The sequence below is a fragment of the Streptomyces sp. NPDC092045 genome (genome assembly GCF_044756005.1).
Taxonomy (GTDB): Bacteria; Actinomycetota; Actinomycetes; order Streptomycetales; family Streptomycetaceae; genus Streptomyces.
Genome location: NZ_JBIVSC010000024.1, coordinates 1 through 56,185, shown reverse-complemented (window position 1 = coordinate 56,185; position 56,185 = coordinate 1). Strand labels below are relative to the sequence as shown.

General features: G+C 72.8%; 49 protein-coding genes and 1 pseudogene (1 of these 50 cut by a window edge). 15 read left to right on the top strand and 35 right to left on the bottom strand.

Annotated features, from left to right (window positions below):
* Positions 1-905 carry the 5' portion of a hypothetical protein gene (locus tag ACIQKA_RS31630; RefSeq protein ID WP_383219455.1) on the bottom strand. It extends 13 nt beyond the left edge of the window, so the window shows 905 of its 918 coding nt (coding positions 1-905); the start codon lies at positions 903-905; its stop codon lies off the left edge, out of view.
* Positions 906-1,811: 906 nt separating this feature from the next.
* Between ACIQKA_RS31630 and ACIQKA_RS31625 the strand changes: the two genes are divergently transcribed.
* A complete protein-coding gene (locus ACIQKA_RS31625; protein ID WP_383158235.1) occupies positions 1,812-3,014 on the top strand; it encodes an amino acid deaminase/aldolase in 1,203 nt (400 codons plus the stop codon).
* 67 nt (positions 3,015-3,081) lie between these two features.
* Here ACIQKA_RS31625 and ACIQKA_RS31620 read toward each other — a convergent pair whose 3' ends face one another.
* Genes ACIQKA_RS31620 through ACIQKA_RS31610 form a run of 3 tightly spaced genes read right to left on the bottom strand, consistent with a single transcriptional unit; the run spans position 3,082 to position 6,601 of the window.
* Positions 3,082-3,867 (bottom strand): 3-oxoacyl-ACP reductase, encoded by a 786-nt coding sequence (locus tag ACIQKA_RS31620; protein ID WP_383159020.1) that lies wholly within the window; start codon positions 3,865-3,867, stop codon positions 3,082-3,084.
* Entirely contained in the window at positions 3,864-5,228 is a 1,365-nt protein-coding gene (locus ACIQKA_RS31615) for an aldehyde dehydrogenase family protein (RefSeq protein ID WP_402543066.1), read from the bottom strand. Before ACIQKA_RS31615 ends, ACIQKA_RS31620 begins: the two co-directional genes overlap by 4 nt.
* Positions 5,229-5,236: 8 nt before the next feature.
* Complete coding sequence (locus tag ACIQKA_RS31610; protein ID WP_383435479.1) at positions 5,237-6,601, bottom strand: glutamine synthetase family protein; 1,365 nt, start codon at positions 6,599-6,601, stop codon at positions 5,237-5,239.
* 89 nt (positions 6,602-6,690) lie between these two features.
* Here ACIQKA_RS31610 and ACIQKA_RS31605 point away from each other — a divergent pair, with 89 nt between their 5' ends.
* The 3 genes from ACIQKA_RS31605 to ACIQKA_RS31595 all read left to right on the top strand — a co-directional run bounded on the left by ACIQKA_RS31605 (position 6,691) and on the right by ACIQKA_RS31595 (position 9,738).
* On the top strand, positions 6,691-7,419 hold the full coding sequence (locus tag ACIQKA_RS31605) for a FadR/GntR family transcriptional regulator (protein ID WP_383445742.1): 729 nt from the start codon (positions 6,691-6,693) through the stop codon (positions 7,417-7,419).
* A 123-nt stretch (positions 7,420-7,542) separates the two neighbouring features.
* Positions 7,543-9,009 carry an ethanolamine permease gene (gene eat, locus ACIQKA_RS31600; protein WP_391095560.1) on the top strand — a complete coding sequence of 489 codons (1,467 nt, stop codon included), beginning with the start codon at positions 7,543-7,545 and terminating at the stop codon, positions 9,007-9,009.
* Between the two features lie 30 nt (positions 9,010-9,039).
* Positions 9,040-9,738, top strand: coding sequence for a gamma-glutamyl-gamma-aminobutyrate hydrolase family protein (locus ACIQKA_RS31595; RefSeq protein ID WP_383435473.1), 699 nt, complete (start codon positions 9,040-9,042; stop codon positions 9,736-9,738).
* Here ACIQKA_RS31595 and ACIQKA_RS31590 read toward each other — a convergent pair whose 3' ends face one another.
* Positions 9,739-11,193: a purine-cytosine permease family protein gene (locus ACIQKA_RS31590; RefSeq protein WP_383435470.1), complete on the bottom strand. Its 1,455-nt coding sequence runs from the start codon at positions 11,191-11,193 to the stop codon at positions 9,739-9,741.
* A gap of 69 nt (positions 11,194-11,262) precedes the next feature.
* Between ACIQKA_RS31590 and ACIQKA_RS31585 the strand changes: the two genes are divergently transcribed.
* Positions 11,263-11,913, top strand: coding sequence for a TetR/AcrR family transcriptional regulator (locus ACIQKA_RS31585; RefSeq protein ID WP_402543065.1), 651 nt, complete (start codon positions 11,263-11,265; stop codon positions 11,911-11,913).
* 268 nt (positions 11,914-12,181) lie between these two features.
* Positions 12,182-13,810, top strand: coding sequence for an amidohydrolase (locus ACIQKA_RS31580; protein ID WP_402543064.1), 1,629 nt, complete (start codon positions 12,182-12,184; stop codon positions 13,808-13,810).
* A 14-nt stretch (positions 13,811-13,824) separates the two neighbouring features.
* Here the strand turns inward: ACIQKA_RS31580 and ACIQKA_RS31575 are convergent, their stop codons facing one another.
* The gene (locus ACIQKA_RS31575) at positions 13,825-14,880 is read right to left on the bottom strand and encodes a LysR family transcriptional regulator (RefSeq protein ID WP_402543063.1); all 1,056 of its coding nucleotides are present in this window, start codon (positions 14,878-14,880) and stop codon (positions 13,825-13,827) included.
* A gap of 253 nt (positions 14,881-15,133) precedes the next feature.
* On the opposite strand from ACIQKA_RS31575, the gene ACIQKA_RS31570 reads away from it, so the two are divergent.
* Positions 15,134-16,315, top strand: a complete 1,182-nt coding sequence (locus ACIQKA_RS31570) for a TDT family transporter (RefSeq protein ID WP_390111873.1) — start codon at positions 15,134-15,136, stop codon at positions 16,313-16,315.
* Here the strand turns inward: ACIQKA_RS31570 and ACIQKA_RS31565 are convergent.
* The 4 genes from ACIQKA_RS31565 to ACIQKA_RS31550 all read right to left on the bottom strand — a co-directional run bounded on the left by ACIQKA_RS31565 (position 16,242) and on the right by ACIQKA_RS31550 (position 20,720).
* A complete protein-coding gene (locus ACIQKA_RS31565; RefSeq protein ID WP_402543062.1) occupies positions 16,242-16,967 on the bottom strand; it encodes a helical backbone metal receptor in 726 nt (241 codons plus the stop codon). The genes ACIQKA_RS31570 and ACIQKA_RS31565 overlap by 74 nt on opposite strands.
* A 28-nt stretch (positions 16,968-16,995) precedes the next feature.
* On the bottom strand, positions 16,996-17,547 hold the full coding sequence (locus ACIQKA_RS31560) for a helix-turn-helix domain-containing protein (RefSeq protein WP_383159047.1): 552 nt from the start codon (positions 17,545-17,547) through the stop codon (positions 16,996-16,998).
* Positions 17,548-17,713: 166 nt separating this feature from the next.
* Entirely contained in the window at positions 17,714-19,501 is a 1,788-nt protein-coding gene (locus tag ACIQKA_RS31555) for an ABC transporter permease/substrate binding protein (protein WP_402543061.1), read from the bottom strand.
* Entirely contained in the window at positions 19,494-20,720 is a 1,227-nt protein-coding gene (locus ACIQKA_RS31550; RefSeq protein ID WP_402543060.1) for a glycine betaine/L-proline ABC transporter ATP-binding protein, read from the bottom strand. The genes ACIQKA_RS31555 and ACIQKA_RS31550 overlap by 8 nt, the downstream gene beginning before the upstream one ends.
* Before the next feature lie 274 nt (positions 20,721-20,994).
* On the opposite strand from ACIQKA_RS31550, the gene ACIQKA_RS31545 reads away from it, so the two are divergent.
* Complete coding sequence (locus ACIQKA_RS31545; protein WP_386370037.1) at positions 20,995-21,900, top strand: 5'-3' exonuclease H3TH domain-containing protein; 906 nt, start codon at positions 20,995-20,997, stop codon at positions 21,898-21,900.
* Between the two features lie 85 nt (positions 21,901-21,985).
* Positions 21,986-22,822 (top strand): siderophore-interacting protein, encoded by an 837-nt coding sequence (locus ACIQKA_RS31540; protein WP_402543059.1) that lies wholly within the window; start codon positions 21,986-21,988, stop codon positions 22,820-22,822.
* A gap of 331 nt (positions 22,823-23,153) precedes the next feature.
* On the opposite strand, the gene ACIQKA_RS31535 is transcribed toward ACIQKA_RS31540, so the two are convergent.
* Positions 23,154-23,786 carry a MerR family transcriptional regulator gene (locus tag ACIQKA_RS31535; protein ID WP_402543058.1) on the bottom strand — a complete coding sequence of 211 codons (633 nt, stop codon included), beginning with the start codon at positions 23,784-23,786 and terminating at the stop codon, positions 23,154-23,156.
* 119 nt (positions 23,787-23,905) lie between these two features.
* Here ACIQKA_RS31535 and ACIQKA_RS31530 point away from each other — a divergent pair, with 119 nt between their 5' ends.
* Both ACIQKA_RS31530 and ACIQKA_RS31525 read left to right on the top strand, forming a co-directional pair.
* Positions 23,906-24,952 (top strand): hypothetical protein, encoded by a 1,047-nt coding sequence (locus ACIQKA_RS31530; RefSeq protein WP_402543057.1) that lies wholly within the window; start codon positions 23,906-23,908, stop codon positions 24,950-24,952.
* Positions 24,953-25,075: 123 nt separating this feature from the next.
* Positions 25,076-25,183: pseudogene (locus ACIQKA_RS31525) on the top strand (ADP-ribosylglycohydrolase family protein); the annotation flags it as partial.
* Positions 25,184-25,344: 161 nt separating this feature from the next.
* Here the strand turns inward: ACIQKA_RS31525 and ACIQKA_RS31520 are convergent.
* From ACIQKA_RS31520 to ACIQKA_RS31465, 12 genes are all read right to left on the bottom strand, one after another.
* Entirely contained in the window at positions 25,345-26,793 is a 1,449-nt protein-coding gene (locus ACIQKA_RS31520; protein ID WP_402543056.1) for a cytochrome P450, read from the bottom strand.
* 183 nt (positions 26,794-26,976) lie between these two features.
* Positions 26,977-29,805 (bottom strand): DEAD/DEAH box helicase, encoded by a 2,829-nt coding sequence (locus ACIQKA_RS31515; RefSeq protein ID WP_383157048.1) that lies wholly within the window; start codon positions 29,803-29,805, stop codon positions 26,977-26,979.
* A gap of 162 nt (positions 29,806-29,967) precedes the next feature.
* Positions 29,968-30,867 (bottom strand): twin-arginine translocase subunit TatC, encoded by a 900-nt coding sequence (gene tatC, locus ACIQKA_RS31510; RefSeq protein WP_383435491.1) that lies wholly within the window; start codon positions 30,865-30,867, stop codon positions 29,968-29,970.
* Between the two features lie 105 nt (positions 30,868-30,972).
* The gene (gene tatA, locus ACIQKA_RS31505) at positions 30,973-31,266 is read right to left on the bottom strand and encodes a Sec-independent protein translocase subunit TatA (RefSeq protein ID WP_376242619.1); all 294 of its coding nucleotides are present in this window, start codon (positions 31,264-31,266) and stop codon (positions 30,973-30,975) included.
* Positions 31,267-31,451: 185 nt separating this feature from the next.
* Entirely contained in the window at positions 31,452-31,649 is a 198-nt protein-coding gene (locus ACIQKA_RS31500; RefSeq protein WP_383157044.1) for a hypothetical protein, read from the bottom strand.
* Positions 31,650-31,681: 32 nt separating this feature from the next.
* Positions 31,682-31,945 carry a hypothetical protein gene (locus ACIQKA_RS31495; RefSeq protein WP_125659056.1) on the bottom strand — a complete coding sequence of 88 codons (264 nt, stop codon included), beginning with the start codon at positions 31,943-31,945 and terminating at the stop codon, positions 31,682-31,684.
* A 98-nt stretch (positions 31,946-32,043) separates the two neighbouring features.
* Positions 32,044-32,997 carry a helix-turn-helix transcriptional regulator gene (locus ACIQKA_RS31490; RefSeq protein ID WP_383157042.1) on the bottom strand — a complete coding sequence of 318 codons (954 nt, stop codon included), beginning with the start codon at positions 32,995-32,997 and terminating at the stop codon, positions 32,044-32,046.
* 15 nt (positions 32,998-33,012) lie between these two features.
* On the bottom strand, positions 33,013-33,969 hold the full coding sequence (locus tag ACIQKA_RS31485; RefSeq protein WP_383435442.1) for a helix-turn-helix transcriptional regulator: 957 nt from the start codon (positions 33,967-33,969) through the stop codon (positions 33,013-33,015).
* A 152-nt stretch (positions 33,970-34,121) separates the two neighbouring features.
* Complete coding sequence (locus ACIQKA_RS31480; RefSeq protein ID WP_365539996.1) at positions 34,122-34,502, bottom strand: FKBP-type peptidyl-prolyl cis-trans isomerase; 381 nt, start codon at positions 34,500-34,502, stop codon at positions 34,122-34,124.
* A 68-nt stretch (positions 34,503-34,570) separates the two neighbouring features.
* Complete coding sequence (locus tag ACIQKA_RS31475) at positions 34,571-35,554, bottom strand: FKBP-type peptidyl-prolyl cis-trans isomerase (protein ID WP_383445711.1); 984 nt, start codon at positions 35,552-35,554, stop codon at positions 34,571-34,573.
* 193 nt (positions 35,555-35,747) lie between these two features.
* On the bottom strand, positions 35,748-37,109 hold the full coding sequence (gene pafA, locus ACIQKA_RS31470) for a Pup--protein ligase (protein ID WP_383157034.1): 1,362 nt from the start codon (positions 37,107-37,109) through the stop codon (positions 35,748-35,750).
* 69 nt (positions 37,110-37,178) lie between these two features.
* A complete protein-coding gene (locus ACIQKA_RS31465) occupies positions 37,179-38,459 on the bottom strand; it encodes an MFS transporter (RefSeq protein ID WP_391095577.1) in 1,281 nt (426 codons plus the stop codon).
* Positions 38,460-38,582: 123 nt separating this feature from the next.
* Here ACIQKA_RS31465 and ACIQKA_RS31460 point away from each other — a divergent pair, with 123 nt between their 5' ends.
* The gene (locus tag ACIQKA_RS31460; RefSeq protein ID WP_402543055.1) at positions 38,583-39,602 is read left to right on the top strand and encodes a LacI family DNA-binding transcriptional regulator; all 1,020 of its coding nucleotides are present in this window, start codon (positions 38,583-38,585) and stop codon (positions 39,600-39,602) included.
* A gap of 84 nt (positions 39,603-39,686) precedes the next feature.
* Here ACIQKA_RS31460 and prcA read toward each other — a convergent pair whose 3' ends face one another.
* The 5 genes from prcA to arc all read right to left on the bottom strand — a co-directional run bounded on the left by prcA (position 39,687) and on the right by arc (position 45,318).
* Complete coding sequence (gene prcA / locus ACIQKA_RS31455) at positions 39,687-40,439, bottom strand: proteasome subunit alpha (RefSeq protein WP_030213097.1); 753 nt, start codon at positions 40,437-40,439, stop codon at positions 39,687-39,689.
* Positions 40,440-40,483: 44 nt separating this feature from the next.
* Entirely contained in the window at positions 40,484-41,323 is an 840-nt protein-coding gene (gene prcB / locus ACIQKA_RS31450; RefSeq protein WP_383157026.1) for a proteasome subunit beta, read from the bottom strand.
* Positions 41,324-41,484: 161 nt separating this feature from the next.
* Complete coding sequence (locus ACIQKA_RS31445) at positions 41,485-41,697, bottom strand: ubiquitin-like protein Pup (protein ID WP_073818441.1); 213 nt, start codon at positions 41,695-41,697, stop codon at positions 41,485-41,487.
* A gap of 160 nt (positions 41,698-41,857) precedes the next feature.
* On the bottom strand, positions 41,858-43,369 hold the full coding sequence (gene dop, locus ACIQKA_RS31440) for a depupylase/deamidase Dop (protein WP_383157023.1): 1,512 nt from the start codon (positions 43,367-43,369) through the stop codon (positions 41,858-41,860).
* Between the two features lie 182 nt (positions 43,370-43,551).
* The gene (gene arc / locus ACIQKA_RS31435) at positions 43,552-45,318 is read right to left on the bottom strand and encodes a proteasome ATPase (protein ID WP_121828662.1); all 1,767 of its coding nucleotides are present in this window, start codon (positions 45,316-45,318) and stop codon (positions 43,552-43,554) included.
* Positions 45,319-45,558: 240 nt separating this feature from the next.
* On the opposite strand from arc, the gene ACIQKA_RS31430 reads away from it, so the two are divergent.
* Positions 45,559-45,870, top strand: a complete 312-nt coding sequence (locus ACIQKA_RS31430; RefSeq protein ID WP_383157020.1) for a ferredoxin — start codon at positions 45,559-45,561, stop codon at positions 45,868-45,870.
* Positions 45,871-45,874: 4 nt separating this feature from the next.
* Here ACIQKA_RS31430 and ACIQKA_RS31425 read toward each other — a convergent pair whose 3' ends face one another.
* The 3 genes from ACIQKA_RS31425 to ACIQKA_RS31415 form a co-directional block, all read right to left on the bottom strand.
* A complete protein-coding gene (locus ACIQKA_RS31425) occupies positions 45,875-46,456 on the bottom strand; it encodes a hypothetical protein (protein ID WP_402543054.1) in 582 nt (193 codons plus the stop codon).
* 242 nt (positions 46,457-46,698) lie between these two features.
* On the bottom strand, positions 46,699-47,586 hold the full coding sequence (locus tag ACIQKA_RS31420; RefSeq protein ID WP_015032448.1) for a tRNA (adenine-N1)-methyltransferase: 888 nt from the start codon (positions 47,584-47,586) through the stop codon (positions 46,699-46,701).
* 48 nt (positions 47,587-47,634) lie between these two features.
* The gene (locus ACIQKA_RS31415; RefSeq protein ID WP_383435487.1) at positions 47,635-48,768 is read right to left on the bottom strand and encodes a site-2 protease family protein; all 1,134 of its coding nucleotides are present in this window, start codon (positions 48,766-48,768) and stop codon (positions 47,635-47,637) included.
* 181 nt (positions 48,769-48,949) lie between these two features.
* Between ACIQKA_RS31415 and ACIQKA_RS31410 the strand changes: the two genes are divergently transcribed.
* Both ACIQKA_RS31410 and ACIQKA_RS31405 read left to right on the top strand, forming a co-directional pair.
* Positions 48,950-49,852 (top strand): RecB family exonuclease, encoded by a 903-nt coding sequence (locus tag ACIQKA_RS31410; protein WP_383435429.1) that lies wholly within the window; start codon positions 48,950-48,952, stop codon positions 49,850-49,852.
* An 85-nt stretch (positions 49,853-49,937) separates the two neighbouring features.
* On the top strand, positions 49,938-50,612 hold the full coding sequence (locus tag ACIQKA_RS31405) for a response regulator transcription factor (RefSeq protein WP_030213079.1): 675 nt from the start codon (positions 49,938-49,940) through the stop codon (positions 50,610-50,612).
* A gap of 77 nt (positions 50,613-50,689) precedes the next feature.
* Here the strand turns inward: ACIQKA_RS31405 and ACIQKA_RS31400 are convergent, their stop codons facing one another.
* The 4 genes from ACIQKA_RS31400 to ACIQKA_RS31385 all read right to left on the bottom strand — a co-directional run.
* The gene (locus ACIQKA_RS31400) at positions 50,690-52,273 is read right to left on the bottom strand and encodes an ABC transporter substrate-binding protein (RefSeq protein ID WP_383157011.1); all 1,584 of its coding nucleotides are present in this window, start codon (positions 52,271-52,273) and stop codon (positions 50,690-50,692) included.
* Positions 52,274-52,338: 65 nt separating this feature from the next.
* Positions 52,339-53,928 carry an ABC transporter substrate-binding protein gene (locus ACIQKA_RS31395; RefSeq protein ID WP_383157009.1) on the bottom strand — a complete coding sequence of 530 codons (1,590 nt, stop codon included), beginning with the start codon at positions 53,926-53,928 and terminating at the stop codon, positions 52,339-52,341.
* 443 nt (positions 53,929-54,371) lie between these two features.
* Positions 54,372-55,070 (bottom strand): HAD family hydrolase, encoded by a 699-nt coding sequence (locus ACIQKA_RS31390; protein WP_383157007.1) that lies wholly within the window; start codon positions 55,068-55,070, stop codon positions 54,372-54,374.
* A gap of 147 nt (positions 55,071-55,217) precedes the next feature.
* Positions 55,218-56,185: vitamin B12 dependent-methionine synthase activation domain-containing protein (locus ACIQKA_RS31385; RefSeq protein ID WP_402543053.1), on the bottom strand; the 968-nt coding region annotated here is incomplete at its 5' end.

Below are 56,185 nucleotides of genomic sequence, written 5' to 3'. Positions count from 1 at the left end.
TCCTGGGCCGCCGTGACGGCGGTCGTGCGCAGCAGGCGTTCCAGGCGCTCGGTGATGCCCCTGGCCTCGTGGCCGAGGCCGGACTGGGCGACGGCGTCGGTGCGGCCCTTGGCCGTGGCCCGGTCGGCGGGCTGGGGGGCGTCGACGGTCCGGCCGTCGGCGAAGCCGGAGACGGCGGTGACGACGACGGGGAGGTCGGCGGGGGCGCTGGTCCACCAGCTCGCGCGCTGCCGGTCGCCGAAGCGGGCGGCGACGGTGGAGGGGCCGGAGAGGGCCGGGGGGACGTCCTGGCCGAGGCGGGCGGTGAGGCCCTGGCCCAGGGTGCGCTGCGCGGTGGCGTCGGCGCGGGTGAAGACGAGGCCGACGGTGATCACGCTGCTGGCGGTGGCGTCGGTGTACGTGGCGCGCAGGACGCGTTCGCAGCCGAGCGGCTCGACGGTGGCGAGCAGCCCCTTCGCGAGGACGGCGGGCGAGCAGGCTGCGTCCGGGGCGACGACGATCCGGGTCCAGGTGCGGGCGGCGGAGCCGGGGCCCGCGCCGGGGCCCGCGAGGGTGCGGGGGAAGAGGGTGTCGACGGGGGCGTTGTGCCACAGGTCCCGGGCCTCTGCGTACCCGGCGGGTTCGGCGGGCTTGCCGGGCTCGGAGGCCGCCAGCCAGACCCCGGCGAGGGCGCCGCCGATGAGCCCGAGGCCGAGCACGGCGCAGGCGGCGACCGCGGCCGTCCGCCCGGCGCTCCGCCGCTCCCGGACGGGCCGCAGCCGCGTGGTGGTCTCGACGGGCGCCTCGGGCGGCAGGACGTGGCCGGTGGGGTGACCGGGGGCACGGCCGTACGGCGCCGGTGCGGGCGCCGGCGGCGCGAAGGCGGTGGGAGCGGCGGGGGCGGTCGGTCGTGCCCCCGGAAGCACCGGTCCCGGCGAGGGCCGGGACGGTACGGGCCGCCGGGATACGACCGGTCCGGGGGCCGGACGTGCCGGGGCGGACGCCGGACGTGCCGGGGCCGGGAACGCGGAGGGCGGGCCGGGCCGGTCGGCGGGCCGGGGCGGCACGGGCTGCCCGGACGCCGGGCGGGCGGACCGTACGGACGCGGAGGGGGCCGACGACGGGCGGGGCGGGACGGCCCGGGGGTCCGGCGGCGTGCGGTCCGTGGGGCGGATCGGGCGGAGGCGGGCCGTCGTCTCGACGGCGGGCGGGTCGGCGTCGCCGGGCGCCGGGCGGCGGGGGGCGGCGGGAGCCGGCACCCCCGGGCGGGCCTCGGGGACGCCGGCCCGTCCCACCGGCGTCGCCGAGCGGGCTGCGGCGGGGTTTCCGGCCGTGTCGTGCGCCGCGGGGCGGGGCGCGGTGGTCACGGCGGGGTCCGGTGACGCCGGACGGGCCGCGGCGGGGGCCGGCGGCGCGGGGCGGCCGGGAGCGGAGGTGTTCGGGGGCGCCGGGTGGCCGGGCGCGGCCGTGCTCGGAGGATCCGGACGGGCGGGATCGACCGTGCTCAGAAGCTCCGGACGGGCGGGATCGGCCGGCTTCGGACGGGCGGGATCGGCCGTGCTCAGAAGCTCCGGGCGGGCGGGATCGGCCGGCTTCGGACGGGCGGGAACAGCCGTGTTCGGAGGTTCCGGGTGGCCGGGATCGGCCGTCTTCGGGGGTGCCTGGTGGGGCGGGAGGAGGAGCTCGGTGATGCGGGAGGAGGTGGGGCGGTGCTCGCTGGTCATCCCCGTCTCCCGCTCGTGTCGGCAATGCCCGTCACTCTACGGGCTGTTCCCCGCCCCGCGGGAACTCAGGGGCTACCCACCCGTAAACCTGTCTGGCAAGCTCGGGCCATGACTCCCCGTGCCGGCGACCGGGCCCGTTACGACCGGGCCACCGCTCACCTCGACGCGCCCGTGGCGATCGTCGACCTCGAAGCCTTCGACGCCAACGCGGCGGACCTCGTGCGCCGGGCCGGGGGCAAGCCCGTCCGGGTGGCGAGCAAGTCCGTGCGGTGTCGGGCGCTCCTGGAGCGGGCGCTCGCCCGGGAGGGCTTCGCCGGGATCATGTCGTTCACGCTCGAGGAGTCGCTGTGGCTGGCCCGTGCCGGGTTCGAGGACGTGCTGCTCGCGTATCCGTCGGCGGACCGCTCCGGGTTCGGGGAGCTGGCGCGTGACCCGAAGCTGGCCGCCGCCGTGACCGTGATGGTGGACGACGTGGCACAGCTCGACCTGATCGACGCCTCCCGCGCGGGCGGGACCGAGGAGGTCCGGGTCTGCCTGGAGCTGGACACGGCGCTCAGCCTGCTCGGCGGCCGGATCCGGGTCGGCGCCCGCCGCTCCCCGCTGCGCGAACCCGCCGAGCTGGCGGAGCTGGCCCGCTCGGTGGTGCGGCGGCCGGGGTTCCGGCTGGTCGGGATCATGGCGTACGAGGGGCACGTCGCGGGGGTCGGGGACGCGGTCGCGGGCCGGCCGCTGCGTTCGCGGGCGATCCGGCTGATGCAGACCGCCGCCCGCAGGGAGCTGGCGGAGCGCAGGGCGGCCGTGGTGCGGGCCGTGCGGGCGGTGGCGCCGGACCTGGAGTTCGTGAACGGCGGCGGCACCGGCAGCGTGCAGCACACGGCCGCCGAGGAAGCGGTGACGGAGATCGCCGCCGGTTCGGGGTTCTTCGTGCCGCGCCTCTTCGACAACTACACGTCCTTCAGCGGCCGGCCCGCCGCGCTCTTCGCGCATCCGGTGGTCCGGCGGCCGGGGATGGGCGTGGTGACCGTGCTCGGCGGCGGCTACCCGGCCTCCGGGGCGGCGGGCCGGGACCGGCTGCCCGTGCCGTACCTGCCGGAGGGGCTGCGGTACGACCCGCAGGAGGGGGCCGGCGAGGTGCAGACCCCGCTGCTCGGCTCGCCGGCCGACGACCTGCGGATCGGCGACAAGGTGTGGTTCCGGCACGCGAAGGCCGGCGAGATGTGCGAGCGGTTCGAGAACCTGCACCTGGTCGAGGGCGACCGGATCACGGCGACCGTGCCGACGTACCGGGGCGAGGGCCGGACCTTCCTCTAGCCCCTCCGGGACGGATACGCGAACGGCCGGGCGTCCCGGGGCGCCCGGCCGTTCGCGTGGGCGGGGCCTACAGCGGGGTCACGTACGCGCCCGCGATGCCGCCGTCCACGAGGAAGTCGGTGGCGTTGACGAAGGAGGAGTCGTCGCTGGCGAGGAAGGCGACGGCGGCGGCGATCTCGTCGGCCTCGGCGAAGCGGCCGACGGGGATGTGGACGAGGCGGCGCGCGGCCCGCTCGGGGTCCTTGGCGAACAGCTCCTGGAGGAGCGGGGTGTTGACGGGCCCCGGGCAGAGCGCGTTGACGCGGATGCCCTCGCGGGCGAACTGGACGCCCAGCTCGCGGGACATGGCGAGGACGCCGCCCTTGGAGGCGGTGTAGGAGATCTGGCTGGTGGCGGCGCCCATGATCGCGACGAAGGAGGCGGTGTTGATGATGGATCCCCGGCCCTGGCGGCGCATGTAGGGCAGGGCGGCCTTGCAGCAGAGGTAGACGGAGGTGAGGTTGACGTCCTGGACGCGCTTCCAGGCCTCCAGGCCGGTCTCCAGGATGGAGTCGTCGTCGGGCGGCGAGATGCCGGCGTTGTTGAAGGCGATGTCCACGGAGCCGTAGGTGTCGAAGGCCGTCCTGAAGAGCGCCTCGACCTGCTCGGGGTCGGTGACGTCGACCCGTACGAAGGTGCCGCCGACCTCCTCGGCGGCGGCCTTGCCGGCGGTCTCGTCGATGTCGCCGCAGACGACGTGCGCGCCCTCGGAGGCGAGGCGGCGGGCGGTGGCGAGGCCGATGCCGCTGCCGGCGCCGGTGATGACGGCGGTGCGGCCGACGAGCCGGCGGCAGATGATCTCTTCGGTGGTCATGCGGTTCGGGCCTCCGTGCTGATGAAGACGTTCTTGGTTTCGGTGAAGGCGGTCAGGGCGTCGGGGCCGAGTTCGCGGCCGAGGCCGGACTGCTGGTAGCCGCCGAACGGGGTCCAGTAGCGGACGCTGGAGTGGGAGTTGACGGAGAGGTTGCCGGCGCGGACGGCGCGGGAGACGCGCAGGGCGCGGCCGACGTCCCGGGTCCAGATCGAGCCGGACAGGCCGTACTCGGTGGCGTTGGCGAGGCGGACCGCGTCGGCCTCGTCCTCGAAGGGGAGGACGACGGCGACGGGTCCGAAGACCTCCTCGACGGCGCAGGGGGCGTCCTCGGGCAGGCCGGTGAGGACGGTGGGCGGGAACCAGAAGCCGGGTCCCTCGGGCGCCTTGCCACGGATGCCTTCGAGGGTGTCGGGGACGTAGGAGCGGACGCGGTCGAGCTGGACGCGGGAGATCAGCGGGCCCATCTGCGTGCGCTCGTCGGCGGGGTCGCCGACGACGATCTCCTCGACGGCGGGGGCGAGCAGTTCCAGGAAGCGGTCGTAGGCGCCGCGCTGGACGAGGATGCGGGTGCGGGCGCAGCAGTCCTGGCCGCTGTTGTCGAGGAAGGACATCGGGGCGGCGGCCGCGGCGGCTTCCAGGTCGGCGTCGGCGAAGACGACGTTGGGGCTCTTGCCGCCGAGTTCGAGGGTGACCCGCTTCACGCGCTCGGCGCACCTGGCCATGACGGCCTTGCCGACCCGGGTGGAGCCGGTGAAGACGATCTTGGCGACGCCGGGGTGTTCGACGAGGGCGTTCCCGGCGACCGGGCCGGTGCCGGGTAGGACCTGGAAGAGGCCTTCGGGCAGGCCCGCCCCCAGGGCGAGTTCGGCGAGGCGGAGCGCGGTGAGCGGGGTGGTCTCGGCCGGTTTGAGGACGACGGCGTTGCCGGCGGCGAGGGCGGGCGCGGCGGCCCAGGCGGCGATCGGCATGGGGAAGTTCCAGGGCGCGATGACGCCGACGACCCCGAGGGGTTCGAGGATCGTGACGTCGAGGCCGCCGGCCACCGGGATCTGGCGCCCGTTGAGGCGTTCCACTCCCCCGGCGGAGAATTCGAGCAGGTCGCGGACGTTGCCGGCCTCCCAGCGGGCGTTGCCGATGGTGTGGCCCGCCTCGGTGACTTCGAGCCGGGCGAGTTCCTCCACGTGGTCGTCGACGGCGGCGGCGAAGCGGCGGAGCAGCCGGGCGCGGTCGGCGGGCGCGGCGGCGGCCCAGCCGCGCTGGGCGGCGGCGGCCCGGGTGACGGCGGCGTCGACGTCGGCGGGGGTGGCGGCCGGGACGGTGGCGACCTCTTCCCCGGTCGCCGGGTTCAGTACCTGGAGCAACTCTTTCCTCACAAGCGTTCGAAGGAGCGGCGCAGTTCCCAGTCGGTCACCGCGGCGTCGAAGGCGTCGAGTTCGACGCGGGCCATGTTGCGGTAGTGGGAGACGACCTCGGGGCCGAAGGCGGCCTTGGCGATCTCGCTGGTCTCCCAGAGTTCGGCGGCCTCGCGCAGGGTGGTGGGGACGTGGGCGTAGTCGGCGGCGTAGGCGTTCCCCGTGCAGGGCTCGGGCAGTTCGAGGCGCTGCTCGATGCCGTGGAGGCCGGCGGCGACCAGGCCCGCGACGGCGAGGTAGGGGTTGACGTCGCCGCCGGGGAGGCGGTTCTCGAAGCGGGTGGAGCGTCCGTGGCCGACGACCCGGAGGGAGCAGGTGCGGTTGTCGTGGCCCCAGGCGACGGCGGTGGGCGCGAAGGAGCCGGGCTGGAACCGCTTGTAGGAGTTGATGTTGGGGGCGTAGAGGAGGGAGAAGTCGCGGAGGGCGGCGAGCTGTCCGGCGAGGAAGTGGCGCATCGTCCCGGACATGCCGTGCTCGTCGTCCCCGGCCATCACGTTCTCCCCGGCGGCGTTCTGGAGGGAGAGGTGGATGTGGCAGGAGTTGCCCTCGCGCTCGTTGTACTTGGCCATGAAGGTGAGCGAGCAGCCCTCCTGGGCGGCGATCTCCTTGGCGCCCGTCTTGTAGACGGCGTGCTGGTCGCAGGTGACGAGGGCCTCGTCGTACTTGAAGGCGATCTCGTGCTGGCCGGGGTTGCACTCTCCCTTGGCGGACTCGACGGTGAGTCCGGCGGCGGTCATCTCGTTGCGGATGCGGCGCAGGAGGGGTTCGACGCGTCCGGTGCCGAGGACGGAGTAGTCGACGTTGTACTGGTTGACGGGGGTGAGGCCGCGGTAGTTGGCGTCCCAGGCCCGCTCGTAGCTGTCCTTGAAGACGATGAACTCCAGCTCGGTGCCGACGTGGGCGGTGAGGCCGTGTTCCGCGAGGCGTTCGAGCTGGCGGCGGAGGATCTGGCGGGGCGCGGCGGCGACGGGGGTGCCGTCGGCCCAGGCGAGGTCGGCCGTCACCATGGCGGTGGCCTCGTTCCAGGGGAGGCGGCGCAGGGTGGTGAGGTCGGGGCGCATGGCGAAGTCGCCGTAGCCGCGGTCCCAGGAGGACATCTCGTAGCCGTCGACGGTGTTCATCTCGGTGTCGACGGCCAGCAGGTAGTTGCAGCCCTCGGTGCCGTGTCCGAGGACGTCGTCCAGGAAGAACCGCGCGGCGAACCGCTTGCCCTGGAGCCGCCCCTGCATGTCGGGGAAGGCGAGGACTACGGTGTCGATCTCGCCGCTCGCGACGAGGGCGCGCAGCTCCTCGACGCGGAGCGGGGGTGTGCGGTCTGCCACGGGATTGCTCCTCCTTCGGCCTGCCGGGAGCCATAAGGTATTGCGCGAGACCATTGCTTGGGAAGTGCCGGCGGAAAGGAAACGAGAACGTGGCCAGTACGAGTGAATCGGCGGACCGGTTGACGCCCGTGCTGCGGCCGGTGCGGGCGGGCAACGGGTTCGAGGAGGCCCTGGAGCAGATCCTCCAGGTGGTGCGGCTCGGCCTGGTGCCGGACGGGGAGCGGCTGCCCGCCGAGCGGGAGCTGGCCGACCGGATGGGGATCAGCCGGGTGACCCTGCGCGAGGTCCTGAAGGTGCTCCAGGAGCAGGGGCTCGTGGAGAGCCGGCGCGGCCGGTACGGCGGGACGTTCGTGCTGCCCCGGGCCCGGACGGGCGACGAGGACGAGCTGCGCCGCCGGATCGCCTCGGTCGACGTGGAGGACACCCTGCGCTTCCGGGAGGTCCTGGAGGTGGGGGCCGCGGGCCTGTGCGCGGCCCACGGCCTGGACGCGGCGGGCGCCGAACGGCTGCGGTCCGCCCTCGCGGCGACCCACGACGCCCCGCTCGGCGACTACCGGCGCCAGGACACCCTGCTCCACCTCACCCTTGCGGAGCTGTCCGGGTCGCCGAGCCTGACGGCGCGGTACGCGGCGGTCCGGGCGACGGTGAACGACCTGCTCGACTGCATCCCGCTGCTCGTGCGGAACCTGGAGCACTCCCAGCACCAGCACACCGCGCTCGTGGAGGCGGTCCTCGACGGGGACGCGGACGCGGCGCGCGAGGTGATGCGGGAGCACTGCGCGGGCACGGCGGCGCTGCTGCGGGGCTTCCTGACGTGAGCGGGGCCCGTGCGGCGGGGGTCCCGTGACCCGAAAGTAACGCACGGGGGTTGCGCTCCCGCAGGACCGGCGCAAAGGTATGGCCTCAATCCATTGGGTCCGTTGCGGGGAGCTGACGCTGCCATGACGCTCGAAGACACCACCGGGAGCACGTCCGGGAAGGCACCCGGGGGCGGCCCGCCGGAGGACGACTACCTGAAGCGGCGGGCGCTGCGCCGCGGCAGCGCCGGCTGGCTGCTGCTCACCGGCCTCGGCGTCGCCTACGTCGTCTCCGGGGACTTCTCCGGCTGGAACATCGGCCTGTCGAAGGGCGGCTTCGGCGGGCTCGCCGTCGCCACCGTCCTGATGGGCGCGATGTACGCCTGTCTGGTCTTCGCGCTCGCCGAGCTCTCCGCCATCCTGCCCACGGCGGGCGGCGGCTACGGCTTCGCCCGACGGGCGCTCGGCACCTGGGGCGGCTTCCTCACCGGCACCGCGATCCTGATCGAGTACGTCCTCGCCCCCGCCGCGATCTCGATCTTCATCGGCGACTACGTCGAGTCCCTGGGGCTCTTCGGCCTGGAGTCCGGCTGGCCCGTCTATCTGGTCTGCTTCGCGCTCTTCATCGGGATCCACCTGTGGGGCGTGGGCGAGGCGCTGCGGTTCAGCCTGGTCGTGACGGCGGTCGCGGTCGCGGCCCTGGTCGTCTTCGCGCTCGGCGCGTTCACCGACTTCCACGTGGACGGCCTGAACGACATCCCGGTGGACGGCGAGGCCTTCGGCTCGAACTCCTGGCTGCCGTTCGGGTTGCTCGGGATCTGGGCCGCGTTCCCCTTCGGCATGTGGTTCTTCCTCGGCGTCGAGGGGGTGCCGCTGGCCGCCGAGGAGGCGAAGGACCCGGTCAGGTCGATGCCGAAGGCGCTGGCGATCTCGCTCGGCGTGCTGGTGCTGCTCGCCGTCATGACCTTCTTCGCCGCCACCGGAGCGCGCGGCGCGGCCGCCGTCCAGGAGGCGGGGAACCCGCTGGTCGTGGCGCTCCAGGGCGACGGGGAGCCGACGGCGCTCAGCCGGTTCGTGAACTACGCGGGCCTGGCCGGTCTGGTCGCCTCCTTCTTCTCCCTCATCTACGCCGGATCGCGCCAGCTCTTCGCCCTCTCCCGGGCGGGGTACCTGCCCCGCTTCCTCTCCCTGACCAGCCGCCGCAAGTCGCCCTACCTGGGGCTCCTCATCCCGGGCGCGATCGGCTTCGCCCTGGCGGCCGGGACGGGCAACGGGGCCCGGATGCTGAACATCGCGGTCTTCGGCGCCACCATCTCGTACGCCCTGATGGCGCTCTCGCACATCGTGCTGCGCCGCCGCGAGCCGCACCTGCACCGGCCGTACCGCACGCCCGGCGGGATCGCGACCTCGTCCACCGCCTTCGTCCTCGCCCTGTCGGCCCTGGTGGCGACCTTCCTGGTGGACCGGGCGGCGGCGTTCACGGCGCTCGGGGTGTACGTGATCGCCCTCGCCTACTTCGCGTTCTACAGTCGGCACCACTTGGTCGCCAAGGCGCCCGAGGAGGAGTTCGCGGCGCTCGCCGCGGCCGAGGCCGAACTCGAACGCGGCTGACGCCGTCCCGATCCCCCTGGAGGAATCCGCGTGTCCGAGCCGCTCATCGGCGTGACCACCTATCTGGACCGGGCCCGCTGGGGGGTGTGGGACATGGAGGCGGCGCTGCTGCCCGCCCCGTACCCCCGGCTGGTGCGGGAGAGCGGGGGCATCGCGGTGATGCTCCCGCCGGACCGGCCGGCCGTCGCGGCGGCGGTCGTGGCCCGGCTCGACGGGCTCGTCGTCGCGGGCGGGGCGGACGTCGAGCCCGTGCGGTACGGGGCCGAGCCCGACCCCCGCACCGGCCCTCCGGCCAGGGAGCGGGACTCCTGGGAGCTGGCCCTGATCGACGCGGCCCTCGCCTCCGGCACCCCGCTCCTGGGCATCTGCCGGGGGATGCAGCTCCTGAACGTGGCCCTCGGGGGCACGCTGGTCCAGCACCTGGACGGGCACGTGGAGGCGGTCGGGGTGATCGGCCGGCACAAGGTCGAGCCGGTGCCGGGCACCCGCTACGCCTCCCTGGTGCCGGAGACGGCCGAGGTCCCGACCTACCACCACCAGGCCGTGGACCGGCTGGGCGCGGGACTGGCGGTCTCGGCCCGCGCGGAGGACGGCACGGTGGAGGCGGTGGAGGCGGCCGGTCCGGTCTGGGCCCTCGGGGTGCAGTGGCACCCGGAGATGGGCGAGGACCGGCGCGTGATGCGGGGGCTGATCGAAGCGGCGGCAGCGGCGGCCGGCGGACGTACCTGATCAGCCGGCCGCGCGGGCGGCGAGCAGCGTGCGGTCGCCCCGCATCAGGAGGGCGTAGAGGGCGGCGGAGACGCCCATGCCGACGGGCAGGGAGAGGTCGACGCCGCCGAGGGCCGAGGCCACCGGCCCGGTGTAGAGGGTGTTGACGCAGAGGGCCGCGGCGGCGACGCCGCAGACGAGGGCGAGCGCCCCGGCCCGGTTGACGCCCGCGGTGTACCAGAAGGGGCTGCCGGGGGTCTCGTCGGAGAGCGCGGCGCCGTCGTAGCGGCAGCGGCGCAGCAGGACGTCGGTGGCGTAGAGGGCCATCAGGGGGCCGACCAGGACCGTGATCACCTGGAGGGCGTTGCTGACGGTGTCCAGGAAGTCGGAGACGAGGACGCCGTACAGGGTCAGGGCGACGGCCACCGCGCCGTCGAGGAGGACGCTGGCGGAGCGGCGGACGCGCAGGCCGACGGCCTGGAGGGCGAGCCCGGCGCTGTAGGCGGTCAGGGCGTTGATCGCGACGGTGCCGAGGACCAGGGCGAGCAGGAAGACCGGCACGAACCAGCCGGGCAGGAGCTCCTGGAGCGCGGTCTGCGGGTCGGTCATGTCGACGGTGGTGGCCGCGAGGGCGCCGAGCGAGGAGACGACGACGCTGGGCAGGAAGGCGCCGAGGGCGGTCCAGCCGACGATCGCCCGCTTCGGGGCGGTGCGGGGCAGGTAGCGGGAGAAGTCGGCGCTCGTGGTGTACGAGAGCGGGCCCGAGGCGATCATCGTGGTGCCCGCGAGGAGCAGGGACCACAGCTCGACGCCGGAGAGGCGCGCGGCGGGGGCGTACGAGAGGTCGGCGTGGAGCAGGACGGCGAACGCGACGACGGCGAAGGCCCCGGTGAGGACGAGCGTGATCGGCAGGTACAGCCTGATGATCAGGCCGTGGCCGTAGACGCTGATGACCAGCGTGAGGGCGGCGATCGCCACGATGACGGCCACCTCGACGGGGACGGTGACGGCGAGGCCGGTCTTCTCCACGAGCGCGAAGGCGGCGGTGGCCGCGGCGGCCAGGTTGAGGGCGAAGTAGCAGACGGAGACCAGCCAGCCGCCGACCGCGTTGTTCACGCGGTTGCCGAGGACGCCGTACACGGCCCGGGTGATCACCTCGCTGGGCGCGCCGGCGGCCGGGCCCGAGGTGGCGAGCAGGCCGGTGAGCACCCAGAAGAGGTTGCCGACGACGATCACGCCGAGGGCCTGCCAGAGGGTCAGGCCCATGAGGATCAGGGCGCCGCCGATGACCAGGCTCAGGTAGTTGACGTTCGCCGCGGCCCACACGGAGAAGAGTTCGCGGGGGTGTCCGTGGCGTTCCTCGTCGGGGATGCGGTCGATGCCGTGGGCCTCGACGCGGCCGGGCCGGTCGGCGGCCGGAGGGGTGACCCGAGCGGCCTCGGGGGCCGGGTTCTGGTCGGGGATCGTGGAAGCCATGCGGCCCTCCGGAAGCGTGTGGTGCCCACCTGGTTGCTTATTGGTCGCACACTCAATAGCATCCCCGGTATGTCGTCAAGCGTTGAGCGCAAGCGCGTTCGGAAAACTCCGGAAGCCCGGCGCGCGGAGATCGTGGAGACCGCGGCCCGGGTCGCCCTGACCGAGGGCCTGGAGTGCGTCACCCTGCGCCGGATCGCCGAGGAGCTGGCCGTGCGGCCGGGTCTGATCAGCCACTACTTCCCCTCCGCGGAGGAGCTGGTGGCCGAGGCGTTCGCCGTGGCCTCCACCGGTGAGCTCGACTCCCTGCTGCCCGCCGAACGGCCGCACGGCACCCCCGCGCAGTACCTCGCGCGCTACTTCGCCCTCTCGGCCGGAGAGGCGTACGACGACATCAGCCGCCTGTGGATCAACGCCCGGCACCTCAGCCGCTACCGGCCCGTCCTGCGCGACCGGGTCGCCGAGCAGGAGCGCGCCTCCGACGACCGCCTCGCAGGTCTCATCCGCGAGGGCGTCGAGCGGGGCGAGTTCCGCACGGACGACCCGCGCACGACGGCCATCCAGATCCTGGTGGTCCTCGACGGCCTCGGCGCCCATACCAACACCGACCGGGGGAACCGGCCGGAGGCGGTGACCCGCATGGCCGTCACCACGGCGGAACGCGAACTCGGCCTGGCGGCCGGGGCGCTGACGGGGACGCCACTGCCGGCGGCGCCGAGCTGATCCGTACGGGCGGGCCGTGCGGCACGGCGTCCCGGCGGGCGGGGGCGCTCCGTACAGGGTGATCCGTGCGGGCCGCTCGCGGCACGCCGTCACGCCGGACGGGGCCGGCCCGTGCGGGCCGCTCCCCGCGGTCCCCGCCGCTCTTCGCGGACCGGGTCGCAGGGCCCGGTCCGCGCGGGCGCCGTCCGTACGCGTGCCCGCCCTCCGCCCGCACCACCCCCGCATCCGTACCGCCGAAGAACACCCCGCGACCCTCCCTGGAGCCACCGTGCGCACCCGTCTCGTCCTGCTCTCCGCCCGTCTGCTCGATCCCGGCACGGGGGCGTTCCTGCCGGAGACCGCGCTCGCCGTCTCCGACGACGGCCGGATCGCGGCCCTGGGCGACGACCGCGAGATCCGGGCGCTCGCCGGTCCCGCCACCACCGTGGTCGACCTCAAGGGGGCCGTCGTCACTCCCGGGCTCGTCGACGGGCACGTGCACCTGGTCACCGGCGCCGAGCTGACGCACGGCCTGGACCTGTCGTACTGCGCCGACCTCGACGACGTCCGGGAGGCGCTCGCCCGCGAGGTGCGGACCCTGGAGCGCGGGGCGTGGCTCTTCGGCTGGGGCCTCGACCCGAACGTCTTCGGCGACCGCCCCATGGGCACCGCCCCCTTCGACTCCGTCCTCGACGGGGTGCCCGCCTTCCTGCTGCTCTTCGACGCCCACTCGGCCCTCGCCAGCCGCCGGGCCCTCGAACTCGCCGGGGTCGACGGCCCCCGCACCTTCGACCAGGCCTCCGCCGAGGTCGTCTGCGACGCCGACGGGCGCCCGACCGGCCTCCTCCAGGAGGACGCGGCCTGCGAGCTGGTCGAGCGGGTCGCCCCGGGGCCGACGCGCGAGGAGAGCCGGGAGCGGCTCGCGGCCGCGCTGCGCGCCATGGCCGCCACGGGCCTGACCGGCGGCCACGCCATGGACGCCAACGGCGACAGCCTCGCCCTGTACGGGGAGCTCGACGCGGCCGGTGAGCTGCCGCTGCGGCTGCGGGTCGCGCCCTGGTGCCAGCCCGGCACCGACGCCGACGGCGTACGGGACCTGATCGGGCGGCAGGGCACCGGCGGAGCGCTGTGGCGGGTCGCCGGCGTGAAGCTCTTCATGGACGGGACCATCGACAACGGCACCGCGTGGCTGGAGCGGCCGGACTGCCACGGCGAGTCCACGCACGCGTTCTGGCCGGACCCCGAGGTCTACACCCGGATCGTCGGCGAGCTGCACCGGGCGGGCGTGCCCACCGCGACGCACGCCATCGGGGACGCGGCCGTCCGGCACGTCCTCGACTCCGTCGAGAAGGCGCGCGCCTCGGGCGGCGGCGAGGTGCGGCACCGGGTCGAGCACATCGAGACCGTCCCGGACGACACCCTGCGCCGCTTCGCCGGACTGGGCGTCCTCGCCTCCATGCAGCCCACCCACTGCTGCGACTTCACCCGGGCCGACCACACCGACAACTGGTCGCGCCGGCTCGGCGAGGAGCGCGCCTCGCGCGCGTGGCGCTGCCGGGACCTGCTGGAGTCCGGGGCCACCGTGGTCCTCGGCTCGGACTGGCCGATCGCGCCGTTCCCGCCGCTCGGCGTGATGGCCGGGGCGCGGCACCGGCGCCCGAGCCGCGACCTCGACCGGGCGCCGCACGGGCCCGAGCAGGCGCTGACGCCGCTGGAGGCGCTGCGGGGCCTGACGACGGCTCCGGCGTACGCGGCGGGCGAGGAGCACGAGGCGGGCCGGATCGCCCTCGGCCACCGCGCCGACCTGGCCGTCTTCGGCGGCGACCCGCTGACCACGGCGGCGACGGAACTGCCGGACCTGCCGGTCCTGCTGACGGTCCTGGACGGGCGGATCACCCACCGCGCGGCGAACGTCTGATCAGCGGCCCCCGGTCACCGGGGCCGGTCGCGGGTCAGGGAGAGCAGGTCCCGGGCCGGGCCCGTGGGGCGGTGGCCGGCGGGCCAGACGGCCCGCAGGTCCCGGCGGAGCAGCACCCCGTCGACGGGAACGGCGACCAGCCGGCGGGAGGCCAGCTCCTCGGTGATCGCGAGTTCGCTGAGGACGGCCGGGCCCGCCCCGCTGACGGCGGCGGCCTTCACCGCCGTCGTGGAGGCGAGTTCGAGGAGCGGCCGCGCGAGGCCGCCGTGGGCGGAGAGGGCCGCGTCGAGGACCTGCCGGGTGCCCGAGCCGCGTTCCCGCAGCACCAGCGGGGTCGCGGCCAGCTCCGCCGGGTCCAGCGGGGCGCGGCGGCGGGCCCACGGGTGCGAGGGGGCGGCGACGATCGCGAGGCGGTCGTGCGCGACGACCACGCCGTCGAGGCCGTCCGGCACCGCGAGGCCCTCCACGAAGCCGACGTCCGCCTCGCCCGTGAAGAGGCGTTCCGCGACGGCCGCCGAGTTCCCGGCCTGGAGGGACACGGCGGTGTCGGGGCGTTCGGCGCGCAGGGCGATCAGCCAGCCCGGCAGCAGGTACTCGGCGATCGTCATGGACGCGGCCACCCGCAGCCGGGAGTCGCGCCGTCCGCGCAGGGCCTGCGCCCCGGCGTCGAAGGCCTCCGCCGCCTCCACGACCCGCCGCGCCCAGTCCGTGACGAGGGCGCCCGCGTCGGTGAGCCGGGAGCCGCGCGGCGAGCGGTCGACCAGGGCCATCCCGAGCTGCCGTTCCATGGAGCGGATCCGGCTGCTCGCGGCGGGCTGGGTGATCCCGACCTCGCGGGCGGCGGCCCCGAGGCTGCCGTGCCGGGCGACGGCGAGGAGCAGTTCGAGCGCGCCGAGATCGGGGACGCGGTGGGAGAGGTGGGGGCGGGGGGCGCCGGCCACTGCCGGAGCGCTGCCCGTCGCCGGACCTCCGCCGGGTGCCGGACCACTACCGCCCGCCGGACCACCGCCCGTCACCGGCCCACCGCCGGATGCCGGACCACTGCCGTCCGCCCGACCACTGCCCGTCATCGGACCGCCAGCGGACGCCGGGCCTCCACCGGACGCCGTTCCGTCACGGGACACCGGGCCGCCGCCACGGGACACGGGACCACCGCCCGGAGCCGCCCCGCCCCGGGACGTACCGCCCCGTGCCCCGACCCCGTGCGCACCGTCGTCCGCGCGGGCGCCACCGTCCCGCGTTCCCTTACCCATAAACCCAGCTTATGGCGTCATAGCCCCATGATCCCTGGTCCGGGCCCGGGAACGGGACGAGGGTGGAGCCATGGCAAGCGTCGCACCCCTCCGCCCGGCCCCCCTTCCGGCCCCCCGCGCCACCACCCCCGGCGCCCGGCCGGACCTCCGGGGCCGTTCCGTCCGTCACCTCGGACCCAACTGGTACGCCTCCGTGATGGGCACGGCGATCGTCGCCACCGCGGGCGCCGCCCTCCCGGTGCACGTCCCCGGTCTCCGTACCGCCTGCGCGGCGGTCTGGGCGCTGTCGCTCGCGATGCTGCTCGTGCTGCTCCCGGCCCGCGCGCTGCACTGGATCCACCACCGCGACCGGGCCCGCGCCCACCTCATGGACCCGGCCGTGGCCCCGTTCTACGGCTGCCTGTCGATGGCGCTGCTCGCGGTCGGCGGCGGAGCGCTCGTCGTGGGCCGGGACTGGATCGGGCTCCCGGCGGCCGTCGCGCTCGACACCGTCCTGTTCGCCGCCGGCACCCTGATCGGCCTGGTGGCGGCCGTGGCCGTGCCGTACCTGATGGTGGTGCACCACCGGATCGAGGGCGCGTCCCCGGTGTGGCTGCTGCCGCTGGTCGCCCCCATGGTCTCCGCCGCCCTCGGCCCCCTGCTCGTCCCCCACCTGCCGGCCGGACAGGCCCGGCAGACGCTCCTGATCGCCTGCTACGCCCTGTTCGGCCTCAGCCTGCTCGCCACCCTGGTCGTGCTGCCCCTGGTCTTCGGGCGGCTCGTCACCGGCGGCCCGCTCCCGCTCGCGCTCACCCCCACCCTCTTCCTGGTCCTCGGCCCCCTCGGCCAGTCGACGACCGCCGCGAACAAGTTCGCCGACGCGGCCCCGGGCGTGCTGCCCGAACCGTACGCGCACGGCTTCACCGCCTTCGCCGTCCTCTACGGGGTGCCCGTCATGGGCTTCGCGCTGCTGTGGCTGGCGCTCGCGGGCGCGATGGTGCTGCGGGCGCGGCGCCGGGGCATGGGCTTCGCGATGACCTTCTGGGCGTTCACCTTCCCGGTCGGCACCTGTGTGACCGGCGCCGAGGGGCTGGCGCAGCACACCGGCCTGGCCGCCTTCCGGTGGCTGGCGGTCGGCCTGTACGCGCTCCTCGTGGCGGCCTGGCTGGTGGCCGCCCTCCACACCGCGCGCGGGCTCGTCAGCGGCGCGCTGCTCGCAGGGCCCGGGACAGCCGCTCCGGAGCCTCGGCCAGCGACGGCCCGTACCAGGTGAGCATGCGCCCGTCGACGAGGGCGGCGGCGGTCCCGGGGAACGCCTCGGGGCCGTCGTCGCGCGTGAAGCGGTAGGGCTCGTCGGGCAGGACGACCAGGTCGGGCGCGGTGGCGCGCAGCCCGTCGAGCGGGAGGCGGGGATAGCGCTCGGGATGGCCGGCGTACGCGTTGCGGACGCCGAGGCGGGCGAGCAGGTCCCCGGCGAAGGTGTCGCGGCCCAGGACCATCCAGGGGCGGCGCCAGATCGGCACGACGGCGGTGAGCGGCGCCTCCGGGCGCAGGGGCTCGACCGCCGCCCAGGCCTCCTCGGCCTCCGCCAGCCAGCGGGGGCGGCGGGACGCGCCGCAGGCGGCGAGGACCCGTTCCAGCTCCCGCAGCCCCTGGTCGAGGGTGCGCACCTCGGTGACGAGGACGCCGAGCCCGGCGGCGCGCAGGGCGTCGAGGTCGGGGGCGCGGTTCTCCTCCTCGTTGGCGAGGACGAGGTCGGGGCGGAGGGCGGTGATCGCGGGGACGTCGGGGTTCTTGGTGCCGCCGATCCGGACGACGTCGAGGCCCTCGGGGCGCGCGCACCAGTCGGTCGCGCCGACGAGGGCGCCGGGCAGGGTGACGGCGACGGCCTCGGTGAGGGAGGGCACGAGGGAGACGATCCTCATCGCCGCGCCTCCGGAGTCTCCCGGTCCCTCACTCCTCCTCCGCCTCGACGTGCTCCCCGATCGCCACGATCAGGAGCCGGGTGCCGGGCTCGGTGGCGCGCCAGCGGTGCCGTACCCCGCCGGAGAGGTAGAGGGTGTCCCCCCGGTCGAGCCGGTAGGCGCGGCCCTCGGCCTCGACCTCGGCGGCGCCGTCGGCCACGTAGAGCAGCTCGTCGTTGCGGTGCTGGAACTCGCGGCCCGCGTCCTGCTCGCCGGTGAACTCCAGGGCGTGGAGCTGGTGGCGGCCCCGGACCAGGGAGCGGACGCCCTCGGGCAGGTCGGGGGAGGTCTCCCCGGACCGTACGACGTCGACGGTGCGGGAGGCCTCGGCGACGGCGAGGAGTTCGCCGGCCGTGGTCTCCAGGGCCCCGGCGACGAGTTCGAGGGAGCGGCGGCTGGGGCGGGCCCGGTCGTTCTCGACCTGGCTGAGGAAGGGCACGGAGAGGCCGCTGCGGGAGGCGACGACGGCCAGGGTGAGCCGGAGCGCTCTGCGGCGCCTCTTGACGGCCGCGCCCACGCGGGGTGATTCCTTCTCGTCCATGTCGGCTCCCTCCCTCGTGCCCGTCGCGATCCTCGTACCGGTCGGTTACCTGAACCTTACGCAGCTTTGGGGCGGTGTTTCGCGTCGTGCGGAAAAGGGGTGGTCGCCGAACACGTTCGGCGACCACCCCTTTTCGGACAGGAACCGTTCCGGTCCCGTCGGGCGGCTACTGCGGGGTGAGCTTCTCCGCGAGGCCGGGGTTCCGGTCGAGCCAGGTGCGGACGGCCTGCTGCTCCTTGCCCTTGCCGGTCTCCTGGATGACGGCTTCGAGGTCCGTGAGCTGCTTCTCGGACAGCTCGAAGTCCTTCAGCCAGGCGCCGACCTCGGGGTTCTCCTCGGTGAAGCCCTTGCGGGCGAGGGTGTGGACCCCGTCGCCCCTGCCCCAGCTCCCCTTGGGGTCCTTGAGCTTCTTCAGCTCGTGGGCGGAGTAGGCCCAGTGCGGGGACCAGAGGGTGACGACGACGGGCTCCTTGCGCTCGTAGGCGCGCTTCAGCTCGGCGAGCATGCCGGGGGTGGAGCCGTCGACGACCTTGTACTCGCCCTCCAGGCCGTACTCCTTGAGCACCTTGTCCTTGAGGATGCCCATCATTCCGGCGCTGGGCTCGATGCCGACGATCCGGCCCTTGAACTGCCCGGCCTTGCCCTTGAGGTCGGCGAGGGAGTCGACGCCCTTCACGTACGAGGGGACGGAGAGCTCCAGGGAGGTGGGGCCGTACCAGGAGCCGAGGTCCTCCAGGTCGTTCTCGTACTTCTCCCAGTACTGGGCGTGGGTGACGGGGAGCCAGGAGTCGGTCTGGAAGTCGAGCTGTCCGCCGGCCAGGCCGGTGTAGAGCGCGCCGGCCTCCAGCTGCTTGGTGTCGACCTCGTAGCCGCGCCGCTCCAGGAGTTCCTTCCACAGGTACGTGGAGGCGATGCCCTCGTCCCAGGGGATGTAGCCGATGCTGACCTTCTTGCCGTTGCCGCCGGCGCTTCCGGAGCCGGTGCCGAGGAAGCCGGTGCCTCCCGCCACGAGGGCGAGGACGACGACGCCGACGAGGGCGGTGACGGGCTGCGGCCGGTGGGCCCAGAGCTTGGCGCCGGGGCGCCTGGCGGTCGCGGCGCGCGCCTTGGCGGCGGCGCGGCGGCCCAGCGGGGAGACCTGGCGGCCGAGGGCGCCGGTCATCCGGTCGAGGTACATGGCGAGGACGACGATGGAGACGCCGGCCTCGAAGCCGAGGCCGATGTCGACGTTGCCGATGGCGCGGTAGACGGCGCCGCCGAGTCCGCCGCCGCCGACCATGCCGGCGATGACGACCATGGACAGGCCCAGCATGATGACCTGGTTGACGCCGGCCATGATGGTCGGGAGGGCGAGCGGGAGCTGCACGCGCAGCAGGGTGTTGCGCGGGGTGGTGCCGAAGGCCTCGGCGGCCTCGACGAGTTCGCCGTCGACCTGGCGGATGCCGAGCTCGGTCATGCGGACGCCCGGGGGCAGCGCGAAGACGATGGTGGCGATGATGCCGGGGACGACGCCGACGCCGAAGAAGATGATGCCGGGGATCAGGTAGACCATCGCCGGCATGGTCTGCATGAAGTCGAGGACCGGGCGCAGGACGGCGCTGACGGTCTTCGAGCGGGCCGCCCAGATGCCGAGCGGCACGGCGATCACCAGGGTGACCAGGGTGGCGACGAGGACGAGCGAGAGCGTCGCCATGGCCTCGTCCCAGAGCTGGACGGAGTCGACGAGCGCGAAGCCCGCGAAGGCGAGGAGGCCGGCGGCGAAGCCGCGCAGCCACCAGGCGACGACGGCGAGGATACCGGCGAACAGCAGCGGCTGCGGCGCGGACAGGACGGCGTCGATGCCGTCGTAGAGGCCGGTGACGCCGGTGGTGACGGCGTCGAAGAGCCAGGAGAACTGGGACTGGAGCCAGTCGACGGAGCTGTCGACCCACTGCCCGAGGGGGAGCCTAGGCACCGGCGGTCACCTCCCGCCCGCTCTTCGCCGGGACGTTTCCGCCGCCGTCCCTGGGGTCGGGGCGCTTCGGGCCGGAGTCCTTCGTGACGGCCGTATCGGCGCTCCGCGCGTCCTTCGCTCCGAGGCCCTTCGTGGCCGCGCGCCTGTCCTCGACGCCCTTCGTGGTCACGTCGTTCACGGTGGCGTCGTGCGTGCCGAGGCCGCCCATCACGCCGAGGAGGCGCTCCGGGGACACGACGCCGAGGACGGTGCCGTCGGCGTCCTCCACGGTGACGGGGTGCGGGGCGCCGGCGGCGACGGCGCACAGGTCCGCGACGAGGGTGTCGGGCCCGACGGGCCGGCAGGCGCAGCCGTCGGGGCAGTCGGCCGCGGGGGCGCCCGGCGCCATGACGGCGGAGGCGGTGAGCACCCGGGAGCGGTCGACGTCCTGGATGAAGGAGGCCACGTAGTCGTCGGCGGGGCGGACGAGGATGTCCTCGGCGGTGCCGAGCTGGACGATCCTGCCGTCGCGCATGACGGCGATCCGGTCGCCGAGGCGCATGGCCTCGTTGAGGTCGTGGGTGATGAAGACGACGGTCTTCTTCAACTGCTTCTGGAGGACGAGGAGCTGGTCCTGCATGTCGCGGCGGATCAGCGGGTCGAGCGCGCTGAACGACTCGTCCATGAGGAGCAGGTCGGCGTCGGTGGCGAGCGCCCGGGCCAGGCCGACGCGCTGCTGCATGCCGCCGGAGAGCTCGTCGGGCCAGGACTTCTCCCAGCCGGCGAGGCCGCACAGTTCGAGGGCCTCGGCGGCGCGGGTCTCGCGCTCGGCGCGGGGCACGCCCTGGACCTCCAGGCCGTAGGCGGCGTTCTCCAGGACGTTCCGGTGCGGGAAGAGCGCGAAGTGCTGGAAGACCATGCTGATCCGGCGGGAGCGGACCGCGCGCAGGTCGCGGGGGGAGAGGGCGGTGAGGTCGTCGCCGTCGAAGAGGACCCGGCCCGCGGTGGGTTCGAGCAGGCCGTTGAGCATGCGCAGGAGGGTGGACTTCCCGGAACCGGACAGGCCCATCACGACGAAGATCTGGCCGGGCTCGACGACGAATCCGGCGTCCACGACGGCCGCCGTCGTCCCCTCGGCGCGCAGCTCGTCGCGGTCGGCGCCGTCCACCAGCCTGCGGACGGCTTCGTCGGGTCGTCTGCCGAACACCTTGTACAGGTGGTCGGCCTGGAGCCTGGACACATACACCTCACGGGTAGCAACGAAGAACGGCCCCGCCACCCCCGCGAGGCCGGACCGCGGAGCCCGCGGGATCGGCCCGCGCCCCGTCGCGCACGCAATCCTTTCGTCGGATTTCCGTACCGGGGTTGACTCCGGGCACGCGCATGCCCGGGGCCGAAGGTCGCAAACGCAAAGGTGACACGGGTCACGGAAGAACGGCCCGGAAGACCCGTTCGAGGTGCTCCCCCGGCGCACCGCGCCGCGCCATAGGATCGGCCGGGTGACGCGACGTTTGATGCTCCTCGACACCGCCAGCCTCTACTTCCGCGCGTACTTCGGCGTGCCGGACTCCGTGCGGGCCCCCGACGGCACTCCGGTGAACGCCGTGCGCGGGCTGCTCGACTTCATCGGCCGGCTCGTCCAGGACCACCGCCCGGACGACCTGGTGGCCTGCTGGGACGAGGACTGGCGCCCGCAGTGGCGGGTGGACCTGATCCCGTCGTACAAGGCGCACCGGGTGGCCGTGGAGACGGAGGCGGGCCCGGACGAGGAGGAGGTCCCGGACACCCTGTCCCCGCAGGTGCCGGTGATCGAGGAGGTCCTGGCGGCGCTCGGCATCGCGCGGATCGGGGCGGCCGGGTACGAGGCGGACGACGTGATCGGGACGCTGGCGGGCCGGGCCACCGGTCCGGTGGACATCGTCACGGGCGACCGGGACCTGTTCCAGCTGGTGGACGACGCCCGGGAGGTGCGGGTGCTGTACCCGCGCAAGGGCGTCGGCGACTGCGACCTGGTGGACGGGGAGCTGATCCGCGTGAAGTACGGGGTGCGCCCCGACCGGTACGCGGACTTCGCCGCGCTGCGCGGGGACGCCAGCGACGGGCTGCCGGGCGTCAAGGGCATCGGCGAGAAGACGGCGGCGCAGCTGATCACGGAGTACGGGGACCTGGCGGGGGTGCGGGCGGCGGCGGAGGACCCGGCGTCGAAGCTGACCCCGGCCAAGCGGCGCGGGATCCTGGAGGCGGCCGCGTACCTGGACGTGGCGCCGACGGTGGTGCGGGTCGCCGCCGACGTGCCGCTGCCGGAGTTCGACCCGGCCCTGCCCCCGGGTCCCCGCGACCCGGCGGCCCTGGACGCGCTGGTGAAGCGGTGGGGCCTCGCCGGCGCCGTGGGACGGCTGCTGCCGGTCCTGGAACGCTGATCCGGTCCGGCCGGAACAGGACCGTCCTCGCCGCGAAGTGTTAGCTTAGGCATGCCTAAGTACGCAGAAGTCAGGGGAGCACGTCGTGGCAGAGCAGCCGGCCCGCAGGTCACCGAAGGCCACCGAAGCGCGTGTGGTGCACACGGAGCGGATCACTCCGCACATGGTGCGGCTCGTCCTCGGAGGCCCGGGCCTCGACGGCTTCGAGGTCGGCGAGTACACCGACCACTACGTGAAGCTGCTCTTCGCCCCCGACGGCGTGGCCTACCCGGAGCCCTTCGACATGGAGCGGATCCGGGAGGAGTTCCCCCGGGAGGAGTGGCCGACGACGCGGACGTACACGGTACGGGCCTGGGACCCGGAGCGGCGCGAGCTGACCATCGACTTCGTGGTCCACGGCGACGAGGGCCTGGCGGGCCCGTGGGCGGCGCGCGCCGAGGCGGGCGACACCGTGCGCTTCCTCGGCCCCGGCGGCGGCTACGCGCCGGACGAGGCGGCGGACTGGCACCTGCTCGCGGGCGACGAGAGCGCGCTTCCGGCGATCGCGGCGGCCCTGGAGCGGCTGCCCGCCGGGGCGCGGGCGCACGCCTTCGTGGAGATCGCGGACGCGGCGGAGGAGCAGAAGCTGGAGACGGCGGCGGGCGTCGACGTCACCTGGCTCCACCGGGGCGACCGCCCGGTGGGCGAGGCGCTGGTCGAGGCGGTCCGGGCGCTGGAGTTCCCGGCGGGCGACGTCCACGCCTTCGTCCACGGCGAGGCGGGCTTCGTGAAGGAGCTCCGCCGCCATCTGCGCCTGGAGCGGGAGGTGCCGCGCGAGCGCCTGTCGATCTCGGGCTACTGGCGCCTGGGCAAGTCGGACGAGGCCTGGCGCGCGATCAAGCGCGAGTGGAACGACCAGGTGGAGCGCGAACAGGAGAGCTGAGCGGCTCCTCCGACGGGGGTGGCCGGGGCGTTCCGCCCCGGCCACCCCCGTTCGCATGAGCACGACCGGGCCGCCGGACCGGTGGACGGCCGGGCCGCAACGCCGCCGGACCGCCGGTCCTTCCGGGGTCGTCAGCCCCTCCCGGACCGCCGGACCGCAGGACCGCAGGACCGCCGGACCGCCGGACCACCCCAGGGCATCGGACCACCCCGGGCGTCGGGCCACCCCAGGCCGTCAGACCGTCGGCCGCACAGGTCCGTCGGTCGGTCAGCCCATCAGTCCGTCAGCCCGCCGGCCCGCCGGCCCGCCGGCCCGCCGGCCCGCCGGCCCGTCACGTCGTCTCCCCGAAGACCCGCCCCGACTCCTCCACGTGGGCGATCCGGCGCATCGCGGCGAAGACGGCGTCGCCGATGACCGTGCCGACCACCACGCTCTCCACCAGTCCCTCCCGCGCCACTTGGTGCGCCACGTACTCCAGGTCGACCCGCGCCACCCGCTCCGCCGCGTCCGCGTACGCGTCCAGGACCTCGACGAACCGGCCGTGGCCGAGGTCGTCGAGCGCGGCGATCGCCGTCGCCAGGGCCTCGGCCGCCGGGTTCCCCTCGTAGGTGTGCCATCCGCGCGCCCGGATCAGCTCGGCGACCCTCTTCCTCGCCTCGGCGATCCCGGACCCGTCCCCGCGCTCGTACCGCGGCACCACGCGGTTCGCCGCCTCTCCGAGCACCATGTGCAGCGGCCGCTCCGAATCGTCGATCGCCACGAGCACCTCGCGGATCCCCGCCACCGACAGGCCGCCCACATCGAGGAGCGCCCGGATCAGGCGGAGCCGCCGCACGTGCGTCTCTCCGTACGAGGCCTGGTTCGGGCTCGTCAGTTCTCCGGCCGGAAGCAGTCCTTCCCGTACGTAGAACTTGATCGTCGGCACGGACACCCCGGTCCTGCGACTCAACTCTCCGATGCGCACTGCCTGTTCACCTTTCCGGTCCCTCTTCTGCCTTGCCGACCGACACCCACATCATAGATAGTGGCGCTATCGGATAGCGGCGAGTGCCACTATCCATACTTTCCCACGGGGGGATTCACATGTCTTCGCCGAGCCCGCGCACCTCGCCCCATCCGCTCGCCCCACCCGTCCGGTTACACCGGCCCCTGGTCTGGTTCGCCGCCTCGATGGTCGCCCTCGCGCTCGTCTCCGCCGCCGGCCTGGTGGTCGACGACCGGGTCCTGGTCGGCGCGCCGATCTGGGCCAAGCCGTTCAAGTTCTCGGTCTCGTTCGTCGCCTACTCCCTCTCGCTCGCCTGGATGCTCTCGCTGCTCCCCCGGGGCCGCCGGGCCGGCTGGTGGGCCGGAACCGTGGTCGCCGCCGCGAGCGCGGTGGAGATGGTCCTCATCACCCTCCAGGTGGTACGGGGCACCCGGAGCCACTTCAACCAGGCGACCCCGTTCGACAACACCGTCTTCCAGATCATGGGCGGCACCGTCGTCCTGCTGTGGCTCGGCGCCCTGGTCATCGCCCTCCTCCTGCTGCGCGCCCGGATCCTGGACCGTGCCATGGCCTGGGCCGTCCGGCTCTCCTCCCTGATCGCCCTGGCGGGCGCCGCCGTCGGCTTCCTGATGGTGCGCCCGACGCCGGAACAGCTCGCGGCCGACAACCCGCCGATCGTCGGCGCGCACAGCGTCGGCGTTCCGGACGGCGGCCCGTCCCTGCCGGTGACCGGCTGGGCCACCACCGGCGGCGACCTGCGCGTGGCGCACTTCTTCGGCATGCACGCGCTCCAACTGCTCCCGCTGGTCCTGCTCGTCCTGGCCGCCCTCGCCGCCCGCTCGTCCCGTTCGCCCCGCCTCGCCGGCCTCGCCCGTCTCGCCGACGACCGGGTCCGGCTGTGCCTCGCCCTCACCTCCTCGGCGGTCTACGCGGCGTTCTTCGTCCTGCTGACCTGGCAGGCACTGCGGGGCCAGGCCCTGTTCGCCCCGGACGGCGCGACGCTGGCGAGCGCGGGGGCGATCGTGGTGCTGGGCGCGGCCGCCGGCGCCCTCTCCCTCCGCACCTCTCCCGGGGCCTCCTTCCCCTCCACTCCCGACTCCCCGCTCACGAGAGTCTCCGCCCCCCTCTCCGAACCGACCGGATGACGAACACCGACCTCGCCATGGGCGCCGTTCTGGCCTCCGCCGTCGGCGACGCCCTGGGCGCGCCGTTCGGGTTCGGCCTCTCCGGCGTCTTCCGAGAGCGCTTCCCGGACGACGTCGGCGAGCTGTGCGGGGCGGGCGGTGACCATGGACGCCGCCCGCCGCATCGCCGCCCTGACGCACGGCGACGGCGCGGCCTGGGAGGGTACGGCGGTCCTCCACGAACTGGTCCGGTTCCCCCCTCCTCGGCGAAGGCCCTGGCCTCGGCCGACCGAAGACGCCCGTCGGCCCCGGCCCCAATCCCGGCCCTGGCCCCGGCCGCCCCGGCCCCGGTACCAGCAGCAGCACCAACACCAGCCCTGGACTCGCTCGCGCAGCCCCGCCCCCGACCCCCCTCAGCCCCGGGAGCCTCTGGCCCGGATCGTCGCCAGGACGTCGCGGTCCGGCTGGAGGGTGAGGCTGGGGACCGGGCGTATGCCGTCGGCGGTGACGTCCAGATGGAAGCGGCGGGCGAGGACCGCCAGGACGAGGACCGCCTCGACGAGGGCGAAGCGGGTGCCGAGGCACACGCGGGGACCGCCGCCGAACGGGAACCAGGCGTACTCCGGTATCTCCCCCGCCGCCCCCTCGGGCGGTTCGCCGTCCTTCCTCCCCTCCTGCTCCCCGGTCAGCCAGCGCTCGGGGCGGAAGGCCTCGGGGTCGCCGTACCAGCGGGGATCGCGGTGGGTGGCCCACTGGCTGGACCAGACGCGGGTGCCGACGGGGACGGGTGTGCCTCCGACGGTGGCGCCCTCCTTCGCGAGGCCGGTGATGAGCCAGATGGTGGGGTAGAGCCGGAGGGTCTCCTTGACGACGGCCTGGGTGTAGGTCAGGGAGGCGTAGTCGTCGTATCCCGGTTCGTGGTCGGCGAGGACCCGGTCGAGTTCCCCGGCGAGGGCGTCCCGGACCCGGGGGTTGCGGGAGAGCAGGTGCCAGGCCCAGACGAGGGTGGAGCTGGTGGTCTCGTGGCCGCCGATGTAGAGGGTGACCGTCTCGTCGCGTATCTCCCGGTCGGAGAGGCGGGCGCCGGTCTCGTCCCGGGCGGCGAGGAGCCGGCTGAGCAGGTCGGGGCGTTCGGTGTCGCCGTCGCGGTGGCGGGAGACGATCCGGGAGACCTCGGCGTCGATGACGGCCGTGGCGCGCTTGATGCGGGCGCGTCCGGGGGTGGGGATCCAGTCGGGCAGCAGGGCTCCGATGCCGCTGAACTCGGCCCCGATCTCCTTCTGGGCGATGTCCATCGCCCGGCCGATGGACTCGGCGTCGGCGGCCGTGTCGACGCCGAAGATGGTGCGGACGGCGATGAGCTGGGTGAGGGCGGCCATCTCCCTCTTGATGTCGATCCGCTGTCCGTCGGTCCACCGGTCGGCGAGGTCGACGGCGCATTCGGCCATGGTCGCCGCGTAGGAGCGGACCTGTTTGGGGCGGACGGAGGGCTGGACGAGGGAGCGCTTGCGCCGCCAGTCGGCGCCCTTGGCGACGACGACGCCGTTGCCGAGGAGGGTGCGGAAGGCGATGCCGAGGTCGGGCTGGTCGAAGGTGCGCTCGATCTCGGTGAGGAGTTCGCCGATGTCGTCGGGGTGGGCGATGAAGAGGGCGCGGCTGCGGCCGAAGCGCCACCGGACGAAGTCCCCCCGGTCCCGGAGCTGTTCGAAGAAGGCGAGGGGGTCCTTGCCGAAGGCGGGCAGGTTCCCGAGGAGGGGGGCGCCCCGTGGTCCTTCCGCGAAGACCGCCGGCCTCCGGGCCGGCGTTCCCGTCGGTCGTTCCCCGTGGTGCGTCCCGGCATCCGGACCGGCGTGCGTGGTCATCCGTTCCCCTCCCCAACTGCCCTTCCCTGCATGTGAGTCCATGCAAGCGGAAGGGCCGGGCTCCGCGCCACCCCTGTGGACGACGGCCTGTGGACAACGGCGGTGAGAACACGACAGAGGCCGGGGCCCATGGCGTGATCGCCATGGGCCCCGGCCGGAACTCACCCGATGGGGCGAGGAGGGTCAGCCCACGGAGCTGTAGGCGACGACGCCCCGCAGCAGCGAGTCGACGGCCTTGCGGGCGTTCTTGGCGACGGTGCTGTCCTCCTTGGGCGCGGCGGCGGCGATCTGCCCGAGGACGTCGATCACCTGCTTGCACCAGCGGACGAAGTCCCCGGCGGGCATCTCCGCCTCGCGGAGCACCTGGTCGAGGCTCTTGTCGGAGGCCCACTGGTAGGCGGCCCAGGCGAATCCGAGGTCGGGCTCGCGCTGGCCGACCCCCTCCGCCTGGTTGATCTTGAACTCCTCTTCGAGTGCGTCGAGGCGTCCCCAGATCCGGACCATCTCGCCGAGGGCCGCCTTGGCGTTGCCGGTGGGCAGCTTGGGCGCGACGGCGTCGTCGGCCTGACGGGACTCGTACACGAGGGCGGAGACGCAGGCGGCGAGTTCGGGCGGGGTGAGGCCCTCCCAGACCCGGTCGCGGAGGCATTCGCTCGCCAGCAGGTCGAGTTCGCCGTAGAGCCGGGCGAGCCGCTTGCCGTTGTCCGTGACCTCGTCGCCGCGCAGGTAGTCGAGCTCGGTGAGGAGCGCGACGATCCGGTCGAAGGTGCGGGCGATGGTGTTGGTGCGGCCCTCGATGCGCCGCTCCAGCTGCCGGGTGTCGCGCTGGAGGCGGTGGTAGCGCTCGGCCCAGCGGGCGTGGTCCTCGCGCTCGTCGCAGCCGTGGCAGGGGTGCGCGCGGATCGCGGTGCGCAGCCGGGCGATCTCGCGGTCGTCGGCGGCGGCCGCGCGGTTCTTGCGGTGCCGCTCGGGGTTGATGTGGCCGGCCTTGCTGCGCAGCGCGGAGGCGAGGTCGCGGCGGGACTGCGGGGAGCGCGGGTTGAAGGACTTGGGGATCCTCATGCGTTCCAGCGCCTCGACCGGGACGGGGAAGTCGATGGAGGCGAGCCTCTTGACCTGCCGTTCGGCGGTGAGGACGAGCGGGCGGGGTCCGTCGTGGTGCTCGAAGCCGCGGTGCCCGTTGGTGCGGCCCGCGGGGATGCCGGGGTCGAGGACGAGGGCGAGGCCGGCGAACTTGCCGGTGGGGACGTGGATGACGTCGCCGGGCTTCAGCTTCTCCAGGGAGTTCGCGGCCTGGGCGCGGCGCTGGGCGGCGCCCTGCTTCGCCAGTTCCGTCTCGCGGTCCTTGAGGTCGCGGCGGAGCAGCGCGTACTCCTCGAAGTCCCCGAGGTGGCAGGTCATGCCCTCGCGGTAGCCCTCCAGGCCCTCTTCGTTCTTCTGGACCTGGCGGGAGATCCCGACGACGGAGCGGTCGGCCTGGAACTGCGCGAACGAGGTTTCGAGGAGTTCGCGGGACCGGTGCCGGCCGAACTGGTCGACGAGGTTGACCGCCATGTTGTACGAGGGCTTGAAGCTGGAGCGCAGCGGGTACGTGCGCGTGCCGGCGAGTCCGGCGAGGTGGCCGGGGTCGAGGCCGCGCTGCCAGAGGACGACGGCGTGTCCCTCGACGTCGATGCCCCGGCGGCCGGCGCGGCCGGTGAGCTGCGTGTACTCGCCGGGGGTGATGTCGGCGTGCTGCTCGCCGTTCCACTTGACCAGCTTTTCGAGCACGACGGACCGGGCGGGCATGTTGATGCCGAGGGCGAGGGTCTCGGTGGCGAAGACCGCCTTGACGAGGCCGCGGACGAACAGCTCCTCGACGACCTCCTTGAAGGTGGGGAGCATGCCGGCGTGGTGGGCGGCGATGCCGCGCTCCAGGGCTTCGAGCCACTCGTAGTAGCCGAGGACGTGGAGGTCCTCGGTGGGGATGGAGGCGGTGCGCGCCTCGACGATCTCGCGGACCCGCTGGCGGCCCTCGTCGTCGTTGAGGCGGAGTCCCGCGTAGAGGCACTGCTGGACGGCGGCCTCGCAGCCTGCGCGGCTGAAGATGAAGGTGATGGCGGGCAGGAGCCCCTCGGCGTCGAGGCGGTCGATGACCTCGGGCCGGCCGGGGGTCCAGATGCGGGAGCGCTGGCGGCGCTCGCGCTCGCGGTCGGCCTCGCGGACCATCTTGCCGCGCCGCCGGTCGCGCGGGTTGTACGTGCGCGTGTTCTCGGTGCGGGCGAGGCGGAGGAGGTCGGGGTTGACCTCGCGGCGGGAGGCGCCGCGGCCGCCGTGGTCGGTCTCCTCCTCGAAGAGGTCGTACATCCGGCGTCCGGCGAGGACGTGCTGCCAGAGCGGCACGGGGCGGCTCTCGGAGACGATGACCTCGGTGTCTCCGCGGACGGTGTCGAGCCAGTCGCCGAACTCCTCGGCGTTGGAGACGGTCGCGGAGAGTGAGACGAGGGTGACGGACTCGGGGAGGTGGATGATCACTTCCTCCCAGACGGCGCCGCGGAAGCGGTCCGAGAGGTAGTGCACCTCGTCCATGACGACGTACCCGAGGCCGGAGAGGGCCTGGGAGCCCGCGTAGAGCATGTTGCGGAGGACTTCGGTGGTCATGACGACGATCGGGGCGTCGCCGTTGACGCTGTTGTCCCCGGTGAGCAGGCCGACCTTGTCGGCTCCGTACCGCTTGACGAGGTCGGCGTACTTCTGGTTCGACAGCGCCTTGATGGGGGTCGTGTAGAAGCACTTGCGGCCCTGGGCGAGGGCGAGGTGGACGGCGAACTCGCCGACGATGGTCTTGCCGGAGCCCGTGGGCGCGGCGACGAGCACCCCCTTGCCCGCTTCGAGGGCCTTGCACGCCTCGATCTGGAAGGGGTCCAGGTCGAAGTCGTACATCTCGCGGAAGGGGTACAGCGCGGTGGCCCGCTCGGCGTTGCGGGCACGGGCGGCCGCGTACGCCTCGGCTGGTGTGAGGTCCTCTGTCATCTTGTCTTCGAGCCTACCCGCCACGTCTGACAGTGACGCGATCTTTATCGCGCGATGTGGACCGGTTCGCGCGGGCCGCCCGGGGGCCGCGGAGCCGGCGGAGGGGGTGCTGCCGCCGGTCTCCGGAGGTCCCCCGGGCGGTGTCCGGGGGACCCTGCGGGGTCAGGTGATGTCGTCGTAGCCGTTGAGGCGTCGCACTCCGGTGCCGGGCTCCCCGGTGGACTGCTCGGGCAGGGCGCGGGGGGCTCTCACGGCCTCGACGGCGCCGACCGTCTCGGGGGTGAGGTCGAGCGCGGAGGCCTCGTCGTCGTCGAGCTCGGCGTCGGGGTTGTTGCGCCTGCGCCGCCGGTCGTTGAGGAGGGAGAAGCCGACGGCCCCGAAGTACAGGACGGTGATGGGCCCGGCGAGGGCGATCATGCCGATGGGGTCGGTGGTGGGGGTGATGACGGCGCCGAAGACAAAGACGCCCATGATCACGCCGCGCCACCAGCCGGCCATGCGGCGGCCGGTGAGGACCCCGGTGAGGTTGAGCATCACCAGGACGAGCGGGAGCTCGAAGGCGAGGCCGAAGACGAGCACCATGCGCAGGGTGAAGTCGAGGACGTCACCGAGCGAGAGGATGTTCGCGGAGCCCTCGGGCGTGAGGCTGATGAGGACCTTCACGCTGATGGGGAGGATGAGGTACGCGAGGTAGGCGCCGGCGGTGAAGAGCGGCACGGCCGCGCCGACGAAGGCGTACGTGTACTTCTTCTCGTTCTTGTGCAGTCCGGGCGCGACGAAGGCCCACAGCTGGTACAGCCAGATCGGGCTGGCGACGACGAGGCCCGTCGTCAGCGACAGCTGGATCGTCGTGCTGAACGGGGCCATCAGCGTGTTGAAGGAGACGATCGCGCAGTTTCCGCCGTTGCTGACGACGTCCTTCGGGCAGGTGGGCACCGACTGCGTCAGGAACTGCATCAGCTCCTCGCTGTACACGAGGGCGACGATCGTCACCGCTGCGACGGCGAGGAGGCCCTTCGCCAGTCGGTTGCGGAGTTCGCGGAGGTGCTCCACGAGGGGCATCCGGCCCTCGGGATCCTTCTCCTGTTTGCGGGCAGACTTGGGCAACCCACGTCCTCATCTCGTGCGGCAGGCCGCCGCCCGGTGCGGCGGCCGCGGCGGACCGGGTCAGCGCTTGGTGGTGTCCGTGGGCTCGGTCACGGGACGCGCGCTGGTCACGTCGCCGGGAGCGGCCTGGATGGTGCGCGGGGCGGCGGGCTGGTCGGGCGCGGCGGTGCCGGCGTGCGGCGGGTCGGCGGGCGCGCTCTGCTGGTCGTCGGACTTCATCGCCTTGGCCTCGCTCTTGAGGATGCGGGCCGACTTGCCGAGCGAGCGGGCCATGTCCGGGAGCTTCTTGGCGCCGAACAGCAGGATGATGACGACGAGGATGAGGATGATCTCGGTGGGGCCGAGCCTACCCATAGCTGTTTACCTTCTTCACCGAGGCGACATGGTGTGCGTGCCCGGCGGGTCGGACAGGTGTCCGGCCACCGCGCTGTCTGCGATCGTAACCCGCAGGAGTAAACGGGGGGCAATGCCCGTGCGTACTCCCGATTGCGTCCCGCGCGCCCCGGCCGGGGCCGCTTCCCGCAGCGTACGGCACGGGTTCAGCGAAGGGTCTCGCCGGTTCGGGCGAGGCCGGTGGCGGCGTTTTCGAGCTCTTCGGCGGCCCGGGTGATCCGCTCGGTGGTGCGGGCCACTTGGCGGCCGAGGCGCCGGACCTCCAGGAAGACCTTGACGGCGAGGACCCCGAGGACGGCGATGCCGAGGAAGCCGAGGGCGATGGCGAGCATGGGCCAGAACATGGGACGAGCCTAGACCTTGGGCGGCGGGCGGTTCAGACGGTGGTGTGGAGGCGCAGGGTCCGGACGCCGCCGCCGGTGAGGAGTTCGACGATGCGCTCGCCGGCGGGCTTGCGGACGGAGCTTCCGCACTCGGGGCAGGTGAAGGAGTAGAAGGTGGTCCGGCGGCTGGCTCCGATGGCGAGGCGCAGGGCGTTCGCCGAGAGCTCGAAGCGGGACCGGCAGTCGGGGCAGGCCGCCTTGAAGAGGACCGGGGCCACCGTCGCCGCAAAACCATGCATCACGGACATCTCCCTCATCTCTCCCACTCCTGGCCGCTCACTTCCGCGGCCTGCGGCGATCCGTCCCGCCGTGCCCGACCGTCCGTCTCTCCGCCCCCCCGGCGGCCCGTCGCGCCTCACTCGCTCTCGTACGCGGCGAGCGCGGCCGCGGCCGCCGTCCTGGCGCTGTCGGCGAGCTCGGCCGGCACGACGATGCGCCCGTCGCTGCCCAGCCGGAGCGCGAGCCTGCGCAGCGAGGCGGGATCCGGCGTCCGCAGGGTGATCCGCAGACCGCCGTCGGGCAGCTCGTCGGCCCTGTCGTGCGGGTAGTACTCGGCGACCCAGCGGCCGCCGGGGCCGACCTCGACCACGACCTCGGGGTCGTCGGCGGAGGGCTGGACCAGGTTCTCGGAGAGGTCCCGCAGCTCCAGCTCCGGCGGCGCGGCCGGCTCGTCGAGGAGGCGGATCTCCGCGACGCGGTCGAGCCGGAAGGTGCGGCGCGCCTCGGAGAGGCGGCACCACGCCTCCATGTAGGTGTGGCCGACGGCGAAGAGCCGGATCGGGTCGACCTCGCGCTCGGTGAGCTCGTCGCGCGCGGGCGAGTAGTAGCGCACCCAGAGCCGGCGGCGCTCGGAGATCGCCCGGTCGACCTCGGCGAACACCCCGCCCTCGGCCTCGAAGGTCACCGAGAGCCGGGAGCTGGCCCCGGCGGCCTCGCCCGCCGCGGCCTCCAGCTTGGCGGTGGCGCGGAGCAGGGCCTCCCGGTCGCTCTCGCGGAGCCCCGGCAGGGTGGCGACGGCGCGGGCGGCGACGAGCAGGGCGGTGGCCTCGTCGGCGGCGAGCCGCAGCGGGGCGGCGACGTCGTCGGGGTTGTGCCACCAGATCCGGTCGCCGTCGGTGTCGATGTCGAGGAGGTCCCCGCCCCGGAAGCTGGTGCCGCACATGGGCAGCACGTCCAGGTCGGAGATCAGCTCGTCCTCGGTGATGCCGAAGGCGCGCGCCACGTCGGCGACGTGGGCGCCGGGGCGCTCGCGGAGGTAGGTGACGAGGGAGAGCATCCGCCTCGTCTGGTCGATCGCGTTGGCAGCCATGCGTCCGTCTCCCCCTCAGCCCTTGGCCACGGCGCGCAGCCGGTCCACCACGTCGGCCCGCAGATCGGCCGGTTCCAGTACGACGACGTCGGGGCCGAACTCGACGAGCCAGGCGTCGAGGCCGTGCCCGTACGGGATCTCCAGCTCGTCCCAGCCGTCGGCGCCCTCCCGTACGGACTGGGCGCGGGCCCGCAGCGGGTAGCCGGCGCCGGTGCGGAGCCGGATGCGGGCGGAGCGGGTGGCGGTCTCGCCGGCCCAGCTCTCGACGGTCTCCCGGACGGTGACGACGTCGGGCACGGGCGCGGTGAAGGCGCCGGCCCGGGAGCGGACCTTGCCGGTGATCCGGGAGAGGCGGAAGACGCGCTCGGCGCCGCGGTCGCGGTCCCAGCCCGCGAGGTACCAGTGGCCGCGCCAGCACTCCAGGGTCCAGGGCTCGACGTGACGGGTCCCGGGCCGGGCGGCGTTGGCCTTGCGGTAGTCGAAGACGACGGGCCGCCGGTCGCGGCAGGCCAGCATGAGGGGCTCGAAGGCGGCCTCGCGGACCGGGATGCGCGGTTCCAGGGCGCTGGGCTGGACGTCGTACGAGTCCTCCGCCTCCGGCATGCCGGCGGCGCGGAGCTTCTGGAGGGCGCCGCTGGCGGCCCCGGCGAGGCGGGCCTGCTGCCAGACCTTGGCGGCGAGGCCGAGCGCGGCGGCCTCCTCGGCGTCGAGGGTGATGGGCGGCAGCCGGTTGGAGTCGCGGCGGGCCAGGTAGCCGGTCTCGCCCTCCAGGTTCTCGACGGTCTCGATGACGAGGCCGAGTTCGCGGAGGTCGTCCTTGTCGCGCTCGAACATGCGGTTGAAGGCGTCCTCGCCGCTCGCTTCGAGGTACGCCTCGATGGAGCCGCGGAGTTCGCGCTTGCTGAGCGGGCGGCGCGTCCCGAGCAGGCACAGCGCGAGATTCATCAGCCGCTCGGACTTGGCAATCGCCATCGACGCCCTGCACCTCTTCCGCCTGTTCCACTTCCCCGGACGTCCGACCGTACCGTCCCGGGGTCCGGGGACAAAAGCCGAGGGCCCCCGCCGTGGACGGCGGGGGCCCTCGGGGCCTGACCGGTCGGGACCGCGCCCGTCCGGACGGCGGGTCAGCGCTTGCCGACGGCCACGAGGTCGCAGACGAAGATCAGCGACTCGCCCGGGGCGATGGCGCTGCCGGCGCCGCGGTCGCCGTAGGCGAGGTGCGCGGGGATGACGAGCTGGCGGCGGCCGCCGACCTTCATGCCCTGGACGCCCTGGTCCCAGCCCGCGATGACCTGGCCGATGCCGAGCTGGAAGCCGAGCGGGGTGCCGCGGTTCCAGGAGGCGTCGAACTCCTCGCCGGTGGAGAAGGCCACGCCCACGTAGTGGACCTGCACGGCGTCGCCGGCCTCGGCGATCTCGCCGTCGCCCTCCCAGATGTCCTTGATCTCCAGGTCCTTCGGCGGCTCGCCACCCGGGAAGTCGACCTCGGGCTTCTCGATGCTCACTGCTGTGTGCTCCTTCTTGTGGTGCGTCGATCCGGAACAGTCTCACAGATCGGCGATCGGGACGGGGATCAGGCGACGCCGAGGATGTCGACGGAGAAGACCAGCGTGTTCTTCGCCAGCTCGCTGCTCGGGTTGGTCCCGTAGCCCAGGGCCGGCGGGATCACCAGGAGCACGCGGTCGCCGACGTTCTTGCCGACCAGGCCCTTGTCCCAGCCCTGGACCACCGATCCGGTGCCGATCTGGAAGGCGGTGGCGCCGCCGTGGTCCCAGGAGGAGTCGAACTTCTTGCCGTCCTCCCACTTCACACCGGTGTACTGGGCGATGAGTCCCTGCCCCGCCTCGACCTTGGGGCCGGTGCCCTTGATGAGCACCTGCTCCTTGAGCTCCGTGGGGGCCTTCTCGCCCTTGGGGATGGTGATCGTCGCGGCGGCCTGGGAGGGGGCCTTCACCTCCGGCATTCCGGCCGCGGGCGCCGCCTGGGTGCCCTTGGCCTCGGCCTTGGAGTCGACCGTGGCGGCTCCCGCGACGTCGACGACCCAGACCAGGGTGTCGGTGGCCTTCAGGCCCGACTGCGGGTTCAGGTTCTCGCCGACCAGATCGCCCGCGGTGCCCTGGACGAGGAGGCGGGAGCCGGCCTTCTTGCCCTCCACCGCGTTGAGGACCTTCTCCGGAAGCTGCTGGCTCGGCTGGCCGAGCCGCTCGACGGACTGCGGGTGCGCTCCCTTGGCGGCGGGCGTCTGCTGCTGGGCCCACGTGCCGCCGAGCGGCTTGTCGTCCTGCCACTTCTCGACGGTCCAGTCCAGCCTGACGAAGTCGCCCTTCTTGACCGCCGCCCCGCTGCCCTCCGTGACGGTCTCGATCACCGTCTTGCCGGCGGCCTTGGCGTCCTTGGGGACGACGACGTCGGGCTGGGCGCCGAACTCCCCCTTGACCTCGGCCACCGCGCCGTCCGAGGAGCCGCCCTTCTCCGAGTCCGAACCGCACGCGGCGGTGATCAGCAGGACGGGCACGGCGAGGAGCGCGGCGATACGTCGCTTCGTGTTGTAGTTCATCAGTCCAACTGGGAGTCGGGGCCATGGGAACGTCCACACTCTACGGTGCGGCCCATGTCCCGCAGGGGTTCCGCCGTACTCGGCGGGAGGAACCGGGGCCGCGCCCCCGGAGGGTCGCGGCCTTCGGCGTACGGGGCGGGCCCGGGGTGCGGGTCAGCCCGCGTACGCCGTGTTCACCCGTGCGGTGGTCCCGTCACATTCCGGCGATCAGCTTCTCCACCCGGTCGTCGACGGAGCGGAACGGGTCCTTGCACAGGACCGTGCGCTGCGCCTGGTCGTTGAGCTTGAGGTGGACCCAGTCGACGGTGAAGTCCCGCCGCTGCTCCTGGGCCCGGCGGATGAAGTCGCCGCGGAGGCGGGCCCGGGTGGTCTGCGGGGGCACGGACTTGCCCTCGAAGATCTTCAGGTCGTTGCAGATCCGGGCCGCCTGCCCGTTCTTCTGCAGCAGGTAGTACAGCCCGCGGCGGCGGTGGATGTCGTGGTAGGCGAGGTCTATCTGCGCGACCCTCGGGTTCGACATGGTCATGTTGTGCTTGGCCCGGTACCGCTCGATGAGCCTGTACTTCATGACCCAGTCGATCTCGGTCTCGATGCGGTCCAGCTGCTCGGCCTCGATCGCGTCGAGCGTGCGGCCCCAGAGCTCCAGGACCTGGGCGACGGTGCCGCTGCGGATGCCGCGGCGGTCGACGAAGTCCACGGCCTTCTCGTAGTACTCGCGCTGGACCTCCAGGGCGGAGGCCTCGCGGCCGCTGGCGAGGCGGACCTTGCGCTGGCCGGTGACGTCGTGGCTGACCTCGCGGATGGCCCGGATCGGGTTCTCCAGGGTCAGGTCGCGCATCACGGTGCCGGCCTCGATCATGCGGAGCACGAGGTCGGTGGCGCCGACCTTGAGCAGCATGGTCGTCTCGGACATGTTCGAGTCGCCGACGATGACGTGGAGCCTGCGGTAGCGCTCGGCGTCGGCGTGCGGCTCGTCCCTGGTGTTGATGATGGGCCGCGAGCGGGTGGTGGCGGAGCTGACGCCCTCCCAGATGTGCTCGGCGCGCTGGGAGACGCAGTAGACCGCGCCGCGCGGGGTCTGGAGCACCTTCCCCGCACCGCAGATGAGCTGCCGGGTGACGAGGAACGGAATGAGGATGTCCGCGAGCCGGGAGAACTCCCCGTGGCGGGCGACGAGATAGTTCTCGTGGCAGCCGTAGGAGTTTCCGGCCGAGTCGGTGTTGTTCTTGAAGAGGTAGACGTCGCCCGCGATTCCCTCCTCGTGCAGGCGGCGTTCGGCGTCGACGAGCAGGCCTTCGAGAATGCGCTCGCCGGCCTTGTCGTGGGTGACCAGTTCGGTCACGTTGTCGCATTCCGGTGTTGCGTATTCCGGATGCGAGCCCACGTCGAGGTACAGGCGGGCGCCGTTCCGCAGGAAGACGTTGCTGCTGCGGCCCCATGACACGACACGGCGGAAGAGGTAGCGCGCCACTTCGTCAGGAGACAGTCGGCGCTGTCCCCTGAACGTGCACGTGACGCCGTACTCGTTCTCCAGCCCGAAAATGCGGCGGTCCATGACTGAACATTACGCCTGACGGCCTGTGCTGAAACCGGGTTGGACACTCACGTTCGGATCATTTTCCGATCAGGGCGTGTTCTTTTCGGCGTGCGCGGCGGCGGGAGCGTCCGCGCCGGCGGTGTGTCGCGCCTCCTCCGCGGGGGCCCCGGGGGCCGTCGGGGCGTCCAGGACGCGGGTGGTGGCGAGGAGGACGACGAAGGCGACGAGGCCGCCGGCTCCGGCGACGGCGAAGCCGGACGCCGTCCCGGCGAGTTCGACGGCGGGGCCGGCGGCGGCGGAGCCGAGGGCCGAGCCGACGCCGAAGGTGGTGACGAGCCAGGAGAAGGCCTCGGTGACGGTGCCGCGCGGCGCGTGCCGGTCGACGACGAGGAAGGCGCAGGCGAGGGCGGGGGCCAGGAAGACGCCCGAGAGGACCGAGAGGCCCGTCATGGCCGCGGGGCCCGGCACGAGGACCAGCGGCAGGTAGCAGACCGCGAGGAGGAGCACGAGGACGCGCAGCCGCCGTTCGGGCGCCCCGGCCCACTGCCGGGCACCGTAGGCGACGCCGCCGAGGAGGGCGCCGAGGCCGAGGGCGGCCATCAGCCAGCCGTAGACGGAGGGCGCGCCCCGGTCGTCCGCGTAGGCGACGGCGGCGACGGTGATGGAGCCGAGGGCGAGGCCGACGAAGAAGAAGGAGCCGAGGAGGGCGAGGAGTCCGGGCGAGCGCAGGGCGCCCAGCCAGTGGGCCTCGCGGGGCGCGGAGCGCCAGGTGCGGGAGGGCTCGGAGAGGACGACGGCGAGGGCGCCGAGGACGCCGAGGCCGTTGACGACGACGAGCGCGGCGGCGGGCGACCACAGGGCGACCAGGAGGGTCAGGAGCAGGGGCCCGACGGTGAACATGACCTCCTGGGCGACCGCGTCGAGGGCGTACGCGCGGTGGACCCGGTCCTCGCGGCCGAGGACGCTCGGCCACAGGGCCCGCAGCCCGCCCTCCAGGGGCGGGGTGAAGAGGCCCGCGAGGACGACGGCCGCGTAGGCGAGGCCGAGGTGGCCGGTGCCCGTGAGGGCGAGCAGGGTCGCGCCGAGGGCGGAGAGGACCGCGGCGGGCAGCTGCACCCGGGGCTGGCCCTTGAGGTCGACGGCCCGGCCGAGGAGGGGCTGGCCGAGGGCGGTGGCGACACCGTACGCGGCGATGAGGCCGCCGGCGAGGGTGTAGCTGCCGCCCTGGTCGCGGACGAAGAGGGTGAGGGCGACGGGGCCGACGGCGTTGGGCAGGCGCCCCACGAGGGTTCCGGCGAGCAGCCGGGCCGCGTGCGGTGCCCGGAGTATGTCGAGATAGCCCCCGCCTGTCGGTGCCTCGGTGGCCATGCCGGTCTCCCCTCGCCCGGATCCAGCCGGGGTTTTACGTATAACTTCCGACGTCATACGTACCATGTCGGCTGTGCGCGGGTCCACCCCGCGCCCCTGGGACCGTTCGAAGCGGAGGCTTGTGTGCAGACCCCGGAGCCGCTCGGCGGCACCCGCCCGACCAGCCGGGACGTCGCCCGGGTCGCGGGCGTCTCGCAGGCCACCGTCTCCCTGGTGCTCGGCGACAAGTGGCGCGGCCGGGTCTCCGAGCGCACCGCGGGCGCCGTGCGGGAGGCCGCCCGGGACCTCGGCTACCGGCCGAACCTGGCCGCCCGCAACCTCCGGCTCGGCCGCACCAGGACGGCCCTGCTCGTCGTCCCGGCCCTCACCAACGAGTTCTTCGCCCACGTCTACACGGGCGCGGCCGCCGCGGCGGCCCGGCACGGCTTCGGCGTGGTCCTCTACCCCTCCCCCGACGGCGTGGGACCGGCCCGGGACCCCTTCGCCTCGGCGCAGGCCGCCCTCGACGGCGTGATCGCCTCCTCCATGGCGACCGAAGCCCTGGAGGCGTTCCGGGGCACCGACCTCCCGCTCGTCATGCTCGACAGCGACCCGGCCGGCACCGGCGCCGCCGCCCACGTGAACCTCGACGTCGCGGACGGGATGCGCCGGGTGACCGAGCACCTGCTCGGCCTCGGCCACCGCCGCTTCCTGCACCTGGCGTCCGGGGCGCCGTCCTGGACCTTCGACGTCCGGGCCGGCGCGCTCGGCCGGGCCCTGCGCGGGACGGAGGTCCGCACCGTGCGGTCGCCCCTGAACGTCGCGGACGCGCGGGAGGCCGCGCACCGGGCCCTCGCCGCGCCCGGGCCCCGCCCCACGGCGGTGGTCTGCGACGACGACATCCTCGCGGCCGGGGCCTACAAGGCCGCGCGCCGGCTCGGACTGCGCGTCCCCGAGGACCTGTCGGTCACCGGCTTCGACGACATGGCCCTGGCCACGGTGGTCGAGCCCGAGCTCACCACCGTCCGGCTGCCCGCCGAGGAGTTCGGCCGACGGGGCATGGAGGCCCTCCTCGCCGTCCTCGCGGGCGAACCGCCCCGCCCGGAGACGCTTCCCGTCGCCCTGGTTCTCCGGGGCTCCTCGGGACCCGCACCGGCCTCCTGAGGCCCCTCCGGGCTCCCCCGGAGGAAGACGCGCCGAGGGGCCCCGGCCGCTCGCGCGCGCCGGGGCCCCTCGGACCGGTCCGTCCTACTCCTCGGGAGCCTCGTCCGAAGGCTCGTCCGTCTTGGTCACCGCCGCGTCGTCCGCCTCCAGGAGGCGGGAGAGCTGCCGGCCGACGATCCGCTTGAACTTGCGCTGCTGCGGGCGCGTGCGGTCCAGGACCGCCACCTCCAGGCGCTCGGCGGGGATGTCCCGCTCGCTGCCGTTGGTGTCCCGCGAGAGCGCCTGCACGGCCAGCTTCAGGGCCTCGGCCAGGGACATGCCGTCCCGGTGCCGCTGGTCGAGGAAGGAGCTGATCTGCTCCGCGTTCCCGCCGACCGCGACCGAGCCGTGCTCGTCGACGATCGAGCCGTCGTGGGGCAGCCGGTAGATCTGGTCGCCCTCCGGCTCGGTGCCGACCTCGGCGACGACCAGCTCCACCTCGTACGGCTTCTCCCCCGCGCTGGAGAAGATGGTGCCGAGCGTCTGCGCGTAGACGTTGGCCAGGCCGCGCGCGGTGACGTCGTCCCGGTCGTAGGTGTAGCCCCGCAGGTCGGCGTAGCGCACGCCGCCGATGCGCAGGTTCTCGTACTCGTTGTACTTGCCGGCGGCGGCGAAGCCGATCCGGTCGTAGATCTCGCTGAACTTGTGGAGGGCGCGGGACGGGTTCTCGCCGACGAAGACGATGCCGTCGGCGTACTGGAGGACGACGAGGCTGCGGCCCCGGGCGATGCCCTTGCGGGCGTACTCGGCCCGGTCGGCCATGGCCTGCTGGGGTGAGACGTAGAACGGAGTGGACACCGGCGGTCCGTCCCTTTCTTCTGGGCTTCTGGAGCGACGAGTGGTCAGAGCAGGGCGGCGCGCGGCCCGTCGGGCTGCTCGAGCCGTCGCTCGGTGACCGACCGGGCGAGCTCGGAGGACTCGGCCTCGGTGAGCCTGCGGAAGCCCTCGTCGGTGATGACGGTGACGATCGGGAAGATCCGCCGGGCCATGTCCGGGCCGCCGGTCGCAGAGTCGTCGTCCGCCGCGTCGTACAGCGCCTGCACGACCAGCGTGGTGGCCTGCTGCTCGGTCAGGTCGTCGCGGTAGAGCTTCTTCATCGAGCCGCGCGCGAAGATCGACCCCGACCCGGTGGCGGCGAAGCCGTGCTCCTCGGAGCGACCGCCGGTCACGTCGTAGGAGAAGATCCGGCCCTTCTCCTTGCCCTCGTCCCATCCCGCGAAGAGCGGCACGACGGCGAGGCCCTGCATGGCCATGCCGAGGTTGCCGCGGATCATGGTGGACAGGCGGTTCGCCTTGCCCTCCAGGGAGAGCGTCGCGCCCTCCACCTTCTCGAAGTGCTCCAGCTCCAGCTGGAACAGCTTGACCATCTCCACCGCCAGGCCGGCGGTGCCGGCGATGCCGACCGCGGAGTACTCGTCGGCCGGGAACACCTTCTCGATGTCCCGCTGCGCGATCATGTTTCCCATGGTGGCGCGGCGGTCACCGGCGAGGACGACTCCCCCGGGGAACGTGGCGGCCACGATGGTCGTGCCGTGGGGGGCCTCGACGACGCCCTCCGGAAGCTTCCGGCGGCCGGGGAGCAGATCCGGCGAGTGCGCGGACAGGAAGTCCAGGAACGAGGACGAGCCCGGCGTCAGGAAGGCCGCCGGCAGACGCCCGGTGCTACGAGGGTTGGCTTCCACGCGATTCCTTCCGGGTGGGAGAGTCGGCCCGCCGTGCGGAGCGCGGGCCGATCTTGCTTGCTGTGCACGGACCTTACCCGTGCCACGGCCTGTCACCCGTCCCCGGGCCCGCGGCTTTCTCCGGGGCTCCGGGGACGGAGGACGACAGGTGCGGGAGGCGGCTACTCGCCGCCCTTCTGCACGAACGACCGAACGAAGTCCTCGGCGTTCTCCTCCAGGACGTCGTCGATCTCGTCCAGGACGGAGTCCACGTCCTCGCTCAGCTTCTCCTGGCGCTCCTGGAGGTCGGAGTTCGCCTCCGTGGTGGTCTCCTCGACCTCCTCCGTGGAGCGCGTCGCCTTCTGCTGTCCGCCGCCGGTGTCCTTGGTCGCCATATCCCTCACCCCGCTCGAATCGGCCCGCTCGGTTGAGTCCTTGCAAGATCAGACCCTATAGGTCGGGTCCGACTTCGGCCTCGTGGTTTCCACAACGCCCGGGCGCTGATTCCATGATTCCCAGCGCCGGGGCATTTCAGGCTTGTGCCGGGCTCCCGGTTCAGTCGCCCGAGAGCACGCGCACCAGCTCCTCCGCCGTCCGACAGCGGTCCAGGAGCGATTTCACGTGCGCCTTGGTGCCCCGGAGGGGCTCCAGGGTCGGGACCCGCTGGAGCGAGTCCCGGCCCGGCAGGTCGAAGATCACCGAGTCCCAGGAGGCCGCGGCGACGTCGTCGGCGTACTGCTCCAGACAGCGGCCCCGGAAGTAGGCCCGGGTGTCCTCCGGAGGCGTCGTCTCGGCCCGCTCCACCTCGGCCTCGTCCAGGAGCCGCTTCATGCGCCCGCGGGCCGCCAGACGGTTGTAGAGGCCCTTGTCGGGCCGCACGTCCGCGTACTGGAGGTCCACCAGGTGCAGCCGGGCGGCGTCCCAGTCCAGGCCGTCGCGGCGACGGTAGCCCTCCATGAGCTCCCGCTTGGCGATCCAGTCGAGCTCGCCGGCCAGGCTCATGGGGTCGTTCTCCAGCCGGTTGAGGGTGTCCTCCCAGCGCGCCAGGACGTCCTTGGTCTGCTCGTCCGCGTCGGTGCCGTACCGCTCGTCGACGTACTTCCTGGCCAGCTCGAAGTACTCCATCTGGAGCTGCACCGCGGTGAGCGTCCGGCCGCTGCGGAGCGTGACCAGGTACTGGAGGGAGGGGTCGTGCGAGACGTGGTGGAGGGTGCGCACCGGCTGGTCGACGGCGAGGTCGACGGTGATGAAGCCGTCCTCGATCATCGACAGGACCAGCGCGGTGGTGCCCAGCTTGAGGTAGGTCGAGATCTCCGAGAGGTTCGCGTCGCCGATGATGACGTGCAGCCGGCGGTAGCGCTCGGCGTCGGCGTGCGGCTCGTCCCGGGTGTTGATGATGGGCCGTTTGAGGGTGGTCTCCAGGCCCACCTCGACCTCGAAGTAGTCGGCGCGCTGGCTGATCTGGAAGCCGTGCTCCCGCCCGTCCTGGCCGATGCCGACCCGTCCCGCGCCGGTCACGACCTGGCGGGAGACGAAGAAGGGGGTGAGGTGGCGCACGATGTCCGAGAAGGGGGTCTCCCGCTTCATCAGGTAGTTCTCGTGCGTGCCGTAGGACGCGCCCTTGTTGTCGGTGTTGTTCTTGTACAGGTGGATGGGCTGGGCCCCGGGGAGCTGGGCGGCGCGCTCGGCGGCCTCCGCCATGATCCGCTCGCCGGCCTTGTCCCAGAGGACGGCGTCGCGCGGGTTGGTGATTTCCGGGGAGCTGTACTCCGGGTGGGCGTGGTCCACGTAGAGGCGGGCCCCGTTGGTGAGGATCACGTTGGCGAGGCCGATGTCCTCGTCGGTGAGCTGGCTGGAGTCGGCCACCTCGCGGGCGAGGTCGAAGCCGCGGGCGTCCCGCAGCGGGTTCTCCTCCTCGAAGTCCCAGCGGGCGCGGCGCGCCCGGTGCATCGCCGCCGCGTAGGCGTTGACGATCTGGGACGAGGTGAGCATGGCATTGGCGTTCGGGTGTCCCGGGACGGAGATCCCGTACTCCGTCTCGATGCCCATTACTCGCCGTACGGTCATGCGGCCCTCCTTGCCCGGCGGCGCTCACTGTGCGCGACTCGGCGGTACCGAAGAGCCTAGATCGGCTCCACGCTGGTGGGGAGACAAGATGCGGTATTTCCCCGTGGTGCCGGGAGAAATTCCGGGTGGAATGCGTCGGCTGCGGACGCCCGGTTTCCGGACATCCGCAGCCGGCGGGCGTTCTACAGGTACTGACCGGTATTGGCCACCGTGTCGATGGAGCGTCCGGTGTCCGCGCCCTGCTTTCCGGTGACGAGGGTGCGGATGAACACGATCCGCTCGCCCTTCTTTCCGGAGATCCGGGCCCAGTCGTCCGGGTTGGTGGTGTTGGGCAGGTCCTCGTTCTCCTTGAACTCGTCCACGCAGGCCTGGAGGAGGTGGGAGACCCGGATGCCCTTCTGGTTGTGGTCGAGGAAGGCCTTGATGGCCATCTTCTTCGCCCGGTCGACGATGTTCTGGATCATCGCGCCGGAGTTGAAGTCCTTGAAGTAAAGGACTTCCTTGTCGCCGTTGGCGTACGTGACTTCGAGGAAGCGGTTCTCCTCGGATTCCGCGTACATCTGCTCGACGACGGACTGGATCATTCCGTGGGCGGCGGCGGCCTTGGAGCCGGCGTGCTCGGAGACGTCGTCCTCGTGCAGCGGCAGGTTGCCCGTGAGGTACTTCGCGAAGATGTCCTTCGCCGCCTCCGCGTCCGGACGCTCGATCTTGATCTTGACGTCGAGCCGACCGGGCCGCAGGATCGCGGGGTCGATCATGTCCTCGCGGTTGGAGGCGCCGATGACGATGACGTTCTCCAGGCCCTCCACGCCGTCGATCTCGGCGAGGAGCTGCGGGACGATGGTGTTCTCCACGTCCGAGCTGACACCGGATCCGCGGGTGCGGAAGAGGGATTCCATCTCGTCGAAGAAGACGATGACGGGGGTGCCCTCGCTCGCCTTCTCCCGCGCGCGCTGGAAGACGAGGCGGATGTGCCGCTCGGTCTCGCCGACGTACTTGTTGAGGAGCTCGGGGCCCTTGATGTTGAGGAAGTAGGACTTCCCCGCGGGCTGACCGGTCACCTCGGCGACCTTCTTGGCCAGGGAGTTGGCCACGGCCTTGGCGATCAGCGTCTTGCCACAGCCGGGCGGGCCGTAGAGCAGGATGCCCTTCGGCGGCCGCAGCTCGTGCTCCTTGAAGAGGTCCGGGTAGAGGTACGGGAGCTCGACCGCGTCGCGGATCAGCTCGATCTGGTTGCCCAGGCCGCCGATCTTCTCGTAGTCGACGTCCGGGACCTCTTCGAGGACGAGCTCTTCGACCTCGCTCTTGGGGACCACCTCGTAGACGTAGCCGGACCTGGGGTCGAGCAGCAGGGCGTCGCCGGAGCGGATGGTGACGTCCAGCAGGGGCTCGGCGAGCCTCACCACCCTCTCCTCGTCCGTGTGCCCGACCACCAGGGCGCGCTCGCCGTCCTCGAGGATCTCCTTGAGGGTGACGATGTCGCCGGCGCGCTCGAACTCCATGGCCTCGACCACGTTGAGCGCTTCGTTGAGCATGACCTCCTGGCCTCGCCTGAGCTCTTCGAGCTCGATGCTCGGGCTGACGTTCACCCGGAGCTTGCGGCCACCTGTGAAGATGTCGCACGTGCCGTCCTCGTTGGCCTGCAGGAAGACACCGAAGCCGGCCGGCGGCTGCGCGAGCCGGTCGACCTCCTCCTTGAGGGCCACGATCTGGTCGCGGGCCTCACGGAGCGTGTTCGCCAGACGTTCGTTCTGCGCGGACACGCCGGCCAGGTTGGTCTGCAGCTCGACGATCCGCTCTTCGAGAATCCTCGTGTGGCGCGGAGAGTCGGCGAGCTTGCGGCGCAGGACGGCGATTTCCTGCTCGAGATAGGCAACCTGACCGGCGGGGTCCTCAGACCCTCGTCCCGGCCGGATGCCGCGGTTGATGTCGTCGTCGTGGGCTGCCACGGTCCTCACCTCCTCCAAGGGGAGCTGGACGCTTCCTGACCCTACCTGCGTGGGTGGTGATTGAAACCCCTAGATCAAAAAGACTCCGAGGTGTGTCCGATCTTCACCCTTGCGCTTCCCCTCTCGCCAGGTGAATACCCACCCTTCACCGTCTGAAAGCGGGCGGTTGTATCGTCGTCATTGGCCAACACCCGCCACGGGTGGCCCGACTTAACGCGCGAAGCAGAAACGGCAGGAGATATGACCGTGCAGGACGAGGCCCCGGCGACGGGCGCCGGCGAGGCCCTGGAGGTCTGGATCGACCAGGACCTGTGCACCGGGGACGGGATCTGCGCGCAGTACGCTCCCGAGGTCTTCGAGCTGGACATCGACGGGCTCGCTTATGTGAAGAGCCCCGACGACGAACTCCTCCAGGACACCGGCGCCACCACCCCGGTGCCGCTGCCGCTGCTCCAGGACGTCGTGGACTCCGCGAAGGAGTGCCCGGGCGACTGCATCCACGTGCGCCGGGTCGCGGACAAGGTCGAGGTGTACGGCCCCGACGCGGAGTGACGGGTCAGGCGCTCCGCGCCGCCTCCTGGCCGGCTCGGACGAAGGCTCCGCCCCGCCAGCGCCAGCTGACCTGCTCCTTCTCGTCCGGGCAGCAGCGGGGCACGTCGAAGGACGAGTAGCCGAGGAGGGTGGCGAGCACCGCCCCGTCGCGCACGGCGAGCTCGGTGACGCTCTTGTGCTGCTCCGGTGCGACGAGCGTGGCGACCACGCGCGCGGGTGCGCCCGCCCCCTCGCCGCGGGTGAGGACGTAGATGCCGCTCGGCGGGGTGCCGGAGCCGGCTTCGCAGTGCACGACCGCAACGGTCTCGGGGTTCCCGTCGCCGTCGAGGTCCCCGGAGACCCGCCTGGCGACCGTGTGGGGGCCTCCCGCGCACTCCAGGGGATAGGCGGCCGAAGCGGCCTCGGGGGCGGCCGCCGGGCGCGGGGCGGCGGCGGTCGCGGTGGTGGCGGTTCCGGCGGGGCCGGGCTGGAGGAGACCCGCGAGGGCGACGACCGCGGCGGTCGCGGTGGCGGTGGCCAGCCAGTGCATCGGCCCGGCGTGGGTGTGCGCGAGGTCGGTGAGGTCCGGGGCGGCGGGGAGCTGCACGCGAGACGTCTCCTACGGGGTGGTGCGGCGGCGGAGGTTTCCGGCATCGTGCCACACGTCACAGGGGGACGGAACACGTGGGGGTGAGCGGCGGACGGCCGCCCCTCCGGGGCCCCGGGCCGTTTCCCGCGCGCGCCGAACGCCTTCCCGGTGGACCCGAACGCCTCGAACGCGAGGACGCCGCCGCCGAGTTCCTCCCGCGGGCGGGAACTCGGCGGCGGCGTGCCGCGGATGTCGGGACGTCAGCCCTTGTTGGGGCCCTCGTAGTCCTCGCCGTAGGCGCCCTTGGCGGGGCGGCGGCGGCGCATCGGGGGCTCGACCCCGTCCGCGAGGCGGCGGGCGGTGACGAGGAAGCCGGTGTGGCCGATCATGCGGTGGTCCGGGCGGACGGCGAGGCCCTCCACGTGCCAGTTGCGGATCATGGACTCCCAGGGCTGCGGCTCGGCGTAGCAGCCGAACTCGCGGATGGACTCCACGGTGCGCGCGAGCTGGGTGGTCGTCGCCACGTAGCAGCAGAGGATGCCGCCGGGGACGAGGGCCTTGGAGACGGCCTCCAGGCACTCCCAGGGGGCCAGCATGTCCAGGATGACGCGGTCGACGTCGGTGTCGGACAGGTTGTCCTGGAGGTCGCCGACGGTGAGCTGCCACGCGGGGTGGGGGCCGCCGAAGTAGCGCTCGACGTTGCCCTTCGCGATCTCGGCGAAGTCCTCGCGGCGCTCGTAGGAGTGCAGCATGCCGCTGTCGCCGATGGCGCGCAGGAGGAAGCTGCTCAGCGATCCCGAGCCCACCCCGGCCTCCACGACGCGTGCGCCGGGGAAGATGTCGGCGAAGGCCAGGATCTGCCCCGCGTCCTTGGGGTAGACCACGGCGGCGCCGCGGGGCATGGACAGGACGTAGTCGGGGAGCAGGGGGCGCAGCGCGAGGTAGGCGACGTTTCCGGTGGTGCGGACAACGCTGCCCTCGGGGGCGCCGATCAGTTCGTCGTGCGGGAAAGAACCCTTGTGGGTGTGGAAGTTCTTTCCCTCTTCGAGCGTGAACGTGTAGTGACGGCCCTTGGGGTCGGTCAGCTGAACCTGGTCCCCGACCTTGAAGGGCCCGCGTCGGCGGGCGGCACCGGTCGGTTCGGACATACGAGCACCTTATCAAGGGCTTCCGGGCCGGAGAGCCGCGTACCGGGGTCAGGAACCGGGGCGGGCCATGGCCTTCACGAAGGCCCGTTCGACATCCGCCGTGGAGAGGACGCCGTAGATCTCGCCGGTCTCCTCGACGACCAGGTACTCGGTGGCCGGGCTGGCGCGGAGGTGGTCGAGGAGGGGCTGTCCGGTGAGCTCGGCCGGGACCCGCATGCCGTCGGCGAGGTCCTGGGCGAGGGTGCTGACCGCGACCCAGGGGCGCCGGTGCTGGGGCACGGCGGCGATGGCGGCCTCGCGGACGATGCCGGTGGGCTCGCCGGTGCCGTCGACGACGACCAGCGCGCGGGCGCCCGACTCGTTGGCGCGGCGGAGGGCCTCGGAGAGCGGGGTGACGGGCTCCACGGGGATGGCGCGCCGGGTGAGGGAGCGGGCGCCGAGCTGGGGCAGGTGCTCGCGCAGCCGGGCCATGCGGAGGCTGTTGCCGGCGCCGGTCCAGATGATCGCGGCGAGGATCGCGGCGAGCAGGGCGTCGGTGACGGTGTCGAAGCCGCTGATGTCCTCGGTGGAGTTGCCGAGGAGCCCGGTGCGGGTCAGCAGGGGCAGGCCGACGAGGACGAGGACGGCGAGGGCGCGGCCGACCCAGGCGGCGGCGACGGTGCCGCTCATGGGCTTGCCGGTGATCTTCCAGATGACGGCGCGGAGCATCCGGCCGCCGTCGAGCGGGAGGCCGGGGAGCAGGTTGAAGACGGCGACGATCAGGTTGGAGATCATCAGGCCGGCGAGGAGGACGCCGGGGACGGTGCCGGGTTCGACGGCGTACAGGGAGAGGTAGAACAGGCCGGCGAGGACGAGGGAGAGGAGGGGGCCGACGAAGGCGAGGACGAACTCGCGTCCGGGGGTCTCGCTCTCCTTCTCGATCTCGGAGACGCCGCCGAAGAACTGGAGCTGGATGCGGCGCACGGGCAGCTTGAAGCGGAGCGCGGCGATCGTGTGGGCCAGCTCGTGGACGAGCACGGAGGCGTAGAAGGCCACCGCGAAGAAGAGCGAGACGAGGTAGCGGGCGGCGCCGAGCTCGGGCAGGACGCGTTCGATCTGGTCGCCGAAGACCCAGGTGATGAGGGCTGCGACCAGGAACCAGCTGGGGGCGACGTAGACGGGCACGCCGAAGGGGCGGCCCATGAGGATGCCTCCGCCGGGCTCCTCGGTCCGCTGCGGCTTGGGCTCGTCCTGGTTCACGGGTTCCTTTCGTCGCGCCGGTGTGACCCGCGTCGGTGCGTCACGGTTCGATCATGCAGTGCGACGGGGTCCCGGGTCGATGGTATTCGGCCGGTTGTCGGTCGCGGGTCGTAGGGTCGGGGTCATGAGTACGAGCGAGCGGGTGCCGGTGGAGCCGAGGCCGCCCATGTCGTTGTCGCCCTCGCGGGCGAGCGATTTCATGCAGTGTCCGCTGCTGTACCGGTTCCGGGTGATCGACCGGCTGCCGGAGAAGCCGAGTCCGGCGGCGACCCGGGGCACGCTGGTGCACGCCGTGCTCGAGCGGCTCTTCGACGATCCGGCGGCGGAGCGGACGGCGCCGAAGGCGAAGGCGATGGTGCCGGGGCAGTGGGAGCGGCTCCTGGCGTCGAAGCCGGAGCTGGGCGAGCTGTTCGCGGAGGATCCGGACGGGGAGCGGCTGGCGGGCTGGCTGGGCGAGGCGGAGCGGCTGGTCGAGCGGTGGTTCACGCTGGAGGACCCGACGCGCCTGGAGCCGGCCGAGCGCGAGCTGTTCGTGGAGACGGAGCTGGACTCGGGGCTGCGGCTGCGCGGGGTGATCGACCGGATCGACGTGGCGCCCTCGGGCGACGTGCGGATCGTCGACTACAAGACGGGCAAGGCGCCCCGGCCGGAGTACCGGGACGGCGCGCTGTTCCAGATGACCTTCTACGCGCTCGTGGTCCGGCGGCTGAGGGGCGTGGTCCCGAGGCGGCTCCAGCTGGTGTACCTGGGCAGCGGGGAGGTGCTGACGTACGACCCGGTGGAGGCGGACCTGCTGCGGGTGGAGCGGAGGCTGCTCGCGCTGTGGGAGGCGATCCGGCTGGCGACGGAGACGGGCGACTGGCGGCCGCGGCCGACGAAGCTGTGCGGCTGGTGCGACCACCGGGCGGTCTGTCCGGAGTTCGGCGGCACTCCCCCGGCCTATCCGCTGGAGATCGTCTCGGTGCGGCCGCCGGAGTCGGGCGAATCCGGGCAGGGCAGAATGGACCCGGCCCCGCCCGCGCCGTAGGGGTCCGCCCGCATCCCGGGGGCCGGTCCGCTCCGCGCGGTCCGGCCCGTGAACACCGTGAGCCCAGCCCCGTGAAGGAGCCCTTGTGACGATCCGCGTCCTCCTGGTCGACGATCAGCCGCTGCTGCGCACCGGCTTCCGGATGATTCTGGAGGCGGAGCAGGACATCGCGGTGGTGGGTGAGGCCGGGGACGGTCTCCAGGCGCAGGAGCAGGTGCGCGCCCTCCAGCCGGACGTGGTGCTGATGGACATCCGGATGCCGCGGATGGACGGGGTGGAGGCGACCCGGCAGATCACGGGGCCGGGGCGGGACGGTCCGGCGAAGGTGCTGGTCCTGACCACCTTCGACCTGGACGAGTACGTGGTGGAGGCGCTGCGGGCCGGTGCGAGCGGCTTCCTCCTGAAGGACGCCCCGGCGAACGAGCTGGTGCAGGCGATCCGGGTGGTGGCCGCGGGCGAGGCGATGCTGGCGCCGTCGATCACGCGCCGGCTGCTCGACAAGTACTCGGCGCACCTGCCGACGGGCGAGGAGCAGGTTCCGGACACGCTCGGCACCCTGACCGACCGCGAGGTGGAGGTGCTGAAGCTGGTGGCGCGCGGCCTGTCGAACGCGGAGATCGCCGCTGACCTGTTCGTCAGCGAGACGACGGTGAAGACCCACGTGGGGCACGTGCTGACGAAGCTGCGGCTGCGGGACCGGGTGCAGGCGGCGGTGTACGCGTACGAGAGCGGTCTGGTGCGGCCCGGCGGCAACCAGTAGCGGTCCCGGGAGCGACAGAGGGGCCCGGCGCGGGTGCGCCGGGCCCCTCTCGTCGTGGGGGAGGGACGTCGTCCGCGTCAGCTCTTGCGGAGCTCCCAGAAGCGGAAGACGGTCGAGGCGTCGAGGGTCCATTCGAGGCCGGTGACGCCGGTGCGGGAGACGGCGTACTGCTTGCCCTGCCAGAGGGGGAGCAGGGGCAGTTCCCCGGCGACGATGTTCTGGATCCTCACGTACTCGTCGGCGGTGCCGGCGCGGTCGGCCGCGGCGGCCGTCTTCGGGAGGAGGTCGCCGGTGACGGTCTTGTTCTCGTAGTGGTTGCCGAGGACGTTGCCCTCGCCGAAGAAGGGGGCGGTGAAGTTGTCGGCGTCGGGGTAGTCGGGGACCCAGCCCTTGACGTAGACGCCGTACTTGCCGGCCGCGATGTCCTTCTCGTACTCCTCGAAGGCTACGGACTTGACGTCGGCGTCGAAGAGGCCGCTGGCGTTGAGCTGGCCGGCGATGGCCTTGAGCTCCTGGTCGGTGGCCGGGCCGTAGCGGCTGGGGGTGGACCAGAGGGTGAGCTTCACCTTGTCGGTGACGCCGGCCCCGCGCAGGGCCTTCTTCGCCTTGGCCACGTCGGGGGAGCCGTAGGTGTCGTAGAAGGCGGTGTTGTGGCCGTTGATGCCCGCCGGGACGATCGAGTAGAGCGGGGTGGCGGTCGACTTGTAGACGTCCTCGACGAGCGCCTCGCGGTCGACGAGGTGGGCGATGGCCTGCCGGACGCCGAGCTTGCCGACGACCGGGTCCTTCATGTTGAAGACGAGGTGCTGGACCTCGGCGCTGCTGCCCTGGACGACCTCGATGCCCCGGTCTCCGGTGGTGTCGGAGGTCTCCAGGGTGGCGATGTCGTCGGCGGAGAGGCCTCGGTAGGCCACGTCGATCTGGCCGTCGGCGAAGGCCTTGGCGAGGGCGGAGCGGTCGCCGCGGTAGAGCTTGAGGGTGACCGCGTCGCTCTTGGGCTTGGCGTTGCCGTGGTAGCCGGAGTTGGCGGAGAAGGTGGCCTCGGTGTCGCTGAGGGTGTCCAGCCTGTACGGGCCGGAGCCGGTCGCCTTGCCGTCGGTGCGCAGGGCGTCGGCGGGGTACTCGCGGTGGTCGACGATGGAGCCGGCACCGGAGGCGATCTTGCTGGGGAAGGTGGCGTCGGGGACCTTGAGGCGGAAGACGACGGTCTTCTCGTCGGGGGTCTCGATGGCGGCGATGGTGGAGAGCAGGGGCGCCGGGCCGTTCGGGTCGGCGATCCTGATGGCCCGCTCGAAGGAGTACTTGACGTCCTCCGAGGTGAGCTTGTTGCCGTTGGAGAAGGTCAGGCCGTCCCGCAGGGTGCAGGTGTAGACCTTGCTGCCGGCGGAGAAGGCGCACTCGTCGGCGGCCTCGGGCTCGGGTTCGAGGCCGCCCTTGGGGAAGGCGAGGAGCGACTGGAAGACGTTGTTGAAGAGCAGCCAGGAGCCGGGGTCGTAGCCGGCCGCCGGGTCGGTGGCGAGGATCTCGTCGGACATGCCGACGCGTATGCCGTCACCGGTGCCGCCGGAGCCGCCGCCCTGTTCGGTGCCGCAGCCGCTGAGGAGGGCGGCGGACAGGCCGGCGGCGAGCGGTGCCGTCAGCCACTTGTTGTGTGCCTTCACAGTCGTGCCTCTTGATCTCTTGCCATGACCGGCCGCGCGGGCGCGCGGCCGGGACAACGAAGGGGTCAGGCGGTGCCGCGACCCAGTTCCCAGAGCAGCAGGTCGGAGGAGGTGTTGAGCGCGTACTCGACTCCGCTGAGGTCGTTGCGGGCGGCAACGTACTGCTTGCCCTGCCACAGGGGCAGGACGGGGACGTCCTCGGCGACGATCTTCTGGATCTGCGCGTAGACGGGGGCCGCGGCGGTGCGGTCGGCCTGGCGGCGCGAGCGCGGGATGAGCTGGTCGCGGACGACCTTGTTCACGTACGGGGTGTTGAGGAAGTTGTCGCTGTCCAGGAAGGGCGCGATGTAGTTGTCCGGGTCCGGGTAGTCGGGGAACCAGCCGAGGCCGTAGACGGCGTAGTCGCCGCGCTTCTGGGCGGTGCGGAAGGTGGACCACTCGGCGCCCTTGAGGGTGACGTCGAAGAGCTCGCTGGCGGTGAGCTGCTTGCCGAGCGCCTCGAATTCCTGGGCGGTCTCGGCGCCGTAGTGGTCGGTGGTGTAGTTCAGGGTCACCTTGACCGGGGTCTTGATGCCCGCCTTCTTGAGGATCTGGGCGGCCCGGTCGGCGTCGGGCTCCCCGTAGGCGTCGAAGAAGGGGGTGGCGTGGCCGGTGATGCTGGAGGGGATCAGCGAGTAGAGCGGCTGGGCGGTGGGGCCGTAGACGAGGTTGACCAGGGCGCCCCGGTCGACGACGGCGGCCATCGCCTGGCGCACGGCCTTCTGCTCGACGGAGGGGGCCTTGGTGTTGAAGCCGAGGTAGCGGATCTCCAGACCGGGGACCTCGACCGTCTTGATGCCCTCCTTGGGCGTCTCGGCGAGGTCCTTGATCTGCTTCTGCGACAGGGAGCGGGCCATCATGTCGATGTCCTTGCTCTCCAGGGCCTTGCCCATCGCGGTCGAGTCGGCGAAGGGGCGCAGTTCGACCCTGTCGTTGCGCAGGGTGATGTCGCCCTTGTACTTCGGGTTCTTGGTGAAGACGAAGCGGCCGACCTTCTCGCCCTCGCGCTCGACCTTCATGGTGTATGGGCCCGAGCCGTCGACGTCGAAGCCGTCGCGGAGCCCGTCGGCGGCGTACTTGTCCTTGCTGAGGATGCCGGCGACCGGGGTGGAGAGCTTGTACGGGAAGGTGGCGTCGGGGGTCTTGAGGTGGAAGACGATCCCGTCGGCGCCCTGGGTCTCGACGGTGTCGACGTTCGAGAGGAGGGCGGCCGTTCCGTTGTCCGACTTGATCTTCAGGACGCGCTCGATGGAGTACTTGACGTCCTCGGCGGTGATCGGGGTGCCGTCGGCGAAGGTGAGGCCGGCGCGGAGCGTGCAGCGGTAGCTCTCGCTGGCCTTGTCGGAGAAGCCGCAGCTCTCGGCCGCCTCGGGGACGGGCTCGCCGCCCTCGCGGGGCACGTGCAGCAGGGTCTGGACGGTCTGCCGCAGGATGTTCCAGGCGCCGGTGTCGTAGGCGTAGGCAGGGTCGAGGGGGGCGGGGGCGTCCTCGGTCGCGATGAACTGGTCCGTGGTGCCGACCACGATGGCCCGGTCGCCCTCGGATCCGCCGCAGGCGGCGAGAAGGGGGGCGAGCAGGCCGGCCACGGCCGGGAGCACCAGGGTCTTGCGGTTCATCAGGGACGATCTCCTCATCCGGCACTGGGTTGCAGCGGTCAGTGACACTCCGCCGCCTGCCGCCCGGTCGGGGCGGGAGCGATCGGGCCGGGTGTTGCGATCGGTCCTGTGTTCACGGCGACTTGGGTGTGCGCCGGTGCACGCGGTTATGCGGCGAAGTACTCGCGAAAGATTAGTGGGCCGCGCCCCTATTGCCGGACCACCGCCGGGGGGAGGGGTAATCGCACAGTGATCATGAATGCGTGCGGCTCGATAGTCATGCGCCGGACGATGCGGACGGTCGCGAGCGAATCGGGGCACATGGGGATACCGAAACGCACGCATTCCGGACGGGGAACGAAGACGGGCCACCCGCCGTTCGGCACTCTGGGTGACCAAGGTCACGCGGAGGCCTTTTCGGCAAATGGCCTGATCGTTTTCCTGCGGGAAAGCTCAGTGAAAGCTCAGATTCCCGTGATCAATGTGCGGAGAAAGGGCACGTCGACCTCTTCGAGCGAGCGCACGACGACCCGGCCCGGGGAGGGGGCGATCGGGGTGACGGAGGGCACGGCGACGACCCGGCAGCCCGCCGCCTCCGCCGCCGCGACACCGGTCGCCGTGTCCTCGACGACGGCGCAGAGCGTGGGATCGGCCCCGACTCCCCGGGCGGCCGTCAGGTACGGCTCGGGGTGCGGCTTGGTCCGTACGACCTCGTCGCCCGCGACGGTGAGGGAGAAGCGGTCGCGGCCCAGCGAGGCGAGGACCCGGTCGATGATCCGGCGGTGCGAGGCGGAGACCAGGGCCGTGGGGATGGAGTGCCGGGCCAGCTCGGCGAGGAGCCGCTCGGCGCCGGGCATGAGCGGGACGCCCCGCTCGATGCGCTGCTCGAACTTCTCGTTGAGGAGGACGGTCAGCTCCGGAAGGGTGATGTCGGCGCCGGTGGACTCGATGAGGTAGCCGGCGCTGCGGGTCATCGGCCCGCCGACCACCACGTCCCGCCAGGCCTCGTCGAGCCGGTGTCCGAGGTCGGCGAAGACCTCGACCTCCGCGTCCCACCAGAAGCCCTCCGTGTCGACGAGGGTCCCGTCCATGTCGAGGAAGACCGCCTGCAGGGCGGAGCTGCCGTTCGTACGGAACAGGGACGCGGGAACCGTACTGGTCATCCGGCACACCTCCATGAAGGGACGAGAAGGCCGGCCTTCCTCGCCGTACGGGAGGATGGCCGGCCTGCTGGACGGACAAGTGTACGTCCCGATCACCGGAAACGCGCCCCTTTACGCGCCGGTCGACGACGCCGGGTCAGCTCGCGGTCACCGCGCGTTGAAGTACTTCGCCTCCGGGTGGTGGAGGACGATGGCGTCGGTGGACTGTTCGGGGTGGAGCTGGAACTCCTCGGAGAGGTGGACGCCGATGCGTTCGGGCTTGAGGAGGTCCGCGATCTTGGCGCGGTCCTCCAGGTCGGGGCAGGCCCCGTATCCCAGGGAGAAGCGGGCGCCGCGGTACTTCAGCGCGAACATGTCCTCGACGTCCGTGGGGTCTTCGCCGGCGTAGCCGAGTTCGGCGCGGACGCGGGCGTGCCAGTACTCGGCGAGGGCCTCGGCGAGCTGGACGGAGAGGCCGTGGAGTTCGAGGTAGTCGCGGTAGGAGTCGGAGGCGAAGAGCTTGGCGGTGGCCTCGCCGATCTTCGAGCCGACGGTGACGACCTGGAGGCCGACGACGTCGGTCTCGCCGGACTCCTCGGGGCGGAAGAAGTCCGCCAGGCACAGGCGGCGGCCCCGGCGCTGGCGCGGGAAGGAGAAGCGGGTACGTTCGTTGCCGTCCTCGTCGAGGATGATCAGGTCGTCGCCCTTGGCCACGCAGGGGAAGTAGCCGTGCACGACGGCCGCCTCCAGGAGGTTGTCGGTGTGCAGCTTTTGCAGCCAGCCGCGCAGCCGGGGCCGGCCCTCGCTCTCCACCAGCTCCTCGTAGGCCGGTCCGTCGCCGGCCCGGTTCTGCTTCAGCCCCCACTGGCCCTTGAACAGGGCGTCCTCGTCCAGCCAGGACGCGTAGTCCTTGAGCGGGATGCCCTTGACCACGCGGGTGCCCCAGAACGGCGGGGTCGGGACCGGGTTGTCGACGGCGACATCACTGCGCCCGCCGCTCTCCTGGGGCTCGGTGACCTGGAGGGCGGCCGTGTCCCGCTGGGGGACCCGGCGCTGCTTGAGCTCGGGCAGGCTCGCGCCGGGGACGCCGCGTTTGACGGCGATGAGGGCGTCCATCAGGCGCAGGCCCTCGAAGG

What these genes read in the sequence shown, in the direction of transcription:
- ACIQKA_RS31570 (WP_390111873.1), top strand. Translation starts at nt 15,134, where the DNA reads ATGGCAAGCGTCGCACCCCTCCGCCCGGCCCCCCTTCCGGCCCCCCGC.
- ACIQKA_RS31395 (WP_383157009.1), bottom strand. Translation starts at nt 53,928, where the DNA reads ATGAACCGCAAGACCCTGGTGCTCCCGGCCGTGGCCGGCCTGCTCGCC.
- ACIQKA_RS31410 (WP_383435429.1), top strand. Translation starts at nt 48,950, where the DNA reads ATGAGTACGAGCGAGCGGGTGCCGGTGGAGCCGAGGCCGCCCATGTCG.
- ACIQKA_RS31585 (WP_402543065.1), top strand. Translation starts at nt 11,263, where the DNA reads ATGTCGTCAAGCGTTGAGCGCAAGCGCGTTCGGAAAACTCCGGAAGCC.
- ACIQKA_RS31390 (WP_383157007.1), bottom strand. Translation starts at nt 55,070, where the DNA reads ATGACCAGTACGGTTCCCGCGTCCCTGTTCCGTACGAACGGCAGCTCC.
- ACIQKA_RS31625 (WP_383158235.1), top strand. Translation starts at nt 1,812, where the DNA reads ATGACTCCCCGTGCCGGCGACCGGGCCCGTTACGACCGGGCCACCGCT.
- eat (WP_391095560.1), top strand. Translation starts at nt 7,543, where the DNA reads ATGACGCTCGAAGACACCACCGGGAGCACGTCCGGGAAGGCACCCGGG.
- ACIQKA_RS31415 (WP_383435487.1), bottom strand. Translation starts at nt 48,768, where the DNA reads ATGGGCCGCCCCTTCGGCGTGCCCGTCTACGTCGCCCCCAGCTGGTTC.
- ACIQKA_RS31515 (WP_383157048.1), bottom strand. Translation starts at nt 29,805, where the DNA reads ATGACAGAGGACCTCACACCAGCCGAGGCGTACGCGGCCGCCCGTGCC.
- ACIQKA_RS31545 (WP_386370037.1), top strand. Translation starts at nt 20,995, where the DNA reads ATGCTCCTCGACACCGCCAGCCTCTACTTCCGCGCGTACTTCGGCGTG.
- ACIQKA_RS31475 (WP_383445711.1), bottom strand. Translation starts at nt 35,554, where the DNA reads ATGAACTACAACACGAAGCGACGTATCGCCGCGCTCCTCGCCGTGCCC.
- ACIQKA_RS31490 (WP_383157042.1), bottom strand. Translation starts at nt 32,997, where the DNA reads ATGGCTGCCAACGCGATCGACCAGACGAGGCGGATGCTCTCCCTCGTC.
- ACIQKA_RS31575 (WP_402543063.1), bottom strand. Translation starts at nt 14,880, where the DNA reads ATGACGGGCAGTGGTCGGGCGGACGGCAGTGGTCCGGCATCCGGCGGT.
- ACIQKA_RS31520 (WP_402543056.1), bottom strand. Translation starts at nt 26,793, where the DNA reads ATGACCACGCACGCCGGTCCGGATGCCGGGACGCACCACGGGGAACGA.
- tatC (WP_383435491.1), bottom strand. Translation starts at nt 30,867, where the DNA reads ATGCCCCTCGTGGAGCACCTCCGCGAACTCCGCAACCGACTGGCGAAG.
- pafA (WP_383157034.1), bottom strand. Translation starts at nt 37,109, where the DNA reads ATGGACCGCCGCATTTTCGGGCTGGAGAACGAGTACGGCGTCACGTGC.
- ACIQKA_RS31565 (WP_402543062.1), bottom strand. Translation starts at nt 16,967, where the DNA reads ATGAGGATCGTCTCCCTCGTGCCCTCCCTCACCGAGGCCGTCGCCGTC.
- ACIQKA_RS31495 (WP_125659056.1), bottom strand. Translation starts at nt 31,945, where the DNA reads ATGAGGGAGATGTCCGTGATGCATGGTTTTGCGGCGACGGTGGCCCCG.
- ACIQKA_RS31430 (WP_383157020.1), top strand. Translation starts at nt 45,559, where the DNA reads ATGACCGTGCAGGACGAGGCCCCGGCGACGGGCGCCGGCGAGGCCCTG.
- ACIQKA_RS31530 (WP_402543057.1), top strand. Translation starts at nt 23,906, where the DNA reads ATGTCTTCGCCGAGCCCGCGCACCTCGCCCCATCCGCTCGCCCCACCC.
- ACIQKA_RS31445 (WP_073818441.1), bottom strand. Translation starts at nt 41,697, where the DNA reads ATGGCGACCAAGGACACCGGCGGCGGACAGCAGAAGGCGACGCGCTCC.
- ACIQKA_RS31485 (WP_383435442.1), bottom strand. Translation starts at nt 33,969, where the DNA reads ATGGCGATTGCCAAGTCCGAGCGGCTGATGAATCTCGCGCTGTGCCTG.
- dop (WP_383157023.1), bottom strand. Translation starts at nt 43,369, where the DNA reads ATGACCGTACGGCGAGTAATGGGCATCGAGACGGAGTACGGGATCTCC.
- ACIQKA_RS31590 (WP_383435470.1), bottom strand. Translation starts at nt 11,193, where the DNA reads ATGGCTTCCACGATCCCCGACCAGAACCCGGCCCCCGAGGCCGCTCGG.
- ACIQKA_RS31465 (WP_391095577.1), bottom strand. Translation starts at nt 38,459, where the DNA reads ATGGCCACCGAGGCACCGACAGGCGGGGGCTATCTCGACATACTCCGG.
- ACIQKA_RS31620 (WP_383159020.1), bottom strand. Translation starts at nt 3,867, where the DNA reads ATGACCACCGAAGAGATCATCTGCCGCCGGCTCGTCGGCCGCACCGCC.
- ACIQKA_RS31500 (WP_383157044.1), bottom strand. Translation starts at nt 31,649, where the DNA reads ATGTTCTGGCCCATGCTCGCCATCGCCCTCGGCTTCCTCGGCATCGCC.
- ACIQKA_RS31420 (WP_015032448.1), bottom strand. Translation starts at nt 47,586, where the DNA reads ATGTCCGAACCGACCGGTGCCGCCCGCCGACGCGGGCCCTTCAAGGTC.
- ACIQKA_RS31560 (WP_383159047.1), bottom strand. Translation starts at nt 17,547, where the DNA reads ATGGACGAGAAGGAATCACCCCGCGTGGGCGCGGCCGTCAAGAGGCGC.
- tatA (WP_376242619.1), bottom strand. Translation starts at nt 31,266, where the DNA reads ATGGGTAGGCTCGGCCCCACCGAGATCATCCTCATCCTCGTCGTCATC.